Raw genomic sequence first — 57671 nt, 5'->3', positions numbered from 1 at the left:
ATCAATACCGCTTCGACGGACACGGGTCACTGTACATCCAAAGTTTTTCTGTAAGTTCAAATCACCCAACTGCTTATTTATCATGTCCTTTTTAGTCAATAGTAAAGATTCTATTTCCTGCGTTTTATCCAAAGGCAACTCACCTTCTTCACGCTTGCCAATCAACACGGCAAGCTGATTCAACGACTCTTCGCTACCTACGGCTTGTATATAATCTCCTTCACGCAGCACCGTATGGGCCGTAGGGATGGATATTTCATCATTATGTTTCAGACGTGAAATGACAGCGCCCGTCATGGCGCGCGCATTTATCTGCATCAGAGTACGATTGAACACATGAGAATTGGTAACCCGATAAATGCAAGTAATCAGCTCCGGAAATTGTCCACGACGTTCTATCTCCAAGCGGCGGGCTTCTTTATCCAAATCTACCCGCATAATCTTAGGCAGCAGTTTGACAAACAGAATCACGCCGATCACTCCAAACGGATATGCGATACCGTAAGCGATGGACGCCAAAGGAGAATGGGTACTGTCGATAGCAACCGCCAGACCCGGAGTACTGGTCAGCGCACCGGCAATCAGACCGACAACGCTCGGTGTATCAATATCAAATGCGTACTTCAACCCGACTGCAGTCAAGCAGGCAGAACAAATAATAAGCATAGTAATAAGAATGAGCGTCTTTCCTTTACTACGGAAAGAATCGAAGAATCCGGGCCCCGCTTGAATACCGATGGTGAATATGAAGAGCACCAAACCGAAGTTTCCTAATTCTTTAGGAATAATAACACCATAATGCCCGAAAAGAAGGGCAATGAAAATAACCGCCGACACATCAAGAGATAATCCTCTGATCTTTATTCTTCCCAGCATAAACCCCAACGCGACTATCAGGAAAAGGGAGAAATAAGAGGAATGCAATAAGTCAGTAAACATAAAAATAAGGTTAGTTAGTTAAGGGCGCGAAGGTACGGATTTTATTTAAGCCGTACAATATTCCTTCTCACAAGAAGCGACTTCCTCACGTTTAATACCTACATATAACTAAAGCTTGGTTATTTTTCATTTCTTTTAGGTATTTTCCATCCTTATAGTTCCCTATAACTTTGCAACCGAAAATTAAACAATCATTATCTATCAAAATTAACAGAGTATGAAAATCTTGAACTTTTGGATGGTTGCCTTTATGGCACTGTCACTCTCAACAACATTGACGTCTTGCAGCGATGACGACGAAAAGAAAGAAGAAACAGAGATGAAAACATTGACCGTTGACGCTACTGCTTATAATCAATGGGTATATGTAAATCTTAAAGATGGCAAGACCCAAACCGTAACTATGGAAGGAAGTGATGACGAATCTGCAGTTACCATTGACTGGCAGATTGCCATACATCGCTATACGGAAGTAAAAACCAATGGAGGCTCTGTTGTAAAAACAGATATGACGGATATGAGCAAGGTGACTACAATTCCGACAGGCGGATATGTCGCAGATGAAAGTGAACAGAACATACTCGTCAGATTCGCTATGCCGCCAACAGATGATTGCTACGTGAAAAGCCACTGTAATACTGCAATGGTATGGACCGAAGGTTCGGCTATGGCTGGAACATTGGCAACAACCAACAATGTGTTCGTTCTAAAATGTAAAGACGGGACATATGCAAAACTCCAGTTCACCGATTTTGCAAATGCGGATAATGTAAAAGGGCACGTCACGTTTAATTACGAGTATCCCGTTAAATAACCAATCATGAAAAGAATCTTTATGATGTTATTGGGTGTCCTATCCACGTTGTATACGACAGCGGAGACGGGGTACCTCTACGAAAATAATGAGAACGATAACGCTACTACGCGGTGTTTCAAAGGAGTTGTATTAGATGAAAACGGCACTCCCCTGCCCGGAGCGTCCATCGTTGTAATAGGTACGACAATCGGTGCCGGCACTAATACACAAGGAGAGTTTACATTAAGTTTAAGAGATAAAGGGTTTCCTATCTTGCGAGCCAGTTTCATCGGGTATACTCCTGTGGAATACAAGATTCAAAACAATGAACACAATAACATTGTCATACGCCTGAAACCGACCCAAAGCTCATTGGAAGAGGTCGTCGTTACAGGTACACGGACAGAAAAACCGCTCAAAGATGCCCCGATACTAACCAGAGTGATCGGGCAAAAGGAAATCCAGGCTTTAAATCCTATGGATATAGAGACCCTTTTACAGTATGAGCTACCCGGTATACAATTCAATTACAATTCCATGAGTAAATTGCCGGAAATCACTTATCAAGGAATGAGTGGCGAATACTTATTATTCTTGGTTGACGGTGAACGTATAAGTGGTGAAGGTTCGGATCATAACCCCGATTTCAGCCGTTTCAATATAGATGATATTGAACGCATTGAAGTCGTCAAAGGAGCTCAATCCACTCTCTATGCTTCAAATGCTTTGGGTGCTGTGATCAATATCATCACGAAAAGCGCCAACAGACCTTTTACAGGAAATGTAAACGCACGTTATGGCAATAACAGTGGACAAAAATACACTGTTTCAGGTGGAACCAAACAAAACCGTTTTTCTTCTTTCACTACCATATCCCACAGAAGAAGAGATACATACACAATTTCTGATGACAAAGAAACAGAAAGAACAGTCATCAATCCGGACGGTTCAATCACCATCGATAAAAGTGCTAACAGCAGTACCATTCGGGGATATCAGATCTGGGATGCCTCGCAGAAGTTCGGTTATGCTTTTACCGACCAGTTTAGTGCGGAAATAAAAGGAACATATTATCGGAATAAACGCGATAATGCTACGGCTAATGCAAAAACCAATGATATATTTTCAAACTACTCGGTAAATGGTAAATTAAAATATTTGTTTAATGTCAATCACAGGTTGGATCTTTCCTACATCTTCGATAGTTATAGAAAGGATATAGACTATTTTGTAGCAGGATATACCAAAAAGAACTACGATAACTTCGTGCAAACAGCACGTTTGAACTATACCGGAAATTTCAACGACCAACATACATTTACAGCAGGACTGGAAGCCAATCTTGAATATTTAAAACATTATATGTTTAAAGACAGTACCAATTATAACCAGCAATCATACGTGTTCTATGTGCAGGAAGACTGGAAAATCTCCGAGAAGTTCAATCTGATAGCGGGCATACGGACTGATTACCATTCCCAATACCACTTCCGTATGACTCCTAAACTATCGGTAATGTATCGGCCGGTAGAACTGTTAACCCTGCGTGTCGGCTATGCACAAGGCTATCGGACACCGACTTTAAAAGAACTGTATGAAGAATATGACATGGGAGGTCTGGGGATGTTTACCATTCATGGTGATGAAAATCTGAAAGCAGAGAATAGCCAGCAGTTTTCCCTGTCTGCCGAAATTAACAAAGACATCTTTTATGCCTCCATATCCGGCTATTACAATAAATTCAAGAATAAAATTACACTAGCTTATCTTGATAATATTGAAGACGGGAAAAGTATGCCGGACATGAAATACATGAATTCCGACAATGCTGAAAGTATAAGTATGGAAGCTATTGCACGAGTAAAAATGGATTGCGGACTGATGTTACAAGGTTCTTACGCATACGTCCATGAAAAAGAAGAATATAAAGGATACAATTTATCCATGACACGGCCTCATAGTTTAACATTCAATGCATCCTTTAACCGTAAATTCGGTAAAGTCAATACTTCCGTTTCACTGAACGGGCAGTGGAGTTCCAAATTACACACATACTCCTATTATTCCGTTGACAATACTATAACTGAATATAATTACTCTCCACGTACTATTTGCACCTTGAACACTAGTGCAAGTTTTCCTCGCGGTATCTCTGTGGGACTGGGTATAGACAATTTATTCAATTACAAAGATAAATCTGCCGATTATGGAATCCAGTTACCACAGCAAGGTATCGGCTTTATCGGAACTGTTTCAATTAATCTTGCCGATTTGTTCAGACTATAACGAGAGTTAAACTACATACAAAGCTAAAAATAAGAGAAATGAAAAAGAAAAGTAAAATCATCTTAGGTGTATGCATCGTTGCTGCAGCTCTGATAGGGATGTCCGTATGGAATACCTGGTTCAGTCCTACAAAGATTGCTTTCATCAACTTCCAGACCATACAGCAGGGAAGTATATCGAAAGCCAACGACAATTCATCCATCAAACTCAGTGAAGTATCGCTCGACAACCTCGACCGCCTGAACGGTTACGACATGGTATTCATCAACGGAATGGGTCTGCGTATCGTCGAGGAACAACGTCAACAGATACAACAGGCTGCCGACAAAGGTATTCCTGTATACACTTCCATGGCTACCAACCCGGCCAACAATATTTGTAATCTGGACAGCGTACAACAGAATCTGATACGAGGTTATCTGACCAACGGAGGAAAAACCAACTACCGGAATATGCTGAATTATATCCGTAAAGCTATTGACGGTAAAATCTCTTCCATACCGGAAGTGGAAGACCCGGCAGAAAGACCCAGCGACATGCTCTATCACGCCGGACTCACCAACCCGGATGATGAACTGGAGTTCCTCACCGTGGCAGATTATGAGAAATTCATGAAGGACAACCGTCTTTATAAAGAAGGAGCACGTAAAATCATGATAACCGGACAAATGGCTGATGCCACCGGACTTATTGAGGCTCTTGAAAAAGAAGGTTACAATGTTTATCCGGTTCAGTCAATGACGAAATTCATGTCATTTATTGACGAAGTGCAGCCAAACGCAATCATCAACATGGCACACGGACGCATGGGAGACAAAATGGTGGATTATCTGAAAGCTAAGAATATCCTCTTGTTTGCTCCGCTCACCATCAACAGCCTGGTAGACGAATGGGAGAAAGATCCGATGGGAATGGCAGGAGGATTTATGTCACAAAGTATCGTGACTCCGGAAATCGACGGTGCCATCCGTCCTTTCGCTCTCTTTGCACAATATGAGGATGAAGAAGGATTGCGCCATTCGTATGCAGTACCCGAACGCTTGAAGACTTTCGTATCCACAATCAATAATTATTTGAATCTGAATACTAAGCCGAACAGCGAGAAGAAGGTAGCTATCTACTATTATAAAGGTCCGGGGCAAAATGCATTGACCGCTGCCGGTATGGAGGTGGTTCCTTCCCTATACAATCTTCTGGTCCGCATGAAACAGGAAGGATACAACATATCCGGTCTGCCTGCAAATGCCGAAGAACTGGGTAAAATGATACAGGCTCAAGGCGCTGTGTTCAACTCTTACGCAGAGGGAGCCTTTAATGACTTTATGCAAAAAGGACATCCCGAACTTATCACCAAAGATCAATATGAAAGTTGGGTGAAAGAGTCACTCCGCCCTGAAAAATATCAGGAAGTAGTGGATGCTTTCGGCGAATTCCCCGGCAACTATATGGCGACTAACGACGGTAAATTGGGTATTGCCCGTCTGCAATTCGGGAATGTAGTCTTAATGCCACAAAATGCTGCCGGAAGCGGGGACAACTCCTTCCAAGTGATTCATGGCACTAATATGGCTCCTCCTCATACTTATATTGCTTCCTATCTATGGATGCAACATGGTTTCAAGGCTGACGCACTGATCCATTTCGGTACACATGGAAGTCTTGAATTTACTCCCAGAAAACAAGTGGCATTGTGCAGCAACGACTGGCCGGATCGCCTGGTTGGAGCAGTTCCGCACTTCTATATCTACTCTATTGGTAATGTTGGTGAAGGAATGATGGCTAAACGCCGTTCGTATGCCACCATACAGTCGTACCTCACTCCTCCTTTCCTTGAAAGCAGTGTGCGTGGTATTTATCGGGAGCTGATGGAAAAAATCAAGATTTACAATAACTCTCACAAAGAGAATAAAGATCAGGAATCATTAGCTGTCAAAACGCTGACTGTGAAAATGGGAATTCACCGTGATTTAGGTTTGGACAGCATTGCCAACAAACCATATACGGAAGATGAAATCGCCCGTGTAGAAAACTTCGCAGAAGAACTGGCTACCGAGAAAATCACCGGACAACTCTACACAATGGGAGTTCCTTATGAAGCGGAACGGATCACTTCTTCCGTCTATGCAATGGCTACAGAACCTATCGCATACAGTCTGCTGGCTCTTGACAAGCAACGTGGTAAAGCGACAGATGCCGTTAGCAAGCACCGCAGCCTCTTTACACAACAGTACTTGACTCCTGCTCGCCATCTGGTAGAAAAGTTGCTCGCTAATCCTGCACTGGCCACAGATGAACTGATTTGTCGTACAGCCGGTATCACCGCACAGGAACTAGCCAAGGCTCGTCAAATAGAGGCAGACCGCAATGCTCCGAAAGGTATGATGGCAATGATGATGGCTGCATCGGCAAAGAGTGAACAATCCGACGAAAAGAAAGCAGGTAAAGGACATCCGGCATCTGTCTCCAAAGAGGGTTCTCCTCATGGTCAAATGCCCGAAAGCATGAAAGAGGCCATGAAGAAAATGGGCGCCAACATGGATCCTGAAAAAGCAATGGAAATGGCTAAGTCTATGGGAGCAAGTCCGGAAGCATTGAAGAAAATGGAAGCCGGAATGAAAGCTAATAAAGAAAAAGCTGCCGGATCTTCTGACAAACAGGGAAACAGTGGAAAGCAAGAAAAGCATCAAGGTATGGCTGCCATGATGGCCGCTATGGGAAAAGCTCCGAAAGAATACAGTAAAGAAGAAATCGAACTGGCACTTGCCATCGCTGAAGTAGAGCGTACAATCAAGAATGTAGGCAACTACAAGAACGCACTTCTGAAAAGTCCCGAAGAAGAGTTAAGCAGTCTGATGAATGCATTGAAAGGTGGATACACCGCTCCTACTCCCGGAGGTGATCCGATTGCTAATCCGAATGCTTTACCAACCGGACGTAATATGTATGCTATCAATGCCGAAGCAACTCCTACAGAATCCGCTTGGGAAAAAGGTATCGCTTTAGCCAAACAAACGATTGATACTTACAAGCAACGTCACAATGATTCAATCCCACGTAAAGTGAGTTATACTCTCTGGTCTTCCGAATTTATAGAAACCGGTGGGGCTACTATTGCTCAAGTACTGTATATGCTGGGAGTAGAACCTGTTCGTGACGCATTCGGTCGTGTCAGTGATCTAAAACTGATTCCTTCAGCCGAACTGGGACGTCCACGTATCGACGTAGTAGTTCAGACTTCCGGACAACTCCGTGATATCGCCGCTTCCCGCCTCTTCCTGATTAACCGTGCAGTAGAAATGGCTGCGGCAGCGAAAGACGACAAGTTTGAAAATCAGGTAGCCGCCAGTGTGGTAGAAGCTGAAAGAGTGTTGACCGAAAAAGGTGTCAGTCCGAAAGATGCCCGCGAAATGGCTTCTTTCCGAGTATTCGGAGGTGCTAATGGCATGTATGGTACAGGAATTCAAGGAATGGTGGAATCCGGCGACCGCTGGGAAAGTGAATCGGAAATTGCAGATACTTACCTCAACAATATGGGAGCCTTCTACGGTGACGAAAAACACTGGGAAGTCTTTCAGAAATTTGCCTTTGAAGCAGCATTGAACAGTACTGATGTTGTCGTTCAGCCCCGCCAAAGTAACACTTGGGGAGCATTGAGCCTCGACCACGTATATGAATTCATGGGAGGTATGAATCTTGCCGTACGCAATGTTACCGGTAAAGACCCGGACGCTTATCTTAGCGACTACCGGAACCGCAACAACATGAAAATGCAGGAACTTAAAGAAGCAGTCGGTGTAGAAAGCCGTACAACGATTCTGAATCCTACCTATATCAAAGAGAAAATGAAAGGCGGTGCTTCTGCAGCAAGCGAAGTTGCCCAGACTGTAACCAATACGTATGGCTGGAACGTGATGAAACCTGCCGCTATCGACAAGGAACTTTGGGATAATATATATGATGTATATGTCAAAGACGAATACAAACTGAATGTAAAAGACTTCTTTGAAAAACAGAATCCCGCAGCTTTACAGGAAGTGACTGCCGTTATGATGGAAACTGCCCGCAAAGGATATTGGAAAGCTTCTCCGGAACAACTCTCCAATATTGCCAAACTACATACAGACCTTGTCAGACAATTCGGTCCTTCGGGCAGCGGATTTACCGGAGACAATGCCAAATTACAGCAGTTCATCGCCTCTCAAGTAGATGCGCAAACCGCAGCCAACTACAACAAGGAACTGAAACAAATGAAACAAGCCACCCTGGACGGAGAAGCGACCAAAGGAGGCATGGTATTGAAGAAACAATCTAGCGATGCCGTACAAGGGGCACAGGAAGAACAAAATTCTTTGAATGGAGGCCTTATCGCAGGTATTGTTCTGGTAGCATTTGTTGTCATGTTGCTAATACTTAAAAAGAAACGGAAAAAGTAATGTAATATGGAGTTAATCATTCACATATTAATGCTGTTTATCGTGATTAACTGCAGTTTCAAACTCAGTTTCTGGAAACTTTGGCAAACCGTAATATACAGCCTGATAGCCGGTCTTTTTGTAGCCGGCACCTGGCAGTATGCTATTCTCCAGTCAAAGACACAGATTGCTGATTATCTGCAGAACACGGAAGCATTGCAAAACATGGCTATTATCATAACGCTTGAGTCAGCACTCTGCTTCGGCTATTGCGTGGCTTTCCTGCGCGGACTTTATGGTAAGAAGAATTTATGGTGGGCGGAATTACTTCGCTGGTATCCCAGCTTGTTGCTCTTCCCCGTATTATTCTACTATCTCACAGAAGCTATCTTCCGGTTACCTGGCGTAGACTTTTCAGTGACAGCCTGGTCACTTGCAGGGATAGTGGTTATCGCCATCCCATTATTAAGCCGACTGATGAAGTATCTTGTACCCGAAGATGATCTCCGGTTGGAAGTTCATTTCCTTGTCAGCTTATTCATCTGTATCCTCGGACTACTGACCACTGTCAATGGGAAAACGACCTATGCCGCCACCGAAGAGGCGCTCAACTGGAAAGCGATTATCTTGTCCATCGGTCTGTTCGTTGTCCTGTTTCTCATTGGATTTGCCTGGAACAAGCTGAAATGGCCTTTATTACAACGTAAAGAATTAAAAAAAAGAAGTAAAATCAATCAATAAATATTATATGGAACTCATCTCTAAACTTTTATTCTGGGTAGCGAACAGTTTACTTATACCCGATATCATTATTTTGCTGTGCCTGTTCGTTCGTTCACTTATTTTGATCGGAGGCACCTACAACATGTACATGACCAAACGTAAAAATGACAAAGCACTGGACCAACTCATTAAAGATGCACGGATAGACGATCTGAAAGCAGCTTTACCCGACAAAGACAATTCACTATATATGGGTTATCTCCGCGATCTGCTCTACCATCCGGCCAGTGCAGATTACTCTGACTTCCTGATAACAAAATTCGAGAATGAAGCAGAGAAAGATGTGTCTCTTTCTAAAATGCTGGCTAAGATAGGTCCGGTTCTCGGATTGATAGGAACATTGATTTCCATGAGTCCGGCACTTGTGGGACTTTCTACAGGAGATATCTCCGGAATGGCATATAATATGCAGGTAGTATTTGCAACGACTGTTGTAGGTTTGGTTATTAGCGCTGTGGGACTGATATCCATGCAGTTCAAACAACGTTGGTATGCCAAAGATGTCAACAACCTCGATTATGTATCAAGAGTATTAAACGAAACAACCGGAGAGTCCAATAATGAAAAGAAATAGAAGAGTCAGCAAATTCCTCAAAGAAGAGGATACCGACCCGCTAAGTGTAGTAGTAAACTTGTTCGACGTAGCGATGGTATTTGCCGTGGCATTGATGGTAGCAATGGTGATGCACATGAATATGACGGAAGTTTTCGGACAGGAAGATTTCACCATCGTGAAGAATCCTGGTAAGGAAAATATGGAAATCATCTCCAAGGAAGGAAAGAAAATCAATACCTACAAGCCTTCCGGTCAGAAAGAGGAGGATTCAGGAAAAGAGGAAAAAAAGTGGGGATAGCCTACGAACTGGATAACGGTGAGATTATTTATGTTCCGGAATAAAAAACAAGCCATCGAAATGAGTCACTCATTCCGATGGCCTATCCCCTTTAAACACCTTTAAACAAAATGAAAATATGCCTCATATACTAACTAAACTAACTAACCCTCGAGGCATATTTTAAAGAGACTGTCGTATCAACCTCTTTTTATCATAGATAAGCTTTCGCTCTCTAATCTTATTTACGAGCTTCGGCAATATAGCCGAGAGCTTCTTCACATTTTGCAGTGACATAAGCCCAGTCTTCTGCTGCTACCTTATCTTTCGGGAACAGTTTAGAGCCCATACCTACGCAGAATACACCGGCTTTAATCCATGCAGTCAGGTTTTCCTTAGTAGGTTCTACCCCACCTGTTACCATCAGCTTAGACCATGGCATCGGAGCCATCAAGCCTTTTACAAAGTTAGTTCCATAAACATCACCCGGAAATACTTTGCAAAGATCGCAACCTACTTCCTGTGCAAAACCAACTTCTGACACAGAACCGCATCCCGGAGTGTAAGCAACCGAACGACGGTTACATACCTTAGCAATTTCAGGATTAAACAACGGACCTACTACGAAGTTAGCACCCAGCTGCAAGTACATAGCAGCAGTAGCCGGATCAACGATAGAACCGATACCGATTGCCATTTCAGGACATTCTTTTGCTGCGAACTTAACGATTTCAGCAAATACTTCTTGTGCGAAGTCACCACGGTTTGTAAATTCAAAAGCACGAACACCACCGTCATAACAAGCCTTTACTACTTTCTTTGCAACTTCCACATCTTTGTGATAGAATACAGGAACCATTCCTGTAGAGCCGATCTTATTCAATACGGCTATTTTATCGAATTTTGCCATCTTAATTTCTTATTTTAAATGAATTGGTTTTTCAAACTCTCAACTCTCCATTCTCAACTCTCAACTTATTTACCTCTGTACGCGACCGCTCGCGTCACCACCAGCCAATGCTTCTACTTCTTCAACAGAAACAAGATTGAAGTCACCATTGATAGTATGCTTCAAAGCAGATGCGGCAACTGCAAATTCAAGGGCAGCACCCTGATTAGGTTTAGTCATCAAACCATGGATAATACCACCGGAGAAAGAGTCACCACCACCTACACGGTCAATGATCGGATCGATATCATAACGTTTTGAAGTATAGAATTCTTCACCGTTGTAGATCATAGCTTTCCAACCGTTGTGAGTAGCAGAGAAAGATTCGCGCAAAGTAGAAACTACATATTTGAATCCGAATTCTTTCATCATTTGCTGGAAGATACCTTTGTAACCTTCAGCATCTGTGTGACCAGCTTCAACGTCAGCATCCGGTTTGAAGCCCAGACAAAGTTCTGCATCTTCTTCGTTACCGATACATACGTCTACAAACTGCATCAACGGTTTCATGATAGACTGTGCTTTTTCTTTCGTCCACAGTTTCTTACGGAAGTTCAAGTCAACAGAAACAGTTACACCGTGACGTTTGGCAGCTTCACAAGCCAGACGAGTCAACTCGGCAGCCTTGTCAGAAATAGCCGGAGTGATACCAGACCAGTGGAACCAGTCAGCACCTTCCATGATTGCATCAAAGTCGAAGTCAGCAGCGTCGGCTTCAGCAATAGCAGAGTGAGCACGGTCATAAATAACTTTGCTAGGACGCATAGAAGCACCTGTTTCCAAGTAATAGATACCTACACGGTCGCCACCACGGGCAATAAAGTCTGTCTTTACGCCATATTTACGCAATGCGTTAACAGCAGACTGTCCAATTTCGTGTTTCGGTAATTTAGTTACGAAATAGGCATCATGTCCGTAGTTGGCACAGCTTACTGCAACGTTAGCTTCTCCACCACCATATACTACATCAAAAGAGTCAGATTGAACAAAACGAGTATTGCCCGGAGTTGATAATCTAAGCATGATTTCGCCTAATGTAACGACTTTCTTTCCCATAATCTTATGTTTTAAATTCTAAGTTATTAATATTATGAACTTTCAATTTGTCATTTTACGCCTATTTCTAGGGGTAACACACTGATTATTTGTCTGTTAATCTATTATAAGGTCAACATCACATATCTTTCGTGTGCGGGCACAAAGATACAACAATTTTCGTAATTACAAAAATTGTTATATATTTGTATCGAAAATATTAAGATTATTATTGTGTGCGAGCACAAAAACCTATATAAATAAAGGTTATCGTATGAATAAATTGCCCGAAAGGATCAGAATCAAAGACATCGCCCGTCTGGCAGATGTATCAGTGGGAACAGTAGACCGCGTTATCCATGGACGTAGCGGAGTGTCGGAAGCCAGCAAGAAACGTGTAGAAGAAATCTTGAAGCAGCTTGACTACCAGCCCAATATGTATGCCAGTGCTCTTGCATCCAATAAAAAATATACATTTATCTGTCTTTTGCCGGAGCATTTGGAAGGTGACTATTGGACAGCCGTAGAACTGGGTATCCATGAAGCCATTGCTACTTATTCGGATTTTAATACCTCGGTAAAAATCAACTATTACGATCCATACGACTATCATTCTTTTGTCAACGCCAGCGAAGCGATCCTGGCACTTCAACCGGACGGGGTCATGATGGCTCCCACTGCCCCTCAGTACACCAAAGGGTTCACCGACCGGTTGCAGGCGTCAGATATACCTTATATATATATAGATTCAAATATCAAGAATGTTCCTCCCCTCGCCTTCTTCGGGCAGAACTCACGTCAAAGCGGATATTTTGCCGCACGGATGATGATGTTGCTGGCACGCGATGAAAAGGAAATCGTTATTTTCCGCAAAATACATGAAGGAATTGTGGGCTCCAACCAACAAGAGAACAGAGAAATCGGTTTTAGACAGTACATGGAAGAACATCATCCGTCTTGTAATATATTAGAGCTCGACTTGCACGCCGAACGCAATGACGAAGACAATGAAATGCTGGATGAATTTTTCCGTTCCCACCCGACTGTTAAGAACGGAATCACTTTCAATTCCAAAGTCTACATCATCGGCGAATACCTGCAAAGTCACGGAAAGAAAGATTTCAACCTGATAGGCTATGACCTTTTGGAACGGAATGTCGCCTGTCTGAAAGAAGGAAGTGTTTTTTTCCTTATCGCCCAACAACCGGAGCTGCAAGGCGCCAATGGAATTAAAGCCCTTTGCGATCACCTTATTTTCAAAAAAGAAGTGACCTGCATTAACTATATGCCCATTGACCTGCTGACGGTAGAAACAATAGATTATTATCATAACAAATAAAAGAGATACAACTTTACAAGTACATTACATGGAAACAAAGTATTTAAGAATTAATCCTGCCGACAACGTTGCCGTTGCCATTGTTAACCTCCCGGCAGGAGAGCATCTTTCTGTAGATGGCATTGAAATTACATTGAACGAAGACATTCCTGCCGGACATAAATTCGCATTGAAGAATTTTGCTGAAGGCGAAAATGTAATCAAGTACGGTTATCCTATCGGACATGCACGAATGGCAAAGAAACAGGGTGACTGGATGAACGAAACGAACATCAAAACCAACCTTGCCGGATTGTTGGATTACACTTACAACCCGATTCAGGTTTCTTTGGATATTCCTCATAAAGATCTTACTTTCAAAGGTTATCGTCGCAAAAACGGTGATGTAGGGGTAAGAAACGAAATATGGATTATCCCGACGGTAGGTTGCGTAAACGGTATCATCGGTCAACTGGCTGAAGGACTGCGTCGCGAAACCGAAGGCAAGGGAGTGGATGCCATTGTCGCTTTCCCACACAACTACGGTTGCTCACAACTTGGTGACGATCACGAAAATACGAAAAAGATTCTTCGTGACATGGTGCTTCACCCCAATGCGGGTGCTGTGCTGGTAGTAGGTTTGGGATGCGAGAATAATCAGCCGGATGTATTCCGTGAGTTTTTAGGTGAATATGATGGAGACCGTGTCAAATTCATGATTACTCAAAAGGTAGGTGATGAATATGAAGAAGGAATGGAAATCCTGCGTGATTTGTATGCAAAGGCTTCTAAAGATGAACGCACCGATGTGCCTTTGTCCGAACTGCGTGTAGGATTGAAATGCGGTGGTTCCGATGGTTTCTCCGGCATTACGGCAAACCCGCTACTGGGTATGTTCTCCGATTTTCTGATTGCACAGGGAGGTACAAGCGTATTGACAGAGGTTCCGGAAATGTTCGGTGCGGAAACAATTTTGATGAACCGCTGTGAAAACAAAGATTTGTTTGAACAGACAGTACATCTGATTAATGACTTCAAAGAATACTTCCTGTCACACGGAGAGCCTGTCGGTGAAAATCCTTCTCCGGGCAACAAAGCCGGTGGTATCTCCACTCTGGAAGAAAAGGCATTGGGATGTACACAAAAATGTGGAAAGAGCTATGTATCCGGTGTGCTGCCTTATGGCGAACGATTACAGAAAAAAGGACTCAACCTGCTTTCTGCTCCGGGCAATGACTTGGTTGCGGCTACTACTCTTGCAGCAAGTGGATGTCACATGGTGCTTTTCACCACTGGACGCGGAACACCATTCGGCACTTTCGTTCCGACTATGAAGATTTCTACCAATTCTACTTTAGCCAAAAACAAACCGGGATGGATTGACTTTAATGCCGGTGTGATTGTAGAAAACGAACCAATGGAAAAGACTTGCGAACGCTTCATTGATTATGTTATCAAAGTAGCAAGCGGTGAGTTTGTTAATAACGAAAAGAAAGGTTATCGCGAGATTGCAATCTTCAAAACAGGTGTAACTTTGTAAACAGCCCTTAGCCAATACAACAATTTATACCGAAGACAAAGATACATAGATAAAAATAATAGAGTTGCTACCCTCTACTCAACGATAAGTAGAACAGGCTAGCAACTCTTTTTGTATCCTCTCATATCAAAGCCTCATCCTATCACTCAATCACTTATGATCGAAATATTCCGGCAGAAAGTTTGTTAATCTTAAATCTTTTCCTTTACTTTGTATCACAAAGTTCTTTTTATATGGATAAAGATAAAGCATTAGAATCAGTTTTTGAGATAAAAGAGTTGATGGAAAAGTCCTCAAAATTTATCTCTGTCAGCGGCATCGCCGCAATCCTTGCAGGTATTTACGCATTGGCTGGTGCGTATATCGCGACACAAGTTATCACATCGGATATGTATCTATCCGACACTCTGAAATTAATGGCAATAATAGCCATGGCCGTATTGGCAGCAGCAGCCGTCACAGCCGGCATCCTATCCTATTGCAAATCCCAAAAGATGGGGCAAAAATTTTTCAGCCGCCTCACTTACCGGGCATTGTGGAATTTCTCTCTTCCGATGCTGACCGGAGGTGTTTTATGTATTTCCATCCTTATGCACGAGTATTATGACATTCTGGCTTCTGTCATGCTTCTATTTTACGGGCTGGCACTAGTCAACGTTTCCAAGTTTACTTATTCCAGCATCGTATGGTTAGGTTATGCTTTCATCTGTTTGGGCGTCGTAGACTGTTTTTGGGAAGGTCATTCATTATTGTTTTGGACCATCGGTTTCGGCGGTTTCCATATCCTCTATGGTATATTGTTCTATTTACACTACGAAAGAAAGAGATCATAAATGATAGAAGCATTCCAATATATTAATAAAGCATTCGAAAGCAAGGTCCGACTGGGCATCATGGCTATTCTGATGGTAAATGAGGAAGCTGATTTCAATTTTCTGAAAGAACAGCTCTCTCTGACCGACGGCAATCTTGCCAGCCATACCCGTGCCCTGGAAGAACTGGGATATATCGTATGCAACAAAAGTTTTGTCGGACGAAAGCCACGGACTGTTTTTCAGGCAACCCCGCAAGGCAGAGAAGCTTTCAAATCGCATATTGAAGCCTTAGAGAAATTTCTAAAATCAAAATAAATAATTTATCAAAACACTACTGGCTTATGGACGCTTTCAATGAAAATTCAAATGAACAACAGGAGCAGCAACCTATGGGATGCCTCCACCGTTTCTCCAAAACAATCAAGGTTGTCATCATCGGATTATTAATCCTTCTCCTGATGATCCCCATGTTTATGATTGAGAATCTTATTTCCGAACGGGGACGAACCCAGGAAGAAGCTATCGACGAGGTAAGCGAAAAATGGAGTCTTGCACAGACCATCACTGGCCCTTACCTGAATCTCCAGTATCCGGTTGTCACTGAAAACAACGGTGAGAAGAAGGTTTCCATCAAAGACCTGATACTTTTTCCTGACGAGCTTATGGTCAACGGACAACTGAAGACTGAAATCCTGAAAAGAAGTATCTATGAAGTCAATGTATATCAATCGGAACTGACATTGAAAGGGTCATTCAGTTCGGAAGAATTGAAAAAGAGCAGAATAGATATGGAGCAATTGCAGTTTGACAGGGCAGCTATTTGCTTGAATCTGACCGATATGCGGGGTATCAGCGAACAAATCAGCATCACCTTGGGAGATTCTGTTTATATATTCGAGCCGGGTATGGACAACAGAGGAATAGCTAACACCGGAGTTCATGCGATCGCTAATTTGTCGGAGTTGAAGCAGAACAAAAAACTGCCATACGAAATAAAAATCAAACTGAAAGGTTCACAGTCACTCAACTTTATTCCATTGGGTAAAACAACCCGTGTAGATCTGAAAGCCAACTGGAATACACCGAGCTTTACCGGAAACTATCTGCCTAACAACCGGAATATTACGGAGAAGGAATTTTCCGCACAATGGCAAGTTTTAAACTTGAACCGGAATTACTCACAGGTGATGGTTGACTTCAACACCTCAAATATCAAGGATATTGAGAGTTCCAGTTTCGGTGTGAACTTCAAAATTCCGGTGGAACAGTACCAACAGTCTATGCGTTCCGCAAAGTATGCTATTCTGATTATCTTACTGACTTTCGGAGTTATCTTCTTCACTGAAATCATGAACAAGACCCGCATTCATGCCTTGCAGTATTTATTGGTAGGACTGGCACTCTGTTTATTCTACAGCCTGCTCCTCTCCTTCTCCGAGCACGTCGGTTTCAACCCGGCCTATTTGTTATCTTCTGCACTGACTATTATACTGGTAGGCGGATATATGTTCGGAATCACCAAGAAAAAGAAACCGTCATTAATCATGTCCGGTTTGTTGGCTATACTCTATATTTATATCTTTGTGCTTATCCAACTGGAGACTTTCGCATTATTGGCAGGCAGCTTAGGACTGTTTATCATTCTGGCAATAGTGATGTATTTTTCAAAGAAAATAGACTGGTTTAATGAATAATCGGCTTTTCTTCTGAAACACTTGACAAATGGCTTTTTATTTTGTATCTTTGAGGAAACAAAAGCAATAAGAGGAATGAAAAATATAAGAAAAATATAGACATAGAAAGCCTTTAAACTGATACATTTCAGTATTAGTACAGATATATCATAGGGCAATGATCTAACGATCATTGCCCTATTTTGTTTATATTTTTACTTAATCCATTCTATAGAATCTCTAAAAATGCTCAAAATAGTTTTTAATAACTCTGATACCGTTTATAATAAACTATCAAAAAGTTTATTATAAACAGAAAGTACGTTTATTAAGAACGTAGTCCTTAATTGTAAAAATTGAGAAACATGTTTGCATACAATAGTAGCTCATTAGTAAGTCTATTTATTCACACAGTAATAGAAAAGGACATAATCATTATTTCATCCAAACGATTGGATAACCTAAATCTCTTTTGATAGCTTCCATTTCTGCACTATGCCACATTTCATGTTTAAAGCTCCACGACAATGCTTCATATTTAGTTTCCGCAACAGGATGTTTAAACGGGAGAGGCTGCAAGCACTCTGCCAAAACATCATCATTCAGAGTTTCCAGATTCTCGACACAGATTTGATGAACAATTTCCGTTTGTTCTCTCAATTCAGCAACTGGAATCAAGTCCTTTTCTATGGAACGATGCAATGTTCCCATGCCATTGAATATTCTATTATATTTTTGGATAGGCACTAACCGCCCCACCTTTTCGTTCACCCCGGTAACAGCTGTCAGTGTATGGAAATTCTGTGAAACAAGCAGATGTCCCACTTGCCAAATAAAGTTAGAATCTGTTCCTTCAGGAATAACATACCACAAATCTTCCGGCAATTCAGACATCAAACGATTCACAAATGTGCGAGCTTCTATAATCTGCTCCTTTAAAAAGTCAATTTTACTCATAACTATATGTTTTTTAATTATACATATAGTTAGTGGAAAAGCAAATGAGCTTTGTGACAACTTACTGCAAGAATTTCTCCCAATAATTTTTCCTCGGCAGTTCTTTTTCAAACTTCCTGTATAAATCGGCAAGCCTCATCATTCGTTGCACCATTATATATTCTTTATCCATATCAATAGAATATACCGGTTTGCAAATGCGACATTTACAAGCACCATCGGGATTATATAACGGGCAAGTATCATTCATAAAAGCTGTGATTTTCTGAATGGAACGATTATAGATTTGCCGCACATTACTTTCTTTCAGTTCCATGATTTCGCTAATCTGTCGATAAGGTAACCCAACATTTTCTCTAAAGATAAAAATCAGACGAGCATCATTATTCAGACAATGATTTAAAGCCGTGATACACCAGTCACACTTTTCTTTTATCCATTCCCGCTTCTCTTCTTCCCCACCGGAATATTCGATTTCCGGTAACGAACGGAAATATTCGATTTCTGACATTTTCACCTGTTTTTCACATGCTGCATATCTGCCAATAGTGCGACGAGCGATAGTATATATCCATGTAGAAATCTCCGAATCACCTTTAAAGCTACTAATACTTTTGCAAAGTTCATACCACACTTCCTGTGCTGCTTCGCGGGCGATTTCTTTATTCTGAATCATCCGGTGAGCAATCATGGAAATCATATTTCCATATTCTTTCACCAGACGATTGATATCTATTTCCATCGTTACACACTAAAATGTTTTCTTCAAATATATCATATCCACCAACTGCACACCATCCTCATACATCGGATGATCATAGTTGTCAGTAAAGAAATTCTTTATCCGGTGAGAAATCACAAAACCACAATGTTCATAGAAAGATCTGGAAGAAGGTACATCTCCTGTGCCCACCAACATTTCAGAGCACTTCCCCTGATAATATTCAAATAAAAACTCTATTAAACGTTTTCCGTACCCCTGTCGTTGGAAGAAAGGAACAGTAGCAATATTCTTGATTTCATAAACACCTTCCCCCTCACGTGTCACCACACAAAGAGCTTTCAGCCCGTCATCATAAAGAACAAACATATCACCGCGTTCCAAATATCGGTCAATCATACTTTCTTGTTCATCAGCCAAGAGTAACAAATCAAGGAATTCTTTTTTATCTGAAATAACTTTTTTTATCTCCATATTATCTAGTTTGCCATAAAGATATAAAAAACTAAAATACCATACTCTACTTTAACGAAACTTATCCTGATATTTGGAATAAATAGATTATCTTTGTCTAGGAAAATAGGAATATACAAATAATAGGAATCATGGAAAAAGAAAAAAAAATATCAGAAGAAAAAGAAGTCAAAGCCAAAGCGCAGAAACCGAAAAAAAAGAAAGTAAATAAGACATGGGAAGCATTTGGTAAACTAAAGGGAAGCCTTATAGTGAACGATCCTAAATTCTTACTATAAATGAGATATTTGATAGATACTAATATCTTTGTTTATGCAGTGATCGACAGAGACTCGTTAGATCGTGATGTAACAGCTATACTACAAGAGCCTGATACTGTACTTTATATGAGTGCAGAATCTGTTCGTGAATTGATTGTAGGATATCGAAATAAAGGTTTATGTTCCAAACGCTGGAAGTCAGTAGAAGCAATGGTCACTTCAATCGAAAAAGAGTTTTACATCAAAATACTTCCCCTGAAAAAAGAGCACATGCAGACTTATGCACGATTAGAAATTAATGAAGCACAAGGACATAAAGACCCTTCCGACCACGTTATCATCGCCCATGCCATTACCGAACATCTGCCACTTATCTCAAGCGACACCCGTTTTGAGTTTTATCGCACTCAAGGACTTGATTTGATATTCAATAAAAAATAAAGCACACGCTATACATGTATTTGTCTATGTTCTAAAATGGTATCCATATTCTCCAAGGCCCATTCCACCAGTCCTTCAATATGAGGAATCAATGTACCTCCTGTATCTGTCAAGCAATACTCCACACGGGGAGGCACTTCGGCATACACTTTCCGCTCCACCAATCCGTCTGACTCTAAAGTACGTAACGTAACAGTCAACATTCTTTGAGAAACATCTTCTATCGTTTTATGAATATCACTAAAACGCATCGTGCCATTGGCATTCAACGTAATAAGCACCAGCATCGACCACTTGTCCCCCAAGCGGCTTAGCACATCTCTTATCGGACAATTTCCTGTCGGATGAAAATTTTTCATTCTTTAACGTTTTGTATTTTATTGAAATTCAGCAATAGTTCCCTTTATGTAACTTCCTTATTTTCAAGTACGTTCTTGCATTTTTCAAACAAGAAAGATACATTTGCATCACAAAAGTAATAAACTTACTAATAATAACTATTGTTTCATTTAAATAATTATGATTATGGCAAAGAAAGTTGCAGTTTTAGCAGTGAATCCGGTAAATGGTTGTGGACTATTCCAATATTTGGAAGCATTTTTCGAAAATGGCATTTCATATAAAGTATTTGCCGTATCGGATACGAAGGATATTAAAACAAATTCAGGAATCAGCCTGACAGTAGATGACGTGATCGCTAATTTGAAGGGACACGAAGATGAATTCGACGTACTCGTTTTCTCATGTGGCGATGCAGTGCCTGTATTTCAGCAGAATGCTGATAAACCCTACAATGTAGATTTAATGCAAGTCATTAAAACTTTCGGAGATAAGGGAAAAATAATGATCGGACATTGCGCCGGCGCAATGATGTTTGACTTTACAGGAATTACCAAAGGGAAGAAAGTAGCAGTTCACCCATTAGCCAAACCAGCCATTCAAAACGGAACAGCTACTGATGAAAAATCAGAGATAGATGGTAACTTTTTCACTGCTCAAGATGAAAATACCATTTGGACAATGATGCCACAGGTAATCAAGGCGTTAAAATAGACATTAATCAAGTCCTATACCACTTAAAGCAAGTTTAACATAAAAAAGAGCCAGAGAATTCATATAATATAAGTATTCCGGCACATTTAATCATGGAAATAGTTTTTCAATCCGTTTTTTCATTACCTTTGTAACTGTAAAGGAAACAACCTATTAAAATATCACGGACAAACATTTCCCATGAATATAAAAAAAGGCTTATGGCTCTTTTTTTATGTTTCTTATCTGCGCCATCCATCCAAGCACAAAGAAACTATATAGATATTCCGAATTATATTCTATGTATTAACTCTTATGCCGAATCAACACCATGGAGTACCCGAATGATTTCGACTATATCAGAATACGTACAAAAAGCCCCCCCAACTGGCTTCGTATGCCGAACACATGAACACGAGACGAATACAGAAAACTATGGGGCGATATCCCCATTGTACTCTGTTCTGAAGAGGCGTTTCAAGGACCACATGAAGCCTATCTCCAAAAACAAGCAATCAAACTGAAAGACCGAACTCCGATCGCTCAATTCTCAAAGCCATACAATATGGCTTTCTTGCACTCAGAACTATTAATTACACTACATTACTCCGCAAAGGACTTTCCCCTTCCATGTGTCCCGCAGATACATATTTTCTACACAAACCACTCTCGTTTTGGGAACTAAACAAATACTTCATTATGGGTTCTTTATCCTTTATTTTTTTACTTGCATTATTTTTCTTTTACCATATTCACAACTTGAATATTATAAAAAGTATCATTGAGAATAATAACACCTTGTTATTACAACTTATAAGTGATATTTTGGACTTATCAAAAATAGAAGCCGGGACATTGGACTTTAATTATTCCAATGTAGAGATTAACGATTTAATGAGTGATTTAGAAAACAACTGCCAACTGAAACTAAAATCGGACAAGGTAAAACTGGAGTTCATCGCTCCCGAACAACCTTGTTGCGCATATATAGAGAAAAACAGACTATCCCAATTGATTATCAATTTTGTAACAAATGCAATCAAATTCACAACCGAAGGCAGCATCCGATTCGGGTTCTACATTCTGGTTTACATTACCTTATAAAGAAGCGAGTAACATAATAGAAAAAGCTCCCCAAAAAGAAATCCAGACCATTGAGATAGAAAAAGACAAACTGATTATCCTGGTAGCCGAAGATAACGAAAGCGATTATAAACTGTTTGAGTCTATTTTGAAATACGATTACCGCTTGATACACGCATGAGATGGACAAGAGGCTGTAAACCTATTCAAGGAGTACAATCCGCAAATATTCGGCCAAAGTACCTATCATCGCCATTACTGCCTTTGCTTTTGCCTCAGATGAATAGAGGGTAATGGAAAGCGGCTTTGACGGTTATATGCCTAAACCCATCAATGCCAACTTATTGAAGGTGCAGCTAAAAGACATCATGCAGAAACGCATTATCTTACTGTAAGTAAACTTCTAATAATTCAGCCACATCCTGAAAGAAGCCATCTTATCCTTACTGACAATAATTTTATCTTTGAAGGGAGGCAATACGTGTACGATTGCTTTCCCTAAAAAATAGGATTCAATACGTTGAATTGCATCAATACAGACAAGAGTCTGACGATTCGTACGAAAAAAACGGTCGGGATCCAGTTGCTCGCACAATCTATCCAAAGCCAAATCAATAAGAAATTCCCGGTTCTTATGTGTCACCGCAAAGGTATACTTATTCTCCGAATAAAAATAAGCAATGTCACTAACCTGCAAAGTCAGAAGTTTCTCTCCACTGGAAATCAGAAACCGCGTACGATACTTTTTATGCGCCGACGATAAAGCTTCCTGTGCAACAGAAAGCTGCTGCAAAACTTCCATCATCCGGCTTTCCGAATTGAAATCATGAATATTTTTCTTAGTCAGTCCCTCAAAACGTCGGATAGCCTGCAACAGACGTTCTTCATGAATTGGTTTTAGAAGATAATCAATGCTGTTGACCGTAAAAGCGCGTACGGCATATTCATCATAGGCAGTAGTAAACACAATCATGCTTTCCGGATGGGCTTGTTCAATAAAGAGAAACGAGTTGCCATCCGTCAACTGAATATCCAGAAAAAGAATGTCCGGATGGGGATGCTGAGCAAACCACTCTACCGCTTCCTCTATATTGCCCGGAAGTAACTGTACGTCCCAACCAGGACGCAGAGACAATAAAGTGTCGCGAAGCAGACGGGCGGCCGGAATTTCATCCTCTATTATAGCAGCTTTAATCTTATTCATAGAGCAAAGGTATTTTTACAGTAAACTCTTGCGAATCATTTTCTATCACAATATCACGACCGCACAACAATTTATACCGGACAGAAAGATTCTTCAATCCCGTACCGAAAGCTGTTGCACTTTTTTTCGCCTGTATCCGGTTTCTAACAACCAGCTCTTTTTCCTTTTCCATATAGATAAGTTCAATCGTCATCGGCTTTCCCATGTGGATGACATTATGTTTTATCACATTTTCAGCAAGTAGCTGTATAGTCAGTGGTGGAAGCTGGCATTCCAGACAAGACTCCGGAATACGATTATCAATATAAATACAATCCCCCAACCGCACCCGATGTAGAAAGACATAAGAATTCAAAAAGTCCAACTCCTCCCGTAAGGTTGTCAGCCGTTGGTTTTGGCATTGGAGCGTATAGCGGTATACGTCGGAAAGATGTTGGGTGAACAATTCCGCATTAGCGGGATTGTAACGAATTTCAGAAATCAATGTATTCAGACTATTAAACAGAAAATGAGGATTCAACTGATTCTGTAAGGCTGTGTAACGTGCCGTATTGTTTTCTTTTTGTAAGGCAGCCGCTTCCTGTTGCAGTTTCAAGGCATTCCGTATGGAACGGTTGGCCAACAGCAAACCTAAAATGACCAGTTCCACCAGCCATACCGTAATCAGAATCCGCCACCCTCCATTGGGAAACATGAACGGATGGGAAGCTCCGGCCAGCAGTTTAGCTGTTACCAGCAAACCGTAATTCAACAGGAAGAACATCCCCATCACAACGACATAGACAGATATCAATTTCCAGCGACGATGCAGATTCAGTGCATACTGATTATCCACCCACGTACTCAACCGCATCGTCGCATATCCCAACACGTTGAATGCCAGCACAAAGAAAGACAATGTACCGACAGAATGAAAAATGTCGGCAACCTTATCGGGAAAGGCGGCATAATTGATCAGCAACAGAAAAGAGAACACACCCAATCCTGAAAATAATGCGGTATAGAATAAGGTATTAAACTTCACATTCATAATATTGGCAGTTCTTTTCATACAAAGTTACTGTTTTTTACCGATAATCATAGCCATGAAGAGCTTTTATTAATTCCGAATAATGTCCCTGAGCGGCAGCTTTGGCCTGCACATAGTTTACCTGCGAGGTTTGCCGGTAAGTCTGCGCATCAATTACTTCCACCACAGACACCTTACCCTCATTATAGCGTTCCACAGCTTTCGCTTCATTTTCCTCTGCTTTTGCCAATGAACTTTCACTCAAGCGAACACGCTCGATAGCTTGTGACAAAGCTTTCCGTGCTACACCTATCTCCAGCTCAACCTGATCCATCACCTTATTCAGATTATCTTCCGCCATACCGACACGAAAGGACGACGCACGCTTCTCACTTTTCCGCTTTCCCCATTCGAAGATAGGGACGGACACTTTAGCATAAACAGCGTAATTGGGGTCTAAATCTTTTTTGAAATTATAACCGGGAGAAGAATAGCTACCATCTATTCCCACATAAAACTGCGGCTTAAACTGTGAATCATTCAGTTTCTTCGTACTCTCCGCTATACGGATCCGGTCATAGGCCATCCGGATTTCAGGACGTTCCGCACCTGTAGACAACCAGACAGAATCTTCAATAACGACCATCGGTATCTGATCATCCAGTTCCGTCGCATTTTCCAATCGGACTCCGATCATTGAGTTCAGTGCCATTCTACCTGTCTCGAAGTTACTTTGCGCCTGTAGCAATTGATACTCCGCTTCATTCAGTTTCACCTCCGCCATTAATAAATCCTGCGGATCTACAAGCCCCACTTCCACCCTTTCTTTGATGGTCTTTACCAAAGCTGCTATCGAATTACGAAAATCTTCGGCAACAGATACAACCTCCTGTCGCGCTACAGCACTCCAATATTGCATATCCGTCTGATAACAGACTGCGTCATTCAGTACCTCCGCCTGATTGCTTGCCAATGATTGTTGATGTTTCGCCATACGGATAGACTCCAATACACGTCCGCCCGTATAAATCGGTTGCAAAAGAGAAAGAGAGCCTCCATAATTCAATTGCTTTCCTTCCACCGTCTTCGACAATCCGATAGAAGGGGCATCCAAAGTCAACTCCAACGGGTTGCCTGTATATTGAAAGTTCGCAGCTCCCGAAAGTTTGGGTTTCAAATCCGCTTTTGCCGATTTCTCTATCTCCACACTAGCGGCAATATTCTTCTCAGCCGCTTTCAAATCATGATTATAATCCAATGCCATCATCCGGTATTTCTCCAACAAGGGACTTTGTTGCGCCATAAGAGGTAAAGACAGAAAAGCGCAACAGCAGAATAACGGATAAAATATTCTCTTTTTCATTTTTATTTTCCTTTTACTTTGTAGAACATAGCATATAATGCAGGGGTGACAAACAAAGTCAGTCCCGTAGCAAATGTAAGTCCGAAGATAATAGTGGCTGCCATACCGCCGAATGCGACATCAAACAACAGCGGTACCATACCAAAAATCGTTGTCGTAGCCGCCATCAATACCGGACGGGTTCGGGAAACCGTAGCCTCAACAATAGAAGTATATAGATCAATACCACTCCGATGTTGCACATTTATTTCGTCAATCAGTACAATCACATTCTTTATAATCATTCCGAGAAGTCCCAGCCAGCCGGCTATCGGAAAGAAACCGAAGTCAAATCCCGTCAGCAACATCCCCACAGCAATACCAATGAGCGACAGCGGCAAGATGCAGATGATAATAATCGGTTCACGGAAATTGCCGAACAAAGCAACCAGAATAAGCACCAGCGCAAGGAATGCCAACGGGAAATATTTAGCAATGGCCTGCATCGCTTCTCCCTGGTCCTTATATTGCGCATCCCAGAAGAAAGTATATCCCTCAGGGAGTTGCATTTTCTCAATCTCTTCCCTGATTTCTCCGTGTACTTCCGACATTGTATGTCCCGGCTTCACGCCACACATGGCAGCCATCGAAAGCTGACGGTTGTAAGTCCGTATCTGTGGAAATTCCCAAGTCGTTTCTATACGTTCCGTCACTTGTGAAAGCGGAGCCGACCTTTCACCGTTCCAGATAGAGAAGTCGCCTAAGGAATGTACATCGGTGATGTTCACATTACCCGATTTCAGAAGTACGGGAACTTTCTTCTCATCATCCCGGTAAATGCCTACAGGCAAGCCGTCATTAATAGATTTCACAGACTCCATCATAGCCGCTTTCGTAATCCCCAAAGCTCCGGCTTTCACCGGATCATAAACCGGACGGATAACCATTGCCATATTTCCCCACTCATTTCGCGCATCCGCTACTTTAGGATTCCGTCGCATCACCTCTATCGCCTGACCTACCAGCGAATCGAGTACGGCCGGGTCTGGTCCGAGAAAACGAGCTTCAATAACCGCTTCCGTCAATGGGCTCAATTCAAAATTATTCACTTTAATCAGAGGTTCGGGATACTTGATCGAAATTGAATCTTGTAAGCGTGTGTGTAATTGGCGGGAAAGTTTCGAAGTCTTGCACTTCACCAATATCTGCGCATAATTGGATTGAGGTCCGAAAGCCACATTAGACAAGTAATAACGCGGAGGTGTCCTCCCTATATAGGTAGATACCATTTCCGCTTCTTCTTGTCCGCGAATAAAGTCCGCCATCTCTGTCGCCATTTTATCCGTTTCTTCTATCTGTGTCCCTTCGGGTAACCACATATCAAGCGTGAAATATTGTTTATCCAATGCCGGCACAAATACTTTCGGGATAAATTTAAAACTCCAGGCGGACAACACCAACAATATAACCATACATCCTACAGTAGCATACCTGTGATGAATTACCCATCCCAAAGAAGAGCGGAACTTATCGTAATATTTACCTGAAAAAAGTGCCATCTTCAGTTCGTCGGGTCTTGGCCGACGGACAAACTCCTGAATAAAGAAAGGTGTTTGTGTCAGCGCAAAGACCCAACTGAACATCAGCGAAACGCCGATAACTACAACCAAGGATGACAATAACTCGCCGGTAATATGCGGCGAATAATATATTGGTAAAAAAGTCAGAATCGCAATCACAGTAGCTGCCAGTAGTGGCAATGCAGTCGAAGAACAGGCTCTCAATATAGCTATCCGTTTACGCATTCCACGCTGCATATTGACCAATGCCGAATCGGAAACTACGATAGCATTGTCCACCAACATTCCCATAGCAATGATGATAGCCGCCAATGACATACGCTGCAAAGCTATTCCTTGCACCAGCATGACTATCAATGTGGCAAAGATAGAAAACACTAATCCGCTACCAATCAGAATACCATTTTTGACCCCTATAAAGAACAACAGGATAGCAACGACCGTCACTACGGAAACAATCAGATTCAAGATAAATCCCTTATTCGCTACAGCGGATTCATATCCTTGATCATAAATTGACTGCAACTCAAAACCTTCGGGCATTGTCTCCGAAAATTGTTTTATCTCCACTTTGACCGCATCTGCCATATCGACTACATTGCCTGTGGGTACAGTGGAAATAGCAATTCCTATCGCCGGTTTTCCGTCAATGCGCATTTTATTGCTAGGCGGAGTCTGATAACTTTCTTTTATTTCAGCAATATCCGCCAATCGGAAATGTTCTCCTGTACGGGATACAATAGTCAAATTCCGAATATCATCCAACGAATAGAAGTTTCCGGTAGACTCGATACGTATTCTGTTGACTTCCGTGTCAATACCTCCGGCATCCACCACCCGGTTCTGAGCTTCAAAGGCACGGGAAATATCAGCCGTAGTAATACCACTTCTCGCCATGACGGAGGGACTGAGGATTACATCAATCGTAGGAGATTGTACGCCGTAGATTTCCACTTTTGCAACGTCTTTCACCTTCAGCACCTCATTTTTAATCAGTTTCGCCTGATCTTCGAGTTCCCGATATGAGTATCCTTCTCCGGTCAGCCCGTAAAAGACTCCCAACACATCGCCAAAATCATCGTTTACCACTGACGGACCTGCACCGGCAGGCAATTTAGATTGCACATCATTGACTTTTCGACGCAGTTTGTCCCAAAGTTGTTGCATCTCGTCCGCACGGATTTCTTTCTTTACATAGACTGTTATTTTAGAAAGTCCCGCACGATTTTCAGTTTTAAGATAATACAGTTCCCCCAACGACTGTATAGATTCCTCCAATACATCCGTCACCTGTGATTGAACTTCGGAAGGCGAAGCCCCCGGATAAGGCGTCAGCACCAATGCCTGTTTGATAGTAAACGGAGCATCTTCCAGCTTTCCCATCTTAACATAGGAGAACAGTCCACCACCCAATACCAGTAGCAATAGCAGAATAGTCACCGACTTCTTCTGCAAGAAATATTTAACGAGTTTCATACTTTCCTCTTACTTTTGAGCAGTTACCGGCATTTCCCGGTTCATTATTTCTATCGGAGTCCCTTCCGACAGGAAACGCAGTTTGCTGACAGCCACCGTTTCTCCCGCCTGCAATCCACCTTTTACTTCGACTTTTCCATTCGGGAGTAACTCACCCAATATCACCTTCTTCTTTGATACTTTTCTCGTAGCATTGTCCACTGTCCAGACATAATCCCCTTCAGTAGGCCGGTGACTAAGGGCAGTTTGAGGTACAGTCACCATTGCGACAGATGAAGAAGCCGGAAAGTCCAACAACATCTTTCCCGAAATACCGGCAGGCCATTTTCCCTGTTTATTCGGTAGCAATGCCGTCAGCAAGAAAGACAGATTATTCCGGGTAGTGCTTTTGGAAACCTCCACTACTTTTGCCGAATATACTTCCTCTGTACAGACATCAAAACGGACACCCACTTCCTTTATTTTTTCTGCCTGAAGCGCTATGTCCTGTGTGACATAGGCTTCTATTTTCAACTGGGTAATATCAATAAAAGACACCACCGGCTGAGTTGCTTTTACATCCTGAAACTTCTCGATATAGACTTCTCCTACATATCCGTCGAAAGGAGCAATCAACCGGGTATCGTCCAATTCATTCGTCGCCGTCTCAAAAGCTGTCTTAGCTGAAGTGTAGTCAGCACGCGCTTTTTCATAAGCACTGGCCGATAGGTTATCTTTTTCATACAGCACCTTTATCCGTTCAAACTCTGCTTTCGCCTGATTGTAAACAGCTTCCGCGCGTTCTTTTCGGATACGGAAATCACGGGAATCTATTTCTGCAATGATATCTCCACGATGATAAAAATTCCCGGCATATACTTCAAAACGGTCAATCGGTCCGCCAACTCTGAAAGAAAGCTCCGTCTCTTTAAAAGGTTTTGAAATAAACGAAAACTCGCGTTCCGAAGAAGGAACCAAAGTTTCCGCCTCTGCCACTTTCACCCGTATTGGTTCATCTGCCTTTTGTTCTCCTCTTCCACAGGAAGCAAACAGACAAAGGCAAAAAATACATAATGAGAATCTAGTCGTTGTCATTCTGTTCTAAAATAAATTATGTTATCAACGACACGAAAATAGACGAAAAAAGAAAAAGCAGCCGTTTTAAAGTTTCCAAGACGGAAAAGACAGGGATGAAACAGAAAAAGAAAAGATGAAATATTGAGCCTTTTATCGTACTTATGTGTTTCATTACTATCTTTGCAGCTCAAATAAATACTGCAATATTAATTTATGACTGAAGAAAAAACACATAAAGAACGGACGGGAAATTGGTGGGCATTAAGTCCTTTGCTCGTATTCTTATGCCTCTATTTGGTAACATCTATCCTGGTCAACGACTTTTATAAAGTGCCTATTACAGTGGCCTTTCTGGTCTCCTCCTGCTATGCAATCGCTATCACCAAAGGATTGAAGCTCGATCAACGTATTTACCAGTTTTCCGTAGGAGCCGCTAACAAGAATATCCTACTGATGATATGGATATTTATTCTTGCCGGAGCCTTTGCACACAGTGCCAAACAGATGGGAGCGATTGACGCCACCGTCAATCTGACATTACATATTCTTCCGGATAACCTGCTGCTAGCCGGTATATTTATTGCAGCTTGTTTTATCTCCCTGTCTATCGGAACCAGCGTGGGTACTATCGTAGCCCTCACCCCTGTAGCTGTGGGGCTAGCAGAAAAAACGGAAATAGCGCTTCCTTTCATGGTGGCAGTGGTAGTCGGCGGTTCTTTCTTCGGAGATAACCTATCATTTATATCCGACACTACTATCGCATCTACGAAAACACAGGAATGCGTCATGCGTGACAAGTTCCGGATAAACTCCATGATCGTTGTCCCGGCAGCCATCATCGTATTGGGCATTTATATCTTTCAAGGATTATCCATCACCGCCCCCACTCAGATCCAAACGATCGAATGGATAAAAGTGATACCTTATATAATAGTATTAGGAACAGCCGTTGCCGGAATGAATGTGATGCTTGTATTAATTATAGGTATCCTGACAAGTGGCATTATCGGCATTGCCACCGGAAGTTTCGGAATATTCGACTGGTTCGGAGCTATGGGAACAGGAATAACGGGAATGGGAGAATTAATCATCATCACCCTACTGGCAGGAGGAATGTTGGAAACAATCCGCTACAATGGAGGCATTGATTTTATTATCCGGAAACTTACCCGCCACGTCAACGGCAAGCGGGGTGCTGAACTAAGCATTGCCGCTTTGGTAAGTATCGCCAATCTGTGTACCGCCAACAATACTATTGCCATCATAACAACAGGACCGATAGCAAGAGATATCGCCCGGAAATTCCATCTCGACCGGAGGAAGACCGCCAGTATTCTCGACACCTTCTCCTGCCTGATACAGGGCATTATTCCATACGGTGCTCAAATGTTGATAGCTGCAGGACTTGCCAATATTTCCCCTATCAGTATCATCGGTAATCTCTATTATCCTTTTACAATGGGAGCCTGCGCATTGCTAGCCATCCTATTCCGCTACCCTAAACGATATTCGTAAAAAAATAGCGAAATGTTTGTCAATCAAAAGAAAAGCCGTATCTTTGTGCCCGCTATTACGAGATAATGGCATAATTCAAATCAATCATTAAAAACAATTATTAAAAATGGCAACTAGAATCAGATTGCAGAGACACGGACGTAAAAGTTACGCGTTCTATTCAATTGTAATTGCAGACAGCAGAGCACCACGTGATGGTAAATTTATTGAGAAGATTGGTACTTACAACCCTAACACCAATCCTGCTACAGTAGATTTGAATTTCGACGCTGCATTGGCATGGGTACTGAAAGGTGCACAACCAAGCGACACTGTACGTAATATCCTCTCTCGTGAAGGAGTTTACATGAAGAAACATCTTATGGGCGGTGTAGCGAAAGGCGCATTCGGAGAAGCAGAAGCAGAAGCTAAATTCGAAGCTTGGAAAAACAACAAACAGTCAGGTTTGGCTGCTTTGAAAGCTAAACAAGACGAAGCTAAGAAAGCTGAAGCTAAAGCGCGTCTGGAAGCAGAAAAGAAAATCAACGAAGTGAAAGCAAAAGCACTCGCTGAAAAGAAAGCTGCTGAGGCTGCTGAAAAAGCTGCTGCTGAAGCACCCGCAGAAGAAGCTGCTGCTCCGGCTGAAGAAGCTCCTGCAACAGAAGCTGCTGCTGAATAATTTTCAGCAGGTTCCGAATAAAAAATTAGGAAAAAGCAATAAATCCTCTTCGGTTCGCCGAAGGGGATTTTTTTTATTTTCTGCTATAAAACATAGTAAATAATTAGTCTCTTTCAAAATAAAATGCCTTTCTTTGCATCAGCATAGTTCAGCACGGTTAACTCTTATAATATTAGCATGAAACGAACTGATAAGAAAGCAACATTCGGACAACAGGCAACTAAGGTCACACAATTGGCAGACACACTTAGTCAGGCTATTTCCAGGAAAGAATTTCTTGAAGGAGATTCTTTGCCTTCCATCAATCAGTTGAGTGCACACTATGGAGTATCGCGCGATACGGTGTTCAAGGCTTTTCTTGATTTACGTGAACGGGGACTGATTGACTCCACTCCCGGCAAAGGTTACTATGTGACCAGCCAGGTGACTAATGTCTTATTGTTACTCGACCAGTATACCCCTTTCAAAGAAGCTTTATACAACAGTTTCGTCAAACGACTGCCTATTAATTATAAGGTCGACCTGTTGTTTCACCAATACAACGAGCGATTGTTCAATACCATCATTCGCGAATCCGTAGGAAAATACAACAAATATATAGTGATGAATTTCGACAACGAGAAATTCAGCACAGCCCTTAACAAAATTAATCCTGCACGACTGCTTCTTCTGGACTTCGGTAAATTCGAGAAAAGCAAGTATTTCTATATCTGTCAGGATTTTGATGAATCTTTCTACCAGGCATTACTGACGTTGGAAGACAAAATGTACAAATACCGTCAAATCGTATTCCTGTTCTCCAAAGGATTAAAACATCCGCAAAGCAGCAAAGAATATTTTATCCGTTTCTGCGAAGAACAAGGATTCTCATACGAGATACAGGAAGACATTGAAAATCTGGTAGTACAGAAAGGGGCAGCCTATATAGCCATCAAGCAACAAGACGTGGTAAAGGTGGTCAAACAAGGAAGATTGGAGGGACTGAAATGTGGAAAAGATTTCGGCCTGCTGGCATACAATGATATTCCTTCTTACGAAGTGATTGACGAAGGAATTACCTCATTGACTATTGACTGGGAAATGATGGGGAACGAAGCGGCAAACTTCGTTCTCAATGACGCCTCTGTACAGAAGTACCTCCCTACCGGAATCAGGCTTCGAAAATCCCTCTAATTTTTTTTGCCGCACATTCAGCACAGTTCAGCACAGAGTTCAATTAACCATATAATATAAAAAACATGAAAAAGTATCCGAAAATCGGGATTCGTCCCACCATCGACGGTCGCCAGGGTGGCGTTCGTGAAAGCCTTGAAGAAAAGACAATGAATTTGGCTAAAGCCGTAGCCGAATTAATCAGCAGCAATTTGAAAAACGGTGACGGAAGTCCCGTAGAATGCGTGATTGCCGACAGTACCATCGGCCGCGTAGCCGAAAGTGCAGCTTGTGCAGAGAAGTTCGAAAGAGAAGGTGTAGGTTCCACTATCACTGTAACTTCTTGTTGGTGTTATGGTGCGGAAACAATGGATATGAACCCGTATTACCCGAAAGCAGTCTGGGGATTCAATGGAACAGAACGTCCGGGTGCTGTATATCTGGCAGCAGTATTGGCAGGACATGCACAAAAAGGACTTCCCGCATTCGGAATCTACGGACATGATGTTCAAGATCTGGACGACAACACAATTCCCGAAGATGTAGCGGAAAAGATTCTTCGCTTTGCACGCGCCGCACAGGCAGTAGCCACCATGAGAGGCAAGTCTTATCTGTCAATGGGGAGCGTATCTATGGGTATTGCCGGCTCTATCGTCAATCCTGATTTCTTCCAGGAATATTTGGGTATGCGCAATGAATCTATCGACCTGACAGAGATTATCCGCCGCATGGAAGAGGGTATCTACGACCACGAAGAATACGCCAAAGCAATGGCATGGACTGAAAAGTATTGCAAGGTAAACGAAGGTGATGACTTCAAGAACCGTCCCGAAAAACGTAAAACCCGCGAGCAGAAAGACGCAGACTGGGAATTTATCGTAAAGATGATGATTATCATGCGTGACTTGATGACCGGAAACCCGAAACTTAAAGAGATGGGATTCAAGGAAGAAGCTTTGGGACATAACGCTATCGCAGCCGGCTTCCAGGGACAACGCCAATGGACTGACTTCTATCCGAACGGTGACTATCCGGAAGCCTTACTCAATACTTCCTTCGATTGGAACGGTATCCGTGAAGCATTTGTAGTAGCTACTGAAAATGATGCCTGCAACGGTGTAGCTATGCTGTTCGGTCACTTGCTGACTAATCGCGCTCAAATATTCTCAGATGTGCGTACTTATTGGAGTCCCGAAGCCGTGAAACGTGTGACCGGCAAAGAATTGAGTGGTCTGGCAGCAAACGGTATTATCCATCTTATCAATTCCGGTGCCACTACGCTCGACGGTTCCGGTCAATCGGTAGACGCGGAAGGCAATCCGGTGATGAAAGAGCCGTGGAATCTGACTGATGCAGATGTAGAAAACTGCCTGAAGGCAACAACTTGGTATCCGGCGGACCGTGACTATTTCCGTGGAGGCGGTTTCTCATCCAACTTCCTGTCAAAAGGTGGAATGCCTGTCACTATGATGCGTCTGAACCTGGTCAAAGGTCTTGGTCCTGTCCTGCAAATCGCAGAAGGATGGACAGTTGAGATTGACCCGGAAATTCACCAGAAACTCAATATGCGTACCGACCCCACATGGCCTACTACTTGGTTTGTTCCCCGCCTGTGCGATAAACCGGCTTTCAAAGATGTATATTCAGTAATGAACAATTGGGGAGCCAATCACGGAGCTATCAGTTACGGACACATCGGACAGGACTTAATCACTCTTGCCTCTATGCTCCGCATCCCTGTATGTATGCACAACGTAGAAGAAGACCAGATCTTCCGCCCAGCCGCATGGAACGCTTTCGGTATGGACAAAGAGGGTGCAGACTACAGAGCTTGTACAACTTACGGTCCTATTTATAAATAAGATTAAAACGCAGATTATGATTACCAACGAACATATTGAACAGTTTCTATCACAGGCACATCGCTATGGAGCTGCCAAGCTGATGTTATGCAGTAGCGGCAATCTCTCTTGGCGAATTGGTGAAGAAGCATTGATTTCAGGTACGGGGTCTTGGGTACCGACTTTATATAAGGAGAAAGTTTCCATCTGCAATATTGCCAGTGGCACTCCTACCAATGGAGTAAAACCGTCAATGGAAAGTACCTTCCATCTGGGCATTCTTCGCGAACGCCCGGATGTAAATGTAGTCCTCCATTTTCAGTCGGAATATGCAACGGCCGTTTCCTGCATGAAAAACAAGCCGACCAACTTCAATGTAACGGCAGAAATTCCTTGCCATGTAGGTTCGGAAATACCGGTGATTCCCTATTACCGTCCCGGTTCGCCGGAACTGGCCAAAGCAGTGGTAGAAGCCATGTTGAATCATAATTCCGTGTTGTTGACCAATCACGGGCAAGTAGTATGCGGAAAAGATTTCGATCAAGTATATGAACGGGCTACTTTCTTTGAAATGGCTTGCCGTATCATTGTCCAATCCGGTGGAGACTACTCAGTACTGACTCCGGCGGAGATAGAAGATCTGGAAATCTACGTATTGGGAAAGAAAACAAAATAGTATCCGGAAACACATACCATGAAAGATACGCATAGAAACACTTATTTAGCAGCAGACTTTGGAGGAGGAAGCGGGCGTATTATCGCCGGCTCTCTTCTCCACGGTAAGCTGGAATTGGAGGAAGTTCACCGCTTCCCCAATCGTCAGGTTAAACTCGGTAATCATGTTTATTGGGATTTTCCCGCCTTGTTTGAGGATATGAAGACCGGATTAAAACAGGCCGCACAAAGAGGGTATGACGTTAAAGGAATCGGGATCGATACTTGGGGAGTCGACTTCGGGCTTATTGACAAGGATGGTAATCTACTAGGAAACCCAGTTTGTTACCGGGATGCACGAACGGATAGAATGCCGACAGAAGTGTTCAAGTTCTTAAACGAACAGCAACACTATGCCGATACCGGTATACAAGTAATGGCGATCAATACGTTATTCCAGCTTTACAGCATGAAAAAAAGTAAGGATGCGCAATTAGACGCAGCCCAACGGCTTTTATTCATGCCCGACCTTTTCAGCTACTTTCTGACAGGAATAGCCAACAATGAATATTGCATTGCCTCTACATCCGAACTACTCGATGCACGGCAACGAACATGGTCTTTATCTACCATTCGTACACTCGGACTTCCCGAACACTTGTTCGGCGAAATCATCTATCCGGGTACTATCAGAGGAACTTTAAAAGAGGATATTGCCCAAGAAACAGGCTTAGGATCTGTAGACGTAATTGCAGTAGGTTCACACGATACGGCTAGCGCTGTTGCCGCAGTTCCCGCTACGGAATCTCCTATCGCATTTCTAAGTTCCGGCACTTGGTCGCTGTTGGGAGTAGAAGTAGACGAACCGATACTTACAGAGGAAGCGCGGCTGGCTCAGTTTACGAATGAAGGTGGCGTGGGAGGCCGTATCCGGTTTCTGCAAAATATCACAGGTTTATGGATTCTGCAACGTCTGATGAGTGAATGGAAAACACGTGGCGAAGAACAGAGCTATGACACGCTCATTCCACAAGCTGCCGAAGCAACGATTGCTTCCATCATCCCTGTAGATGATGCACTATTCATGAATCCGGTAAATATGGAAAACGCTCTTATGGATTACTGCCGACAACACGACCTTCCGGTTCCACAGAACAAAGCGGAAATGGTGAAATGCGTGCTCCAATCCTTAGCTTTCAAATATAAGCAAGCGGTGGAAAAACTCAACCGTTGTCTTCCTTCTTCAATTCGCCAACTCAACATTATCGGTGGAGGATCACAAAATAAATTACTCAATCAGTTGACAGCCGATACACTTGGCATTCCCGTATATGCCGGTCCGGTAGAAGCTACCGCAATAGGAAATATCCTGACGCAAGCAATGGCAAAAGGAGAGATATCCGATCTTCACGAACTGCGAGAGATTGTAAGACATAGCATAACACCACAAGTTTATCATCCTAAAAAATAGAATTATAATGACCATGAAACACACTAAACAGTCCATCATCTCAAAAGATGGCGTCAGTTATCTTATTCCCTTTATTCTCATTACCTCGTGTTTTGCGTTATGGGGATTCGCAAACGACATTACCAATCCGATGGTAAAGGCATTCTCCAAAATCTTCCGAATGAGCGCTACTGATGGTGCACTTGTACAAGTAGCTTTTTATGGAGGATATTTCGCAATGGCTTTTCCTGCCGCAATATTTATCCGCAAATACTCCTACAAAGCAGGTGTATTGCTAGGACTCGGAATGTACGCTTTCGGAGCATTCTTATTTTTCCCCGCTAAAATGACAGGGGAATATTATCCGTTCCTAATCGCCTACTTCATTCTGACTTGCGGACTTTCTTTCCTGGAAACAAGTTGTAATCCTTACATCCTTTCTATGGGAACTGAAGAAACAGCTACACGACGTTTGAATCTTGCCCAGTCTTTTAATCCGATGGGATCCCTTTTGGGAATGTACGTAGCAATGCAGTTTATCCAGGCAAAATTACACCCGATGTGTACCGAAGAACGGGTACTGCTCAATGATAGTGAGTTTCAAGCTATCAAAGAAAGCGACCTTACTGTTTTGATTGCCCCCTACCTTATTATCGGTCTGATTATCTTGGCTATGCTCATCGTCATACGGCTTGTTAAAATGCCTAAGAATGGAGATCAAAACCACAAAATAGACTTCTTCCCTACCCTCAAACGTATTTTCATGGAAACACGTTATCGTGAAGGTGTAATTGCACAGTTCTTCTATGTAGGCGCACAGATTATGTGCTGGACATTTATCATTCAATACGGAACACATCTGTTCATGTCACCGGATTTCGGCATGGATGAAAAAAGCGCAGAAGTACTTTCCCAGCAATACAACATCATAGCAATGGTCATTTTCTGTGTCAGCCGTTTTATCTGCACTTTTATCCTGCGTTATCTCAATGCCGGAAAATTATTGATGATTCTTGCTATCTTCGGAGGTCTTTTCACATTGGGCACCATCTTCCTTCAAAACATTTTCGGACTCTACTGTCTGGTAGCAGTTTCCGCCTGTATGTCACTGATGTTCCCAACCATTTACGGTATTGCCTTGAAAGGTATGGGAGACGACGCCAAATTCGGGGCAGCCGGTCTTATCATGGCTATTTTGGGAGGTTCCGTCCTGCCTCCGTTACAGGCATGCATTATTGACATGAAGGAAATCGGTTGGCTTCCGGCTGTCAATGTTTCATTCATTCTGCCATTTATCTGTTTCCTTGTGATTATCGGATACGGATATCGCACAGTGAAAAGAAACTGGTAAAATAAAGATAAATATCGACCTTTTACTTTGAAAGCAAAAAAAAGAGTATGCCTCTTTCGGAAGACATACTCTTTTTTTATACTTTTGTGAAATAACCATGTTATGTAAAAATGACTATAACGGAAAACATTCGAAAAGAGTTACAGACTTTAGTAGATTCCAAGTATCAGGAATTCCATTCTGCCCTAGTTCCCGGGACGGAAAATATTCTAGGTGTACGCATTCCACAACTGAGAGTAATGGCTAAAGAAATAGCCAAAAGAGATGATTGGCGTATATTCATCGAGGCAACCGATACCAAGTTTTATGAAGAAGCTATGCTTCAAGGAATGGTTATCGGACGATCTAAAACGGCACTTGACGAACAAATGAAATACGTAAAGAGATTTGTTCCCCGCATCGATAATTGGGCAGTTTGTGACATATTTTGCAGCGAGCTGAAGACTGCCGTAAAAAAAGGAAAAGAAACAGTATGGCAATTTATACAGCCTTATTTAAAATCCCCCCAAGAATTCGAGTTACGTTTCGGAATTGTAATGCTTTTCCATTATATAGATGAAGAACATATTGACCTACTGTTGAAATACACCGACTCATTCTGCCATGACGCTTATTATGCACGTATGGCTATGGCTTGGATGATATCAATCTGTTTCGTTAAATTCCCCGAAAAGACAATGGAATATCTGAAACATAGTAAGCTGGATAACTGGACCTATAATAAATCATTACAGAAAACGATCGAATCTCTCCGCGTAGATAAAAGAACTAAAGATGTTCTTCGAAGTATGAAAAGGCGTTAATCTGCGTTTTGTTATTCATTATGACCTCTTTATCTTTTTCCTTCTACTTCTGCGTCTCTGCTGCTTACGGCGACTGTAACGTTGCCATCTCTTATAAATCATCCAACCACTCATCAAGGCAACGACAACAAAAATAAGGATAGTGATACCGACTCCCAGATTATCTCCTTTGATACGCGACCAAATATCAAGAACTTCTTTTGTCTTATCACCAAAATCACGAATCATGGCACAACGTTCCACTACTTTGCGATCCGGATATTGTATCTTATCAATCTGTATACTATCGGCATCCGGCCCAAAGAAATAACTCAAGTCGGAAAAATATGTGAGAGTGGTGTCTTGCTTTTCTTCCAAAATCTCAGGAGTAGCAACCGAACTTACATAGCCGCAGAAATCCATATTGCGCAAAGCAATGTCCGGACGGCACATGAAGTTAATAAAATAACTGGCTGCTTTCGGATTCTTCGCATATTTAGGAATCACCCAACCATCGTACCATATATTACTCCCCTCTTCAGGAACCACATAATCCAAGTCCACTCCTACCGCATTGGCTTCCTCAATTGCCCATATCGCATCACCACTCCACGTCATATTCAGCCAAGCTTTGTTTTTTGTCATCATTTCCTTGCCAAAGTCCGCTTCCCAGCCGACAATATTCGGTTTCAACTCTTTCAGATATTTCTCCGCCAACTCCATCGCACGCGGAGAGTAATCGTTCATCAGTTCCTCCACCGTCACCGTTCCTTCTTCCAACTCTTTCGCATGGGCATAAATGATAGCAGTACCGTATGCATCACGATAACTATCTTTCATCAGTATTTTTCCGGCATACTTCCTATTCCAAAGACACTCCCATGAGGTTGCGACCGAATCGGGAATATATGCACGGTTATACAGGATTCCTGCTGTTCCCCACATATAACATACCGCATAACGGCTCGCTTCCTCTCCCGGTTGGCTCAGCTTATTGATTTGCTCACGGATAAATGGAGCTACATTCTGCATATAATTAGGAGAATGGGCAAAATTCGTATCAATGGGCAAAAGCAAATGTTTCTTCAACATACGCTCAATAATATATTCCGAAGGGCATACCACATCGAAGTCCTCATGGCCTTTCTCTATCTTTGTCAACATGATTTCGTTGATGTCGAATGTCTGATAAACGATACGGATATTCTCCCCCGTCTGCTCCTTATAATACGCTTGAAAATCTTCGAGTACACTATCTCCGATATAATCCGCCCAATTATAAATCTTGAGAATCCGCTCACGGGGCTCGCCGGAATTGTAACACCCGGCCAAACTCAACACTAACAGGATAACAGGAATTATCTTTTTCATCTTATTTACGTAGTAGTACATTTAGTAATCCGTTAATCTTTTTTCTTCGCTTTCCCTGCCCGATAATTAATCGCAATAAGCAATGCCAGCACTACAACAAAAATAATGGCTGAAAGCGGGCGAAGTTCCGGTGTCAGCCCTCCTTTACGGGCATCGGCATAAATATAGGTAGAAAGCGTCTCCAATCCTTGATTGCCGATGGTAAATACAGTCACGGCAAAATCATCAATAGACAGAGTCAATGCCAGCATGAATCCACTAATCATCCCCGGACGAATCTCAGGAACAATCACTTTCCACAGGGCTTGCATAGGAGTAGCTCCCAAATCGAGGGCAGCCTCATAAATATTCGGGTTCATCTGTTTCAGACGAGGTAAAACGCTCAACACAACGTATGGTGTACAAAAAGTGATATGAGCAAGCACTACGGTAGTATATCCTTGCGTAATCCCCACTGAAACGAACAAAAGGAAAAGCGAAATACCGGTAATAATATCTCCATTCAGAATAGGAATACTATTCACAAAACCAATCGCCTTACGCGAACGGGATTTCATGTTAAAGATGCCGATAGCGGCCACACTCCCCAACAACGTAGAGGCGGTTGCAGCAAGCAGAGCGATAGTGATCGTATTAATCAAGGCATTCATCAAAGAGTGATGTGTGCCCGTAGTGAAAAGCGAGGTATAAAGCTTAGTGGAAAAGCCCGTCCAGTTGCCCAGTACTTTTGCTTCGGTAAATGAATAGATGACAATAATCACAATAGGAGAATAAAGCAACAACAGCAATATCCATAAATAAGCCTGAGCCAGTATCTTCTTTACCATAATCCTCCTCCTTCGTTAGCGTTATCTTTATCATCCGTACTGAACAAGGAAGTAGCTGCAATCAGCAACAGCATGATAAGCGAAAGCGCCGCCCCGTAGTTCCACATACTATTATTGATATTCTCCTGAATCGTTGTACCGAAAAGTTTGATATTGTTCATTGTCAACAGTTCGGCAATGGCAAAAGTCGAAATCGTCGGCATAAACACCATCATGATACCACTCATGACTCCCGGCATAGAAAGTGGAAGAACCGCTTTCAGAAAGACTTGCAGAGGATTGGCTCCCAAATCTTGCGCAGCCTCAATATAACTATGATCCATCTTCTGCAAAGTGTTGTAGATAGGATAAATCATGAAAGGGATAAAATTGTAGACCATACCGAATATCAATGCCCCCTCACCCAGCGGCACACTGAAAAAGTCGAATAAGGCAACAGTAGCTAACGTACGCACCAGGATATTTACCCACATCGGCAGGATAAACAGAACCACCATCGTTTTAGAACGGTTCAGTTTACTGTTACTCAATATCCAAGCTGCGGGATACCCTAACAAAATACAAACAATAGTAGTGATAATAGCAATACCGATAGAGTAGACAAAGGTATTGATAGCTTCGGGATGTTCGAAGAATTTCTGAAAGTTGGCGAGCGTCAAATGACCGTTATCATCAGTAAATGCATACACAACAATTAAGAACAACGGTATGACCACAAAGATCGCTGAAAAAATAATGTAAGGGAGAGTCCAACTCTTACGTGATGACAAAAACACTAAAAACCTCTTATTCACTTCCTTTCCTGTTAATCGGTTATTTTAACTACACGAATGGCATCCGGGGGGATAGTGATACCTACGCGGTCGCCATCGTCCCATACATCATTCGTATCTACAAACACATTCTCGTCCCAGTCGGACAACACAGTCAAATGATAATGATCTCCTTTATAAAGGATAAACTTCACCTCACCTGTCAACGCCCCGTCTTCCTCGTTATCCTGAAGAATCACTTTATCAAAGTCTACTTCCACCTTAACGTTTGTGTCAGGTTCTATGTTTTCCACCGGAGTACAATCAAAGCTACAGCCAAGAAATTCCACATGAGTAGCATCCAGCATTTTCCCTTCGAAAGTATTGCATACACGCTCTTTCTTCATGATATGAATATCAAACGGTTTTACCAGCAGCCCCACTTCCACTCCTACTTCAAAATGATGATAATCCTGCACAAGGAATTCATAACCACCACAAAGTACCGTCATTTCATAATGTACACCTTTGAATATGGAAGTCTCCACCACTCCGGTCAATTGTGCCATGTCGGATACAGGGAAAATATACAAGTCTTCGGGACGGATCACGACATCTACCGGAACATTCTCACCAAACCCCTCGTCTACACATTCGAACTCCGTACCACAGAAACGAACGAGTTTATCATGAATCATTGTACCATTCAAGATGTTACTTTCTCCGATAAAATCCGCCACAAACGAGTTGATAGGCTCATTATAAATATCGATCGGCGTACCTATCTGCTGAATCTTTCCTTCGCTCATCACAACAATCGTGTCGCTCAGCGTAAGCGCTTCTTCCTGGTCGTGAGTGACGTACACAAACGTAATTCCCAAAGATTTATGCATTTCCTTGAGCTCCATTTGCATATCCTTACGCATTTTCAGGTCAAGTGCCGCCAAAGGTTCATCCAAAAGTAATACTTCCGGCTCATTGACAATGGCACGGGCAATAGCGACACGTTGTTGCTGGCCACCGGAAAGAGAATCAACATCACGATATTCATAATCCGTCATCCCTACCATCTTCAAAGCTGCTTTCACTTTCTTCTGAATGGTCTGTTTCGGTGTTTTCTTCAGCTTCAAACCGAAAGCAATATTGTCATATACATTCAAATGCGGAAACAGGGCATATTTCTGAAACACCGTGTTCACCGGACGCTTATGGGGAGGAGTTTGTGTTATTTCCTTACCCGAAATTCGGATCTCGCCCTCTGAAGCTGTCTGGAAACCGGCTATGAGACGTAACAATGTGGTTTTTCCGCAACCGGAAGGTCCAAGTATCGTAACAAATTCGCCCTTCTTCACGTTCAGACTCACATCATCCAATGCCGTTTTCTCGCCAAAATACTTCGATACATGGCTCACCTCAATGATGGATTTATCTTCTTGCATATTCATACTAAAGTTTGGGTTGCAAAGGTACACATTTCTGCGGTTTTCACCTACGTGTTAATCTAATATAACAGTGTTTTTCGAGGCCAGATAGAAAAATAATCTATCTTTGCATAAATATTTATTCACTAATCTTACAAAAGCATGAAAAAATTAAGTCATTTAGTCATTGCAACGGTAGCCTTAGGTATGGTAGCTTGTACCGGTGGAAACAAAGTCGGCTATGTTGTTACAGGTACAGTAGAAGGTGCAGCCGATGGTGACACCGTTTATCTTCAAGAAGCTAATGGTAGAAATCTGATCAAACTCGATACAGCTGTGATCTCTAAGGGTACGTTTACTTTCGAAGGAACACAAGATTCGGTAGTAAGCCGTTATGTCACTTGCGAAGTAAACGGAGAACCGTTGATGATTGATTTCTTCCTCGAAAACGGAAAGATCAATATTGCCTTAAGCAAAAAAGATGACTCTGCTACCGGTACAGCCAACAATGACGCTTACCAGGAACTCAGAGGACAGATCAATGATATCAACAAAAAGATGAATGCCATCTATGAAGCAATGGGTGACACTACATTGAGTGACGAACAAAAAGAAGCGAAACAGAAAGAAGGCGCTCAATTGGAGGAACAATATGACAATGCCATCAAAGAAGCTGTAAAAAAGAATATTACTAACCCAGTAGGAGTATTCTTGTTCAAACAGACTTTCTACAACAATTCCACTGCCGAAAATACAGAATTGCTGGAACAAATCCCGGCTAATTTTCAGAACGATGAAGCAATCGTGAGAATAAAAGAGCTGACTGACAAGCAGAAAAAAACTGCCGTTGGTACGAAATTCATTGATTTCGAGATGAAGACTCCAGATGGAAAACCTGTAAAACTATCGGATTACGTAGGTAAAGGTAAAGTGGTATTGGTTGACTTCTGGGCAAGCTGGTGCGGTCCTTGCCGTCGTGAAATACCTAACCTGGTAGAGACTTATGCCAAATATAAAGGTAAAAACTTCGAAATCGTAGGTGTATCTCTCGACCAAGATGACGCTGCATGGAAAGATGCCATCAAAAAGCTGAACATGACTTGGCCGCAAATGTCCGACCTTAAATTCTGGCAGAGTGAAGGTGCACAACTTTATGCTGTAAACAGTATTCCTCACACTGTTTTGATTGACGGCGAAGGTACTATTATCGCACGTGGTCTCCATGGAGAAGAACTACAAGCCAAAATAGCAGAAGTTGTAAAATAAGTCACCGCTATTAATCTGTGGTGGAACAACTGTGTTGAAGCTCTTTGTAGCAAACAGAAAAAATTTAGCCCCTGCATCCTCAGAGATTGCAGGGGCTAATTTTTATATCTAAAGTAGCAGGGAGAATCCTCCCCCCTACCTTACATTTTCAATTAAACAAACCAGCGAACATAGCAGAAGTCCTGACGATGTGGAAGTTCCGGATTTTTGGGAAACATACGGTAAGACACCTTGAAGCTACCTGCATTCGACAGGCTATGTTTAACCTGGAATGTATACAAGTCGCCTTCTTTCTTTATCACATTAAACGGCTCTACCGAGTAAACATGTTGTTTACCGTCTGCAGTCGTATAAGTAGTAACCAATTCCAGTCCTACTGCATCATTCAGACCTTTTTCATCGATTACATAAGTGATTGTATATTCTTTTCCGCTTTCGATATCGCCTTTCTTCAGTTCTTCTACCTTATCGCAAGATACGATTTCGATAGAATCCCATTTAGCAACCACTTCCTCTTTCCATGCTGCGATTTCTTTCGCTTTCGCATTGTCATTGGCAGCCAAAGCGTGGAAACGTTTTGCTTGCTTGCAATAGAATTTGCTATAATAGTCATCCAATTGACGCTTCATTGTATAATGAGGAGCGATTTGTGCGATAGAATTCTTCACAACTTTAATCCAGCCTTCAGAATATCCCTTCTTGTTACGAGCATAATACAACGGCAGGATTTCCGTTTCAAGGATACTGTAAATAGTAGCAGCATCCAACTGGTCTTGATGTTCCTGATTCTGGTAAGTACGTTTTTCAGTCAACGCCCAACCTGCACCTTCACGGTAACCTTCCAGCCACCATCCGTCTAATACAGAGAAGTTAACAACACCATTCATCAAAGCTTTTTCACCGGATGTACCGGATGCTTCCAACGGACGAGTCGGAGTATTCAACCAGATATCAACTCCGGAAACCAAACGACGAGCCAACTGCATATCGTAGTTTTCGAGGAAGATAATCTTACCCAAAAATTCCGGACGGCGAGAGATCTCGATAATACGCTTAATCAAACCCTGTCCTGCTCCATCGTGCGGATGAGCCTTACCTGTAAACAGGAACTGAACCGGATAGTCAGGATTGTTCACAATCTTAGAAAGACGTTCCAAGTCGGTGAACAACAGATGCGCACGCTTGTAAGTAGCAAAACGACGACCGAAACCGATCAGCAATGCATTTGGATTGATTTTATCCATCAATGAAACGATACGCGAAGGATCTCCCTGATTCTTCAGCCAAGTATCGCGGAATGACTTACGGATGTAGTCAACCAACTTATTCTTCATGGTCATACGAGTCTGCCAGATCTCCTCATCAGGCACATTGTAGATAGCTTCCCAAATCTTAGGATTAGACTGGTCGAACCAGAAGTTTTCATTGAAATATTTAAAGTACAATTTCTTCCATTCCGTTGCGCTCCAAGTCGGGAAGTGAACACCATTCGTCACATATCCCACATGGCTTTCTTCCGGGAAGTAACCTTTCCAGATAGAAGAGAACATTTCCTGAGACACTTTGCCGTGCAGCCAGCTTACACCGTTCACCTCCTGAGAAGTATTGCAAGCAAAAACAGACATACAGAAACGTTCGCCCTTGTCACCGGCATTGTTACGTCCCAAATCCATCAGGTCGTCCCAAGTGATACCCATTTTAGCAGGATAACCACCCATATATTTGCCAAACAAACCTTCATCGAAATAGTCGTGACCGGCAGGAACCGGAGTGTGAACCGTATAAAGAGAAGAAGCACGAACCAACTCGATAGCTTGATTGAAAGTCAATCCGGTAGCTACATAATCACAGATGCGTTGAACATTGATCAGTGCAGCGTGTCCCTCGTTACAATGATAAATATCTTTCTTGATACCTAGTGCTTTCAAAGTCAGGATACCACCGATACCCAACAGGATTTCCTGTTTCAAACGGTTTTCCCAATCCCCACCATAGAGCTGGTGAGTGATAGGACGGTCGAACTCGCTGTTCATTTCATTATCCGTATCCAGCAGATACAGAGAGATACGTCCTACATTTACACGCCACACGTTAGCATGAACATAATAATCCAGATAAGGAACGTCTACTACCAATGGCTTGCCGTCTGCATCGAGCACACGGTCGATAGGAAGCTGTCCAAAGTTCTGTGCTTCATAATTAGCAATCTGCTGTCCATCCATAGACAAAGTTTGCGTAAAGTAACCGTAGCGATACAAGAAACCTACCGCACACAAATCAACATTGCTGTCGGAAGCTTCTTTCAGGTAGTCACCGGCCAATACACCCAGACCACCGGAATATATTTTCAGGACACTGCTCAGACCATATTCCATACTGAAATAGGCAACAGAAGGACGCTGGCTATCCGGCTTCACATCCATGTAGTCTCTAAATTTCGTATAAACTTCATTCATCCTTCTCAGAATCACCTTGTCTTTTGTCAAAGCTTCCAGCTTTTCATAGCTCATGCGTTCCAACAACAGCACAGGGTTCTGTCCACATTCTTTCCAAAGTTCCGGATCTAGATCTCTAAACAGTTCTGTCGCTTCAAAATTCCATGCCCACCAAATGTTGCGTGCAATTTCAGACAACTTCTCCAACTCTACCGGTATACGTGATTTCACAGTAACCTCTTTCCAGTTGGGAATATTCACATTACTAACTTTGATTTTCATAATGTTTTTTAATTAACTTATTGATAATAAATTTTCTCTTAACTAAGTTGACGCTTCATTGCATTGCGCAAAGCAATGTCATAAGCCTCATAATAATATTGTATAAAGTGTTTCCACAAAGCCTGTTCCGCTACTTCTGCGGCACGCTTGCGGATTTCCTTCACTTCTTTTTCTGTCTTATCGGCAAATAGTGTAATTGTATCTTTAATACCATCCGCCACTTCCGAATAATTATAGTCCGAACGGCGCAGCACCTCCACTCCATCGTTAATGCCTCGTTGGTTCTTCAGGCTATTTACCCAAAGTCCGAATCCGGCCAGATCTGTAGTGATTGTCGGCACATGGAATGCAACGCTTTCCAACGGAGTATACCCCCACGGTTCATAATAAGAAGCATATACGCTCAAATCCTGTCCGAGCAATATATCATAATAATCCTTATTCATGATACCGTCACGACCATCCAAGTAGCAAGGAACGAATATCACCTTCACTTTATCCTCCGGACGATTGCCCATTCCAAGATATTTCAGCATATCCAACACCTGGTCATGCGTCATGTTATGCAGCCAATGGGTAATGAACGGCACTTCAAGCGGAGTATCAAAACTCTTCTTACTTTTCAGACGTTCCTGCAAATCTTCACGCGGATCACCTACCCAACCGGGGACATTGATAAACGCCAGCACATTCTTATGCAAGTTCTTATCCCTGTTCAGGCGGTTCAACGATTCCAGAAATACGTCGATTCCCTTATTCTTAAACTCATATCTTCCACTGGTTCCCACAATTAACGTATCATCGCCCAGATTTGTTCCCAACAATTTGTTCGCTACATTCAACATCAAGGTACGCGCACGTTTACGCTTTCCGGTGAATGTACCTCCTTTCGGCACAAAGTCATCCTCGAAACCGTTCATAAGGATTACATCTGCCGGTTTATCCAGCAATTCCTTACATTCGTTGTTGGTAATTTCGCTTACTGTCGTAAAGCAATCCACATAATGCGCTGTCTGCTTTTCAATCGAATGCTTCGACTGCATATTCAGTTCCTGAGCCATCTGGTCACCATTGTAAGCAAATAGATAATCATACAACGGTTTGTTGTTACCAGCAATTGAACGGCCGATAGAAGTAGCGTGGGTTGTAAAAATAGTAGCCACCTCAGGCACAGCTTCCTGTACATAAAGCGCTCCCATTCCGGTCATCCATTCGTGAGCCTGGTATACCACCTTATCCGTCTCTGTCAAGTTATAACGATAGAAACTCTCTACCACTTTTCCCGCAGCGTACGAAAACATGGAAGCTTCGTCATAATCGCCATAAGCGTGCAACGAATCTACTTGATAACGATTCCACATTTCAGTGTATATATCGTTCTTTTTCTCAAAAAAAGGTTGGAAATCAACAAGAATGACTATGGGTTCACCGGGGATATTCCATCGTCCGACACGAACAGAAAGTTCATCTTTCTCAAGCGCATGCTTCTTCCAAGCAGCACACAGATTATCCGACTCGATGAACAGAGGGTTTTCCTTTCCTTGCCACACATCGGGACCTATGAAAAAAATTCTGTCACGAAACTTTTCCTGCAATGTATTTGCCCGGGTCGACAAGACCGTATATATCCCTCCTACTTTATTACATACTTCCCAGCTGGACTCGAAGATATAATCGGGGGTTAATAAATCTTTTACCATATAATATATTAAAACTCTTTTTAGTATGCGGGTACAAAAGTACACATTATTCTTTGAAAAATAATACTTTATGCAAAAAAGATGAGTTAAGAAGAAGAAAGAAAGAACCTCATCCAGTAAAAAAAGAATATCCCCCTGCATATGCAAAGCTCCATATACAGGGGGATTGAATGTTTTTTATTAGGAATATTCCTGCAGAAAAAATTATGCTAATGCACTACCGATCAAGAAGGTTGCAGCTAGAGCAACGATAGCATAAAGTTCCGGGAATACAGCAAGAATCAATGTGTTGCTAAATACATTGTGTCCCTGACCGATAGCAGCGATACCGTTTGCACAAACCTGTCCTTGACGGATAGCCGAGAACAAAGCCACCAAGCCTAAAGCAATACCTGCACCCAAAACGGCAGACGCCTGAATAGCTGTAATCTCAGGAGTTAAAATACCAAAAATAGTTTGGAACATAAAATAACCGGCAAAACCGTAAAGTCCCTGTGTGCCCGGAAGGGCTGTCAATACAAGGAAGTTACCGAATGCACTGTCGTTCTTTTTCAATGCTCCGATAGCAGCGTTACCTGCAATAGTTACTCCGTAAGCACTACCAATGCCCGACAAACCAACCATAACCGCGATGCCAATATAGGCAATAAACAAATTCATTTCCATAATCTTATTCTATTTTTATTGTTTAATTCTTAAAATATTAATTTTTAGTTTTTAAAAGGTTTGTACTCTTTACCGCCTCCTTCGTATCCGGAATTCTTGAAAAACTCGACAAACGTCAGACGCATCGGGTGAACCATTGCACCGAGTACATTCATAAAGATATTGATGGCATGACCGATAACGAATATCAGTACCATCACGATAGGACCTGCTATTACATTATCCGGACTCATACCTACTGCCAGACTGTTGAACACTCCTGCCAGAATACCTCCGGAAAGTCCGAGAGCAAACAGACGGACGTATGACAGGACATCACCCAACAAACCGGTAGCCATATTGTACGAATCCCACAACCCCAGTCCGATATTCAGGAAAATGTTCTTTCCCGGACTGTTGTAAAGGAAGATCATAGCAGCCGAAATTCCCAGAATGATAAGGTGCACTGTGCCTCCCATCGGCATTACTTCCGGTAACAGAGCCGAAACAGCCATCGAAACCAACAAAATAATCCATCCTATTGTCGCCACCGCATATTTGAAGCCAAACTGAATCGTCTGATTTACCGCTTTCAGCACCATGCCGAACAAAATCTGGATAGCACCCAAAATCAACGACAACTGGAACATATCATTGTTATCCATCAGAACAGCGTGTTTCAAACGTTGAACGATAGGCCAGTCCAGATCGTAAATATTCGCTCCGAAGAACGTACCCGTCAGCAAACCGCAGAAGAAGGTCGAAACAGCCAATACTTGTATCAATGACAAGATTGATTTTGTAGACGGAGTCAGTTTCTTCGCTATCAACCGATATGCCGTAGCTCCCAAGAACAGAAATAAACCATATCCCGAATCTCCTAGACAAAGTCCAAAGAAAATCATAAAGAACGGAGCAAAGAACGGTGTCAAGTCCAGCTCATTATATTTCGGAAGCATATACAATTTACAAATCGGTTCAAACCAGGCAAAGAATCCTTTGTTGTTCAATCGGATAGGAACATTATCGCCCGGAACCGGATCAGTAATTTCATAATACACATGTGCGTCATTCAGGTAAGCCTCGATTTCCACTTGACTGAATGCAGGAGCCCATCCTTCAATCAACATCAGTTTATCACCGGCGGCCTGTTCGGAACTCAGCACGACTTTAGAGAATTCAATCTGTCCCTGCAATTCTTTCAAGGCAGCCTTCAAAGAAGGAATTTCCGTCTCAGACAATGCAACGAGCTTCTTCTCATTCTCTTCGATCGCCTGTTCCGTCGTATCATACATCGTTTCAAGGCGTGCCAAAGAGTATGCTGGAAGTTTTGCCTGCTCCACATCCAAGTCCACCTCCTGTCCGGCTTTCGTTACCGTGACAAAGAATACTTTGGAAGAAATACGGTTCACAATCATCGCATTGTATTCCGTCTCCCACTCTTCTTTGTAGTTTCCTTCCGAGCAGCTATAAAAACCGATCACATAACCAACATCTTTCAATTTCTGAATATCTGTCGGCTCAAAGTTTCCCCACGCTTCCAACGCTTCTTTTTCTTTCGCATAGCTTTGTAGCTGTTGAGACAACTTCCCGTGTTCCGTTTGCAAAGTATCCACTTCATCCAACACTTGCATCCCGCGTCCGGCTGTTCCACCTTCCGTTGCAATCACGGCATTCTTCTCATGCTTCTGATTCTGGAGCAACTTCATTGTAGCTGCCAAGCGGTTGGAAAGACGGATATTCTCCTGCAGTTCCGTGTTATCGGCAACCCCTTGCTGTTTTTCCACAATGTGGACTACACCAAGTTCACGCAGACTGTTCAGAAAATCTTCGTACTCCTTGTGATAAACCAGGAATGTGAGTTTCTTCATTTTCGTAATCATGCCTCTACCTCCTTCCTTTTTTCCTGATGGGACTTCATGATCTTTTGCGAAGACTTCGACAGATTCTCTTCATCTTCCATAAATCGCTTGATCTTTCGCAATGCATCCTGATAGCCCGGTATCTGTACCTTCTCAAAAAGATTCACTTTCTGAGTGGTCTTTTTCCTTGCATGTTCTAACAAATTCAGCTTGGCGAGCATAAATTCACGTTCAATGGCCGTATGTGCAAGCTCTTCCAACAAGTGTATACCGTCGGCATACCATTTGGGAGCGTTAAACATACTGTACGGACGTATCTCGAACTCTACATTTTCGAGCAACGGCACGCGCACACCCGCAATTTTCTTCACGCCAAGATGAACATCATTCACCTTTATTAATGAAGCATCAAACTCATTCCAAAGGGCGAACATGGCTTCATAGGCTTGAATCTGTTCTTCGAGCCTATCCTCCAGATCGGCAGCTTCCGTTTTACAGCGTTTCACTTCCATGCGGAGGGCGCTTTCCTTATTCTTGATGATAGGAAGCGTGCGCACCCGCACTTTCAGTTGCTTTTCGAGCTGCTGAAGAGAGGTCTTGTTATATTGAAACTTTATAGCCACGTTGTCAATTACTAATTATAAATTATTAATTACAAGTTTATTATTATTCGCCTTTTGGCCAGTATTGATCCACCAAGTCTTTCTTGATATTTACTTCTTCCGGACGGAAGTACTTACCAAACAAGCCCCAAGCCACATCCAGCATTTCAGTAGTATCCAGATTGACATCGATAGCCAACAACTGATTGGAATAATCTTTTGCAAAAGCCAGCGTACGCTCGTCGTAGTTCGTCAAGTCGAAACCGTTTTCCATCTTTGTCTTAGCGTTAGCAGCGTCGGCATACAGACGTACAGCGGCATTCATCACCTGTGGATGGTCTTTACGCGTCTTTTTTCCGGTAACCAACTGTTTCAAACGAGACAATGAACGGAACGGGTCAACAATAACCTTACCGATATCACTATCACGACGCAAGAACAACTGACCTTCGGTGATGTAACCCGTATTATCAGGTACAGCGTGTGTAATATCTCCACCGGACAACGTAGTCACTGCGATAATAGTAATTGAACCACCGGAAGGGAACTGCACCGCTTTTTCGTAAATCTTTGCCAAATCCGAATAAAGCGAACCCGGCATAGAGTCTTTCGAAGGAATCTGATCCATACGGTTGGATACGATAGCCAACGCATCGGCGTAACTGGTCATATCCGTCAACAGTACCAAGACTTTCTCATTATTGTTTACAGCGAAATACTCGGCTGCAGTCAATGCCATATCCGGAATCAACAGACGTTCCACCGGAGGATTCTCGGTCGTATTCATAAAACTCACGATACGATCGAGCGCACCGGCATTAGAGAACACATTCTTAAAGTACAGGTAGTCATCATTCGTCATACCCATACCGCCGAGAATAATCTTATCCGTTTCGGCACGCAACGCCACGTTTGCCATAACCTGGTTGAAAGGCTGGTCCGGGTCGGCGAAGAACGGAATCTTCTGACCGGACACCAACGTATTGTTCAAATCGATACCGGCAATACCTGTTGCAATCAGTTCCGACGGCTGTTTACGTCGAACCGGATTCACAGAAGGTCCGCCAATCTCCACTTCCTGGCCTTCAATTTCCGGACCTCCGTCGATCGGATCACCGAAAGCATTGAAGAAACGTCCTGCCAACTGCTCACTTACTTTCAATGTCGGTGATTTTCCGAGAAACACTACTTCGGCATTGGTCGGAATACCTTCCGTACCCTCAAATACCTGCAAAGTGACATCGTCACCGGCAATCTTAACCACCTGCGCCAGTTTACCATCCACAGTGGCAAGCTCGTCATACCCTACTCCCGTCGCTTTCAGCGAACAGGTAGCTTTGGTAATCTGAGTAATCTTGGTATATATCTTTTGAAAAGCTTTTGTTGCCATCTTTGATAATTAAAAATTATAAATTTAAGATTATGAATTGATACTTCTTTCGGCAATCAGTTCTTTCAGTTGTTGCCGGAATCCTTCATACTGCTCAGACTTGAACTTAGAATAGTTCATCTGCTTACAGATATTAATCATCTTCTTGAAGTAATCCATTACTTCGTTGAAGTTATCAAATTCAAACTCCGTATGACAAATGTCAATTACCATGTTCAGAATATCTTCCTGACGTTCCATCGGAGTTACCGCATCAATTTCGTCGAATGCATCCTGCTGCAGAATAACAAAGTCGATCAATTCCGATTTCCAGAAAATAACGTGATATTCTACCGGTACACCATCGTCACCAAGAATATTGATCTGCTCGGCAATCTCTTTACCACGCTGCAAACGTGTTTTCAGTTCATTGACCTTACCAATCCATTCACCGTTGATGTGCTCTTTGATGTATGCTTCAAATTCCGGATATTCGATATATTTAGAATAAGAATCGATCGGATTCACAGCCGGATAACGTTTCTTATCGGCACGGTCCTGTTCCAAAGCATAGAAACAACGTGCTACTTTCTTCGTATTTTCAGTCACAGGCTCTTTCAAGTTACCACCGGCAGGAGATACCGTACCGATGAAAGTAATCGAACCTGTTTCGTCATTGTTCAGTTTCACATATCCCGCACGACCGTAGAAGTTGGAGATGATAGCCGAAATATCCATCGGGAAAGCATCCGGACCAGGCAACTCCTCCATACGGTTGGACATCTCACGCAGAGCCTGCGCCCAACGGGAAGTTGAGTCAGCCATCAACAGAACCTTCAGTCCCATTGAACGATAATATTCCGCCAGTGTCATTGCTGTATATACGGAAGCCTCGCGGGCAGCCACCGGCATATTGGAAGTATTAGCTATGATAATGGTACGTTCCATCAACTTACGTCCGGTATGCGGGTCAACCAGTTCCGGGAACTCCGTAAAGATTTCCACCACCTCATTGGCACGCTCACCACAAGCTGCAATAATTACGATATCCGCTTCCGCCTGTTTGGAAATGGCATGCTGAAGTACGGTCTTACCTGTACCGAAGGGTCCGGGAATAAAGCCTGTACCACCTTCCACAATCGGATTCAATGTATCGATTACACGTACCCCCGTCTCCAATAATTTGAAAGGACGCGGCTTTTCCTTATAGTTCGTCATGGCACGTTTCACCGGCCATCTCTGAATCATAGTAACAGGAATATCGTTTCCTTCCTCATCTGTCAAGACTGCAATCGTATCTTCTATCTTATAATCACCTTCCGGCATGATTGTTTTCACGGTAGCCGTTCCTTTCATCGTGAACGGAGCCATCATCTTCAACGGCTGAAAGTTCTCGTCCACCTGCCCCAGCCATGCGGAAGCCTGCACTTTATCACCTGCATTTACCAACGGTACGAAGTGCCATACACGCTCTTTATCCAATGGATATGTATATTGTCCTCTTTTCAGGAAAACGCCATCCATTTTGTCAAGGTCATTTTGCAGACCGTCGTAGTTTTTCGATAACATACCCGGACCTAACGTCACTTCGAGCATGTGTCCTGTAAATTCGGCTTCAGCACCCACTTTCAGTCCACGTGTACTTTCAAACACCTGGACATACACATGTGAACCTACAACCTTAATCACCTCCGCCATCAACTTATCGCCGCCGGTCGAGATATAACAAATCTCATTCTGAGCTACCGGTCCGTCAACGACGAGGGTCACCATGTTGGCAATAACGCCACTAACAGTTCCTTTTGTTGCCATATATTTTTAATAATTTATTATCTGAATTCTGCAGGAATCTGCACTTCGTTCTTTAGTGATTCGATGATACTCCTGAACAATTGATTTCCTCTTTCCTTATCCAATGAAATCCACCGTTCAATCATTTCCAGCTTTAACAAGAAAGCGAAAATACGTTCAATGGTGAAATAATCGAAGAAGGTAGCATCTTCCATCCAGTTCCACCGCAAAGTGTCGAGCTTCTTCTCACGTTCCACCAATTCTGTAATCTCACTGATTTTCACCAACGACTCAAAAACATCCACCTCACCGGACAGTCCGAAATCACGGGCGCTCGATGTACGTAATGCCTCGCATACCTCCGTGTTTCCTACAATATTGGAGGCAATATCCCACTTGAATTTACGACAGGTAAATGCAACAAGAATATTATTGATGTTGAGGTTGAATTCAAACCAGGCGGAAACAAATTTATTTCCACATCTCATAGCATATTCGTAATACAATGCAGCCAAATAATCTTCCTGCAATACCGTACTTTCAGCCGGTGTATTCAAATAATCAACGATAAATGTAGAAAGATAAGCCGGAAAATCTTTCGGACTGATTTCTCCGCCTTCCCTTAGAATAGAAATATATTCGATAAGTTCTCCGGCAGAGTAGTTTCCCCGTTTGTCTATTTCCGCTTCTTTATCTTTGAGAAGTTTCAACACATTAGCATTATCAAACTTCAGATAAAACAAGTCGATCAACCTCCGGTCTGAAGCAGACAATCCGTTGTAGATTTCAGTTTTAAAATCAGCTACTGTGTAGCTCAGTTTACTGTCTTCCAGCGAAAGCTCCGGCAAACCTGCTACTAAGTAATAGTACTTACTACTCATAGTCGCTTTTTTTAAAATAGCATTTCTACTAACTGGGGACGCAAGAAAGCTTTGAAGTAATTCATGAATTCTTCTTCTCCGAAGTTCACTTTATAAGAACCGTCCGCCGGAGAAACAGTGAATAAAGTCTTGATACCGTTCACCTGCTGTATAGTCACTCCCTTATCCAACAATGCTTTTGCGTGAGCTGCAAAATACTTTTTCAGTGATTCCGCATCGGCAGTGGAAATAACAATGGGTTCATCCACACTCCATTTTGAAGCCAATGCAACGATAAACGCATTCAGATAATCTTTATCCTGAGCGAAGTCCTTCACGGAAGCAGTTACTAACTTGTCAGTTACCATAGTAGCAACCTCAGATTTGAGTGCATTTACAGCCTGACCGGCAAACAGTTTTAACTCTGATTTTGTATTTTCCACCAATTCGTCAGCAGATTTACGAGAGGAATTAACGATTGATTCTGCCTCTTTGCGTGCATCCTCAATAATTTTTTTTGCTTCTTCCTGAGCATTCGCGATAAGTCTCTGCGCTTCTTCGTTTCCTTTTTCCACGCCTTCACGATAAATCTTATCGGTCAACTCTTGAATTTTGTTTTCCATATCAACAGGAGTATTTAGTATTATTACTATATTAATTGTGTACCTTTCTTAGATTCTCGCCAAATTTACAAAAATCAATTTGATAAAAAAGAGAAAGATGGAAAGAAAAAAGGTAACCTTGCAAAAAAATCACAGTTATATACCAATTTTATTCCATTTTTTCCCTTTTCGTATAACAAAATGACATTTATATTACTCAAACGAGAAAGCAAATATAGTGAATCTAAAAGAGAGATGAAAACAAACAAATACCGAAACGGACAAACGGGACACTCAAACGGATATATCAAAGATTAAAAAACACAGAAAGCCCCTTGACTCGTTGCTGAATCAAGGGGCTTCTTAAAAACGGCGGCTACCTACTCTCCCACTGTTACGCAGTACCATCGGCGTGACGAGGCTTAACTTCTCTGTTCGGAATGGGAAGAGGTGGAACCCTCGTGCTATA

General features: G+C 42.4%; 47 protein-coding genes, 1 rRNA gene and 2 pseudogenes (1 of these 50 running past the window's edge). 24 read left to right on the top strand and 26 right to left on the bottom strand.

Features of this window, described 5'->3' with window-relative positions; all coding sequences use genetic code 11:
- Positions 1 to 939 carry the 5' portion of an aspartate:alanine exchanger family transporter gene (locus BACFIN_RS11740; protein ID WP_007752116.1) on the bottom strand. Its footprint begins 660 nt before the window's first position, so only the first 939 of its 1599 coding nucleotides appear in the window; it begins with the start codon at positions 937 to 939; its stop codon lies beyond the left edge, outside the window.
- Between the two features lie 217 nt (positions 940 to 1156).
- Between BACFIN_RS11740 and BACFIN_RS11745 the strand changes: the two genes are divergently transcribed.
- The 6 genes and pseudogenes from BACFIN_RS11745 to BACFIN_RS11770 all read left to right on the top strand — a co-directional run bounded on the left by BACFIN_RS11745 (position 1157) and on the right by BACFIN_RS11770 (position 10114).
- Complete coding sequence (locus BACFIN_RS11745; RefSeq protein WP_007752115.1) at positions 1157 to 1753, top strand: HmuY family protein; 597 nt, start codon at positions 1157 to 1159, stop codon at positions 1751 to 1753.
- A 6-nt stretch (positions 1754 to 1759) separates the two neighbouring features.
- Positions 1760 to 4021: a TonB-dependent receptor gene (locus BACFIN_RS11750; protein WP_007752114.1), complete on the top strand. Its 2262-nt coding sequence runs from the start codon at positions 1760 to 1762 to the stop codon at positions 4019 to 4021.
- Between the two features lie 38 nt (positions 4022 to 4059).
- A complete protein-coding gene (locus tag BACFIN_RS11755) occupies positions 4060 to 8454 on the top strand; it encodes a cobaltochelatase subunit CobN (RefSeq protein ID WP_007752113.1) in 4395 nt (1464 codons plus the stop codon).
- Between the two features lie 6 nt (positions 8455 to 8460).
- Positions 8461 to 9174, top strand: a complete 714-nt coding sequence (locus BACFIN_RS11760; RefSeq protein WP_004300149.1) for a hypothetical protein — start codon at positions 8461 to 8463, stop codon at positions 9172 to 9174.
- A 7-nt stretch (positions 9175 to 9181) separates the two neighbouring features.
- Positions 9182 to 9790 (top strand): MotA/TolQ/ExbB proton channel family protein, encoded by a 609-nt coding sequence (locus tag BACFIN_RS11765; protein ID WP_004300150.1) that lies wholly within the window; start codon positions 9182 to 9184, stop codon positions 9788 to 9790.
- Positions 9777 to 10114 (top strand): annotated as a pseudogene (locus BACFIN_RS11770) (DUF2149 domain-containing protein). Before BACFIN_RS11765 ends, BACFIN_RS11770 begins: the two are co-directional and overlap by 14 nt.
- A gap of 176 nt (positions 10115 to 10290) precedes the next feature.
- Here the strand turns inward: BACFIN_RS11770 and BACFIN_RS11775 are convergent.
- On the bottom strand, positions 10291 to 10959 hold the full coding sequence (locus BACFIN_RS11775) for a bifunctional 4-hydroxy-2-oxoglutarate aldolase/2-dehydro-3-deoxy-phosphogluconate aldolase (protein WP_007752093.1): 669 nt from the start codon (positions 10957 to 10959) through the stop codon (positions 10291 to 10293).
- 69 nt (positions 10960 to 11028) lie between these two features.
- The gene (locus BACFIN_RS11780; RefSeq protein ID WP_007752090.1) at positions 11029 to 12054 is read right to left on the bottom strand and encodes a sugar kinase; all 1026 of its coding nucleotides are present in this window, start codon (positions 12052 to 12054) and stop codon (positions 11029 to 11031) included.
- 253 nt (positions 12055 to 12307) lie between these two features.
- Here BACFIN_RS11780 and BACFIN_RS11785 point away from each other — a divergent pair, with 253 nt between their 5' ends.
- The 5 genes from BACFIN_RS11785 to creD all read left to right on the top strand — a co-directional run bounded on the left by BACFIN_RS11785 (position 12308) and on the right by creD (position 17400).
- Positions 12308 to 13372 carry a LacI family DNA-binding transcriptional regulator gene (locus BACFIN_RS11785; RefSeq protein ID WP_007752082.1) on the top strand — a complete coding sequence of 355 codons (1065 nt, stop codon included), beginning with the start codon at positions 12308 to 12310 and terminating at the stop codon, positions 13370 to 13372.
- Between the two features lie 28 nt (positions 13373 to 13400).
- A complete protein-coding gene (locus BACFIN_RS11790; protein ID WP_007752072.1) occupies positions 13401 to 14891 on the top strand; it encodes a UxaA family hydrolase in 1491 nt (496 codons plus the stop codon).
- 233 nt (positions 14892 to 15124) lie between these two features.
- On the top strand, positions 15125 to 15724 hold the full coding sequence (locus BACFIN_RS11795) for a hypothetical protein (protein WP_007752070.1): 600 nt from the start codon (positions 15125 to 15127) through the stop codon (positions 15722 to 15724).
- Entirely contained in the window at positions 15725 to 16021 is a 297-nt protein-coding gene (locus BACFIN_RS11800; protein ID WP_004313179.1) for a winged helix-turn-helix domain-containing protein, read from the top strand.
- Positions 16022 to 16047: 26 nt separating this feature from the next.
- The gene (creD, locus tag BACFIN_RS11805) at positions 16048 to 17400 is read left to right on the top strand and encodes a cell envelope integrity protein CreD (RefSeq protein WP_007752055.1); all 1353 of its coding nucleotides are present in this window, start codon (positions 16048 to 16050) and stop codon (positions 17398 to 17400) included.
- 414 nt (positions 17401 to 17814) lie between these two features.
- Here creD and BACFIN_RS11810 read toward each other — a convergent pair whose 3' ends face one another.
- The 3 genes from BACFIN_RS11810 to BACFIN_RS11820 all read right to left on the bottom strand — a co-directional run bounded on the left by BACFIN_RS11810 (position 17815) and on the right by BACFIN_RS11820 (position 19531).
- Positions 17815 to 18336, bottom strand: coding sequence for a DinB family protein (locus BACFIN_RS11810; protein ID WP_007752054.1), 522 nt, complete (start codon positions 18334 to 18336; stop codon positions 17815 to 17817).
- 61 nt (positions 18337 to 18397) lie between these two features.
- Entirely contained in the window at positions 18398 to 19078 is a 681-nt protein-coding gene (locus BACFIN_RS11815; protein ID WP_007752053.1) for an RNA polymerase sigma factor, read from the bottom strand.
- Positions 19079 to 19087: 9 nt separating this feature from the next.
- The gene (locus tag BACFIN_RS11820) at positions 19088 to 19531 is read right to left on the bottom strand and encodes a GNAT family N-acetyltransferase (RefSeq protein WP_007752052.1); all 444 of its coding nucleotides are present in this window, start codon (positions 19529 to 19531) and stop codon (positions 19088 to 19090) included.
- Between the two features lie 131 nt (positions 19532 to 19662).
- On the opposite strand from BACFIN_RS11820, the gene BACFIN_RS22975 reads away from it, so the two are divergent.
- Together BACFIN_RS22975 and BACFIN_RS11825 are read left to right on the top strand one after the other, a co-directional pair.
- Positions 19663 to 19809 (top strand): hypothetical protein, encoded by a 147-nt coding sequence (locus BACFIN_RS22975; RefSeq protein ID WP_007752051.1) that lies wholly within the window; start codon positions 19663 to 19665, stop codon positions 19807 to 19809.
- A complete protein-coding gene (locus BACFIN_RS11825) occupies positions 19810 to 20232 on the top strand; it encodes a type II toxin-antitoxin system VapC family toxin (protein WP_007752050.1) in 423 nt (140 codons plus the stop codon).
- A gap of 8 nt (positions 20233 to 20240) precedes the next feature.
- On the opposite strand, the gene BACFIN_RS11830 is transcribed toward BACFIN_RS11825, so the two are convergent.
- Positions 20241 to 20591: a winged helix-turn-helix transcriptional regulator gene (locus tag BACFIN_RS11830; protein ID WP_007752049.1), complete on the bottom strand. Its 351-nt coding sequence runs from the start codon at positions 20589 to 20591 to the stop codon at positions 20241 to 20243.
- 166 nt (positions 20592 to 20757) lie between these two features.
- On the opposite strand from BACFIN_RS11830, the gene BACFIN_RS11835 reads away from it, so the two are divergent.
- Together BACFIN_RS11835 and BACFIN_RS23260 are read left to right on the top strand one after the other, a co-directional pair.
- The gene (locus BACFIN_RS11835; RefSeq protein WP_032839527.1) at positions 20758 to 21285 is read left to right on the top strand and encodes a DJ-1/PfpI family protein; all 528 of its coding nucleotides are present in this window, start codon (positions 20758 to 20760) and stop codon (positions 21283 to 21285) included.
- A gap of 753 nt (positions 21286 to 22038) precedes the next feature.
- Positions 22039 to 22742: pseudogene (locus BACFIN_RS23260) on the top strand (hypothetical protein); the annotation flags it as partial.
- Positions 22743 to 22750: 8 nt separating this feature from the next.
- Here BACFIN_RS23260 and BACFIN_RS11840 read toward each other — a convergent pair.
- Genes BACFIN_RS11840 through BACFIN_RS11860 form a run of 5 tightly spaced genes read right to left on the bottom strand, consistent with a single transcriptional unit; the run spans position 22751 to position 30032 of the window.
- Complete coding sequence (locus BACFIN_RS11840; protein ID WP_007752037.1) at positions 22751 to 23551, bottom strand: LytR/AlgR family response regulator transcription factor; 801 nt, start codon at positions 23549 to 23551, stop codon at positions 22751 to 22753.
- Positions 23544 to 24602 (bottom strand): sensor histidine kinase, encoded by a 1059-nt coding sequence (locus tag BACFIN_RS11845; RefSeq protein ID WP_007752034.1) that lies wholly within the window; start codon positions 24600 to 24602, stop codon positions 23544 to 23546. The genes BACFIN_RS11840 and BACFIN_RS11845 overlap by 8 nt, the downstream gene beginning before the upstream one ends.
- Before the next feature lie 16 nt (positions 24603 to 24618).
- Positions 24619 to 25923: a TolC family protein gene (locus tag BACFIN_RS11850; protein WP_032839505.1), complete on the bottom strand. Its 1305-nt coding sequence runs from the start codon at positions 25921 to 25923 to the stop codon at positions 24619 to 24621.
- A 2-nt stretch (positions 25924 to 25925) separates the two neighbouring features.
- A complete protein-coding gene (locus BACFIN_RS11855) occupies positions 25926 to 28958 on the bottom strand; it encodes an efflux RND transporter permease subunit (RefSeq protein WP_007752030.1) in 3033 nt (1010 codons plus the stop codon).
- Positions 28959 to 28967: 9 nt separating this feature from the next.
- Positions 28968 to 30032, bottom strand: coding sequence for an efflux RND transporter periplasmic adaptor subunit (locus BACFIN_RS11860; RefSeq protein WP_007752028.1), 1065 nt, complete (start codon positions 30030 to 30032; stop codon positions 28968 to 28970).
- A gap of 195 nt (positions 30033 to 30227) precedes the next feature.
- On the opposite strand from BACFIN_RS11860, the gene BACFIN_RS11865 reads away from it, so the two are divergent.
- The 8 genes from BACFIN_RS11865 to BACFIN_RS11900 all read left to right on the top strand — a co-directional run bounded on the left by BACFIN_RS11865 (position 30228) and on the right by BACFIN_RS11900 (position 39438).
- Positions 30228 to 31529 (top strand): Na+/H+ antiporter NhaC family protein, encoded by a 1302-nt coding sequence (locus BACFIN_RS11865; protein ID WP_007752022.1) that lies wholly within the window; start codon positions 30228 to 30230, stop codon positions 31527 to 31529.
- 106 nt (positions 31530 to 31635) lie between these two features.
- Complete coding sequence (locus BACFIN_RS11870; protein ID WP_007752017.1) at positions 31636 to 32187, top strand: 30S ribosomal protein S16; 552 nt, start codon at positions 31636 to 31638, stop codon at positions 32185 to 32187.
- Positions 32188 to 32364: 177 nt separating this feature from the next.
- Positions 32365 to 33360, top strand: a complete 996-nt coding sequence (locus BACFIN_RS11875; RefSeq protein WP_007752016.1) for a GntR family transcriptional regulator — start codon at positions 32365 to 32367, stop codon at positions 33358 to 33360.
- 65 nt (positions 33361 to 33425) lie between these two features.
- The gene (gene fucI / locus BACFIN_RS11880; protein ID WP_007752014.1) at positions 33426 to 35201 is read left to right on the top strand and encodes an L-fucose isomerase; all 1776 of its coding nucleotides are present in this window, start codon (positions 33426 to 33428) and stop codon (positions 35199 to 35201) included.
- Positions 35202 to 35217: 16 nt separating this feature from the next.
- The gene (locus BACFIN_RS11885) at positions 35218 to 35856 is read left to right on the top strand and encodes a class II aldolase/adducin family protein (protein WP_022275243.1); all 639 of its coding nucleotides are present in this window, start codon (positions 35218 to 35220) and stop codon (positions 35854 to 35856) included.
- A gap of 18 nt (positions 35857 to 35874) precedes the next feature.
- On the top strand, positions 35875 to 37305 hold the full coding sequence (locus BACFIN_RS11890) for a rhamnulokinase (RefSeq protein WP_007752010.1): 1431 nt from the start codon (positions 35875 to 35877) through the stop codon (positions 37303 to 37305).
- 13 nt (positions 37306 to 37318) lie between these two features.
- Positions 37319 to 38635 (top strand): L-fucose:H+ symporter permease, encoded by a 1317-nt coding sequence (gene fucP, locus BACFIN_RS11895; protein WP_032839525.1) that lies wholly within the window; start codon positions 37319 to 37321, stop codon positions 38633 to 38635.
- 110 nt (positions 38636 to 38745) lie between these two features.
- The gene (locus BACFIN_RS11900; RefSeq protein WP_007752007.1) at positions 38746 to 39438 is read left to right on the top strand and encodes a DNA alkylation repair protein; all 693 of its coding nucleotides are present in this window, start codon (positions 38746 to 38748) and stop codon (positions 39436 to 39438) included.
- Positions 39439 to 39456: 18 nt separating this feature from the next.
- Here the strand turns inward: BACFIN_RS11900 and BACFIN_RS11905 are convergent, their stop codons facing one another.
- Genes BACFIN_RS11905 through potA form a run of 4 tightly spaced genes read right to left on the bottom strand, consistent with a single transcriptional unit; the run spans position 39457 to position 43812 of the window.
- Positions 39457 to 40788 (bottom strand): ABC transporter substrate-binding protein, encoded by a 1332-nt coding sequence (locus tag BACFIN_RS11905; RefSeq protein WP_032839524.1) that lies wholly within the window; start codon positions 40786 to 40788, stop codon positions 39457 to 39459.
- Positions 40789 to 40820: 32 nt separating this feature from the next.
- Positions 40821 to 41615: an ABC transporter permease gene (locus tag BACFIN_RS11910; RefSeq protein WP_007752003.1), complete on the bottom strand. Its 795-nt coding sequence runs from the start codon at positions 41613 to 41615 to the stop codon at positions 40821 to 40823.
- Positions 41609 to 42409: an ABC transporter permease gene (locus BACFIN_RS11915; protein ID WP_032839504.1), complete on the bottom strand. Its 801-nt coding sequence runs from the start codon at positions 42407 to 42409 to the stop codon at positions 41609 to 41611. Before BACFIN_RS11915 ends, BACFIN_RS11910 begins: the two co-directional genes overlap by 7 nt.
- A gap of 11 nt (positions 42410 to 42420) precedes the next feature.
- Positions 42421 to 43812 (bottom strand): polyamine ABC transporter ATP-binding protein, encoded by a 1392-nt coding sequence (potA, locus tag BACFIN_RS11920; RefSeq protein WP_007751998.1) that lies wholly within the window; start codon positions 43810 to 43812, stop codon positions 42421 to 42423.
- Between the two features lie 138 nt (positions 43813 to 43950).
- Between potA and BACFIN_RS11925 the strand changes: the two genes are divergently transcribed.
- Positions 43951 to 45054, top strand: a complete 1104-nt coding sequence (locus BACFIN_RS11925) for a TlpA disulfide reductase family protein (protein ID WP_007751995.1) — start codon at positions 43951 to 43953, stop codon at positions 45052 to 45054.
- Positions 45055 to 45206: 152 nt separating this feature from the next.
- Here BACFIN_RS11925 and BACFIN_RS11930 read toward each other — a convergent pair whose 3' ends face one another.
- The 10 genes from BACFIN_RS11930 to rrf form a co-directional block, all read right to left on the bottom strand.
- Positions 45207 to 47771 (bottom strand): glycosyltransferase family 1 protein, encoded by a 2565-nt coding sequence (locus BACFIN_RS11930; protein ID WP_007751977.1) that lies wholly within the window; start codon positions 47769 to 47771, stop codon positions 45207 to 45209.
- 38 nt (positions 47772 to 47809) lie between these two features.
- Positions 47810 to 49471, bottom strand: a complete 1662-nt coding sequence (locus BACFIN_RS11935; protein ID WP_032839503.1) for a glycogen/starch synthase — start codon at positions 49469 to 49471, stop codon at positions 47810 to 47812.
- A 204-nt stretch (positions 49472 to 49675) separates the two neighbouring features.
- Complete coding sequence (locus tag BACFIN_RS11940; protein WP_005675599.1) at positions 49676 to 50137, bottom strand: V-type ATP synthase subunit K; 462 nt, start codon at positions 50135 to 50137, stop codon at positions 49676 to 49678.
- Positions 50138 to 50181: 44 nt separating this feature from the next.
- On the bottom strand, positions 50182 to 51999 hold the full coding sequence (locus BACFIN_RS11945; RefSeq protein WP_007751972.1) for a V-type ATP synthase subunit I: 1818 nt from the start codon (positions 51997 to 51999) through the stop codon (positions 50182 to 50184).
- Positions 51996 to 52601, bottom strand: a complete 606-nt coding sequence (locus tag BACFIN_RS11950; protein ID WP_007751971.1) for a V-type ATP synthase subunit D — start codon at positions 52599 to 52601, stop codon at positions 51996 to 51998. The genes BACFIN_RS11945 and BACFIN_RS11950 overlap by 4 nt, the downstream gene beginning before the upstream one ends.
- Before the next feature lie 43 nt (positions 52602 to 52644).
- On the bottom strand, positions 52645 to 53970 hold the full coding sequence (locus BACFIN_RS11955) for a V-type ATP synthase subunit B (protein ID WP_007751966.1): 1326 nt from the start codon (positions 53968 to 53970) through the stop codon (positions 52645 to 52647).
- Positions 53971 to 54000: 30 nt separating this feature from the next.
- Entirely contained in the window at positions 54001 to 55761 is a 1761-nt protein-coding gene (locus tag BACFIN_RS11960; RefSeq protein WP_007751965.1) for a V-type ATP synthase subunit A, read from the bottom strand.
- Between the two features lie 17 nt (positions 55762 to 55778).
- Positions 55779 to 56621, bottom strand: coding sequence for a DUF2764 domain-containing protein (locus BACFIN_RS11965; RefSeq protein ID WP_007751958.1), 843 nt, complete (start codon positions 56619 to 56621; stop codon positions 55779 to 55781).
- An 11-nt stretch (positions 56622 to 56632) separates the two neighbouring features.
- Positions 56633 to 57223, bottom strand: coding sequence for a V-type ATP synthase subunit E family protein (locus BACFIN_RS11970; RefSeq protein ID WP_007751954.1), 591 nt, complete (start codon positions 57221 to 57223; stop codon positions 56633 to 56635).
- 346 nt (positions 57224 to 57569) lie between these two features.
- Positions 57570 to 57671 (bottom strand): 5S ribosomal RNA (gene rrf / locus BACFIN_RS11975); the annotation flags it as partial.

This window comes from Bacteroides finegoldii DSM 17565 (assembly GCF_000156195.1).
GTDB classification, from domain to species: domain Bacteria; phylum Bacteroidota; class Bacteroidia; order Bacteroidales; family Bacteroidaceae; genus Bacteroides; species Bacteroides finegoldii.
Note: the sequence above shows the minus strand (reverse complement) of the source record. Positions and strands in the feature narration are given on the sequence as shown.

Bases quoted from the DNA above. Each gene is read 5' to 3' on its own strand.
- BACFIN_RS11935 (WP_032839503.1), bottom strand. From the start codon at position 49,471: ATGGTAAAAGATTTATTAACCCCCGATTATATCTTCGAGTCCAGCTGG.
- BACFIN_RS11925 (WP_007751995.1), top strand. From the start codon at position 43,951: ATGAAAAAATTAAGTCATTTAGTCATTGCAACGGTAGCCTTAGGTATG.
- BACFIN_RS11835 (WP_032839527.1), top strand. From the start codon at position 20,758: ATGGCAAAGAAAGTTGCAGTTTTAGCAGTGAATCCGGTAAATGGTTGT.
- BACFIN_RS11760 (WP_004300149.1), top strand. From the start codon at position 8,461: ATGGAGTTAATCATTCACATATTAATGCTGTTTATCGTGATTAACTGC.
- BACFIN_RS11930 (WP_007751977.1), bottom strand. From the start codon at position 47,771: ATGAAAATCAAAGTTAGTAATGTGAATATTCCCAACTGGAAAGAGGTT.
- potA (WP_007751998.1), bottom strand. From the start codon at position 43,812: ATGAATATGCAAGAAGATAAATCCATCATTGAGGTGAGCCATGTATCG.
- BACFIN_RS11870 (WP_007752017.1), top strand. From the start codon at position 31,636: ATGGCAACTAGAATCAGATTGCAGAGACACGGACGTAAAAGTTACGCG.
- BACFIN_RS11765 (WP_004300150.1), top strand. From the start codon at position 9,182: ATGGAACTCATCTCTAAACTTTTATTCTGGGTAGCGAACAGTTTACTT.
- BACFIN_RS11745 (WP_007752115.1), top strand. From the start codon at position 1,157: ATGAAAATCTTGAACTTTTGGATGGTTGCCTTTATGGCACTGTCACTC.
- BACFIN_RS11860 (WP_007752028.1), bottom strand. From the start codon at position 30,032: ATGACAACGACTAGATTCTCATTATGTATTTTTTGCCTTTGTCTGTTT.
- BACFIN_RS11845 (WP_007752034.1), bottom strand. From the start codon at position 24,602: ATGAAAAGAACTGCCAATATTATGAATGTGAAGTTTAATACCTTATTC.
- BACFIN_RS11825 (WP_007752050.1), top strand. From the start codon at position 19,810: ATGAGATATTTGATAGATACTAATATCTTTGTTTATGCAGTGATCGAC.
- fucI (WP_007752014.1), top strand. From the start codon at position 33,426: ATGAAAAAGTATCCGAAAATCGGGATTCGTCCCACCATCGACGGTCGC.
- BACFIN_RS11955 (WP_007751966.1), bottom strand. From the start codon at position 53,970: ATGGCAACAAAAGCTTTTCAAAAGATATATACCAAGATTACTCAGATT.
- BACFIN_RS11830 (WP_007752049.1), bottom strand. From the start codon at position 20,591: ATGAAAAATTTTCATCCGACAGGAAATTGTCCGATAAGAGATGTGCTA.
- BACFIN_RS11750 (WP_007752114.1), top strand. From the start codon at position 1,760: ATGAAAAGAATCTTTATGATGTTATTGGGTGTCCTATCCACGTTGTAT.
- BACFIN_RS11795 (WP_007752070.1), top strand. From the start codon at position 15,125: ATGGATAAAGATAAAGCATTAGAATCAGTTTTTGAGATAAAAGAGTTG.
- BACFIN_RS11940 (WP_005675599.1), bottom strand. From the start codon at position 50,137: ATGGAAATGAATTTGTTTATTGCCTATATTGGCATCGCGGTTATGGTT.
- BACFIN_RS11960 (WP_007751965.1), bottom strand. From the start codon at position 55,761: ATGGCAACAAAAGGAACTGTTAGTGGCGTTATTGCCAACATGGTGACC.
- BACFIN_RS11785 (WP_007752082.1), top strand. From the start codon at position 12,308: ATGAATAAATTGCCCGAAAGGATCAGAATCAAAGACATCGCCCGTCTG.
- BACFIN_RS11910 (WP_007752003.1), bottom strand. From the start codon at position 41,615: ATGGTAAAGAAGATACTGGCTCAGGCTTATTTATGGATATTGCTGTTG.
- BACFIN_RS11780 (WP_007752090.1), bottom strand. From the start codon at position 12,054: ATGGGAAAGAAAGTCGTTACATTAGGCGAAATCATGCTTAGATTATCA.
- BACFIN_RS11820 (WP_007752052.1), bottom strand. From the start codon at position 19,531: ATGGAGATAAAAAAAGTTATTTCAGATAAAAAAGAATTCCTTGATTTG.
- BACFIN_RS11865 (WP_007752022.1), top strand. From the start codon at position 30,228: ATGACTGAAGAAAAAACACATAAAGAACGGACGGGAAATTGGTGGGCA.
- BACFIN_RS11945 (WP_007751972.1), bottom strand. From the start codon at position 51,999: ATGATTACGAAAATGAAGAAACTCACATTCCTGGTTTATCACAAGGAG.
- fucP (WP_032839525.1), top strand. From the start codon at position 37,319: ATGAAACACACTAAACAGTCCATCATCTCAAAAGATGGCGTCAGTTAT.
- BACFIN_RS11970 (WP_007751954.1), bottom strand. From the start codon at position 57,223: ATGGAAAACAAAATTCAAGAGTTGACCGATAAGATTTATCGTGAAGGC.
- BACFIN_RS11815 (WP_007752053.1), bottom strand. From the start codon at position 19,078: ATGGAAATAGATATCAATCGTCTGGTGAAAGAATATGGAAATATGATT.
- BACFIN_RS11810 (WP_007752054.1), bottom strand. From the start codon at position 18,336: ATGAGTAAAATTGACTTTTTAAAGGAGCAGATTATAGAAGCTCGCACA.
- BACFIN_RS11755 (WP_007752113.1), top strand. From the start codon at position 4,060: ATGAAAAAGAAAAGTAAAATCATCTTAGGTGTATGCATCGTTGCTGCA.
- BACFIN_RS11885 (WP_022275243.1), top strand. From the start codon at position 35,218: ATGATTACCAACGAACATATTGAACAGTTTCTATCACAGGCACATCGC.
- BACFIN_RS11890 (WP_007752010.1), top strand. From the start codon at position 35,875: ATGAAAGATACGCATAGAAACACTTATTTAGCAGCAGACTTTGGAGGA.
- BACFIN_RS11850 (WP_032839505.1), bottom strand. From the start codon at position 25,923: ATGAAAAAGAGAATATTTTATCCGTTATTCTGCTGTTGCGCTTTTCTG.
- BACFIN_RS11800 (WP_004313179.1), top strand. From the start codon at position 15,725: ATGATAGAAGCATTCCAATATATTAATAAAGCATTCGAAAGCAAGGTC.
- BACFIN_RS11905 (WP_032839524.1), bottom strand. From the start codon at position 40,788: ATGAAAAAGATAATTCCTGTTATCCTGTTAGTGTTGAGTTTGGCCGGG.
- BACFIN_RS11855 (WP_007752030.1), bottom strand. From the start codon at position 28,958: ATGAAACTCGTTAAATATTTCTTGCAGAAGAAGTCGGTGACTATTCTG.
- BACFIN_RS11900 (WP_007752007.1), top strand. From the start codon at position 38,746: ATGACTATAACGGAAAACATTCGAAAAGAGTTACAGACTTTAGTAGAT.
- BACFIN_RS11840 (WP_007752037.1), bottom strand. From the start codon at position 23,551: ATGAATAAGATTAAAGCTGCTATAATAGAGGATGAAATTCCGGCCGCC.
- BACFIN_RS11965 (WP_007751958.1), bottom strand. From the start codon at position 56,621: ATGAGTAGTAAGTACTATTACTTAGTAGCAGGTTTGCCGGAGCTTTCG.
- BACFIN_RS11790 (WP_007752072.1), top strand. From the start codon at position 13,401: ATGGAAACAAAGTATTTAAGAATTAATCCTGCCGACAACGTTGCCGTT.
- creD (WP_007752055.1), top strand. From the start codon at position 16,048: ATGGACGCTTTCAATGAAAATTCAAATGAACAACAGGAGCAGCAACCT.
- BACFIN_RS11775 (WP_007752093.1), bottom strand. From the start codon at position 10,959: ATGGCAAAATTCGATAAAATAGCCGTATTGAATAAGATCGGCTCTACA.
- BACFIN_RS11875 (WP_007752016.1), top strand. From the start codon at position 32,365: ATGAAACGAACTGATAAGAAAGCAACATTCGGACAACAGGCAACTAAG.
- BACFIN_RS22975 (WP_007752051.1), top strand. From the start codon at position 19,663: ATGGAAAAAGAAAAAAAAATATCAGAAGAAAAAGAAGTCAAAGCCAAA.